62 protein-coding genes, 1 other RNA gene and 1 pseudogene (1 of these 64 running past the window's edge) are annotated in these 57,671 nt (G+C 38.7%); 59 read left to right on the top strand and 5 right to left on the bottom strand.

Annotated features, from left to right (window positions below; translation table 11 throughout):
* Together BM163_RS06145 and BM163_RS06140 are read left to right on the top strand one after the other, a co-directional pair.
* On the top strand, nucleotides 1-199 hold the end of the coding sequence (locus tag BM163_RS06145; RefSeq protein ID WP_089801256.1) for a sigma-70 family RNA polymerase sigma factor. Its footprint begins 323 nt before the window's first position; 199 of the gene's 522 nt are visible here — the last part of the coding sequence; its start codon lies beyond the left edge, outside the window; its stop codon occupies nucleotides 197-199.
* Between the two features lie 5 nt (nucleotides 200-204).
* Nucleotides 205-1,434, top strand: a complete 1,230-nt coding sequence (locus BM163_RS06140; RefSeq protein ID WP_089801254.1) for a GerMN domain-containing protein — start codon at nucleotides 205-207, stop codon at nucleotides 1,432-1,434.
* A 71-nt stretch (nucleotides 1,435-1,505) separates the two neighbouring features.
* Here the strand turns inward: BM163_RS06140 and BM163_RS06135 are convergent, their stop codons facing one another.
* The gene (locus BM163_RS06135) at nucleotides 1,506-1,730 is read right to left on the bottom strand and encodes a ferredoxin (RefSeq protein ID WP_089801252.1); all 225 of its coding nucleotides are present in this window, start codon (nucleotides 1,728-1,730) and stop codon (nucleotides 1,506-1,508) included.
* A 149-nt stretch (nucleotides 1,731-1,879) separates the two neighbouring features.
* Here BM163_RS06135 and BM163_RS06130 point away from each other — a divergent pair, with 149 nt between their 5' ends.
* From BM163_RS06130 to BM163_RS05925, 42 genes and pseudogenes are all read left to right on the top strand, one after another.
* The gene (locus tag BM163_RS06130) at nucleotides 1,880-2,935 is read left to right on the top strand and encodes a YpbB family protein (protein ID WP_089801250.1); all 1,056 of its coding nucleotides are present in this window, start codon (nucleotides 1,880-1,882) and stop codon (nucleotides 2,933-2,935) included.
* Nucleotides 2,932-4,434 (top strand): RecQ family ATP-dependent DNA helicase, encoded by a 1,503-nt coding sequence (locus tag BM163_RS06125; RefSeq protein ID WP_089801248.1) that lies wholly within the window; start codon nucleotides 2,932-2,934, stop codon nucleotides 4,432-4,434. Before BM163_RS06130 ends, BM163_RS06125 begins: the two co-directional genes overlap by 4 nt.
* Before the next feature lie 25 nt (nucleotides 4,435-4,459).
* Nucleotides 4,460-5,068 carry a hypothetical protein gene (locus BM163_RS06120; RefSeq protein WP_089801246.1) on the top strand — a complete coding sequence of 203 codons (609 nt, stop codon included), beginning with the start codon at nucleotides 4,460-4,462 and terminating at the stop codon, nucleotides 5,066-5,068.
* Nucleotides 5,069-5,232: 164 nt separating this feature from the next.
* A complete protein-coding gene (locus BM163_RS06115; protein ID WP_089801244.1) occupies nucleotides 5,233-6,201 on the top strand; it encodes an asparaginase in 969 nt (322 codons plus the stop codon).
* A 24-nt stretch (nucleotides 6,202-6,225) separates the two neighbouring features.
* Complete coding sequence (locus tag BM163_RS06110) at nucleotides 6,226-6,870, top strand: flagellar brake protein (protein WP_170243670.1); 645 nt, start codon at nucleotides 6,226-6,228, stop codon at nucleotides 6,868-6,870.
* Between the two features lie 21 nt (nucleotides 6,871-6,891).
* Nucleotides 6,892-7,566, top strand: coding sequence for a (d)CMP kinase (cmk, locus tag BM163_RS06105; RefSeq protein ID WP_089801241.1), 675 nt, complete (start codon nucleotides 6,892-6,894; stop codon nucleotides 7,564-7,566).
* Nucleotides 7,567-8,148, top strand: coding sequence for a lysophospholipid acyltransferase family protein (locus tag BM163_RS06100; protein ID WP_089801239.1), 582 nt, complete (start codon nucleotides 7,567-7,569; stop codon nucleotides 8,146-8,148). It abuts the gene before it with no gap.
* 94 nt (nucleotides 8,149-8,242) lie between these two features.
* Nucleotides 8,243-9,391, top strand: a complete 1,149-nt coding sequence (gene rpsA / locus BM163_RS06095; RefSeq protein ID WP_089801236.1) for a 30S ribosomal protein S1 — start codon at nucleotides 8,243-8,245, stop codon at nucleotides 9,389-9,391.
* A 465-nt stretch (nucleotides 9,392-9,856) separates the two neighbouring features.
* A complete protein-coding gene (gene der / locus BM163_RS06090) occupies nucleotides 9,857-11,167 on the top strand; it encodes a ribosome biogenesis GTPase Der (protein ID WP_089801235.1) in 1,311 nt (436 codons plus the stop codon).
* A 16-nt stretch (nucleotides 11,168-11,183) separates the two neighbouring features.
* Complete coding sequence (locus BM163_RS06085; protein WP_089801233.1) at nucleotides 11,184-12,230, top strand: NAD(P)H-dependent glycerol-3-phosphate dehydrogenase; 1,047 nt, start codon at nucleotides 11,184-11,186, stop codon at nucleotides 12,228-12,230.
* An 83-nt stretch (nucleotides 12,231-12,313) separates the two neighbouring features.
* Nucleotides 12,314-12,574: a stage VI sporulation protein F gene (locus BM163_RS06080; protein WP_170243669.1), complete on the top strand. Its 261-nt coding sequence runs from the start codon at nucleotides 12,314-12,316 to the stop codon at nucleotides 12,572-12,574.
* 118 nt (nucleotides 12,575-12,692) lie between these two features.
* Entirely contained in the window at nucleotides 12,693-14,171 is a 1,479-nt protein-coding gene (gene spoIVA / locus BM163_RS06075; RefSeq protein ID WP_089801229.1) for a stage IV sporulation protein A, read from the top strand.
* A 379-nt stretch (nucleotides 14,172-14,550) separates the two neighbouring features.
* Nucleotides 14,551-14,823 (top strand): non-specific DNA-binding protein Hbs, encoded by a 273-nt coding sequence (hbs, locus tag BM163_RS06070; RefSeq protein WP_062319305.1) that lies wholly within the window; start codon nucleotides 14,551-14,553, stop codon nucleotides 14,821-14,823.
* A gap of 68 nt (nucleotides 14,824-14,891) precedes the next feature.
* Complete coding sequence (gene mtrB, locus BM163_RS06065) at nucleotides 14,892-15,122, top strand: trp RNA-binding attenuation protein MtrB (protein ID WP_089801227.1); 231 nt, start codon at nucleotides 14,892-14,894, stop codon at nucleotides 15,120-15,122.
* Entirely contained in the window at nucleotides 15,094-16,467 is a 1,374-nt protein-coding gene (locus BM163_RS06060; protein WP_170243667.1) for a polyprenyl synthetase family protein, read from the top strand. The genes mtrB and BM163_RS06060 overlap by 29 nt, the downstream gene beginning before the upstream one ends.
* 25 nt (nucleotides 16,468-16,492) lie before the next feature.
* Nucleotides 16,493-17,278: a CheR family methyltransferase gene (locus BM163_RS06055; protein WP_089801223.1), complete on the top strand. Its 786-nt coding sequence runs from the start codon at nucleotides 16,493-16,495 to the stop codon at nucleotides 17,276-17,278.
* 140 nt (nucleotides 17,279-17,418) lie between these two features.
* The gene (aroC, locus tag BM163_RS06050) at nucleotides 17,419-18,585 is read left to right on the top strand and encodes a chorismate synthase (RefSeq protein WP_089801221.1); all 1,167 of its coding nucleotides are present in this window, start codon (nucleotides 17,419-17,421) and stop codon (nucleotides 18,583-18,585) included.
* On the top strand, nucleotides 18,585-19,664 hold the full coding sequence (aroB, locus tag BM163_RS06045) for a 3-dehydroquinate synthase (RefSeq protein WP_089801218.1): 1,080 nt from the start codon (nucleotides 18,585-18,587) through the stop codon (nucleotides 19,662-19,664). Before aroC ends, aroB begins: the two co-directional genes overlap by 1 nt.
* Nucleotides 19,661-20,032 (top strand): chorismate mutase, encoded by a 372-nt coding sequence (gene aroH, locus BM163_RS06040; protein WP_089801216.1) that lies wholly within the window; start codon nucleotides 19,661-19,663, stop codon nucleotides 20,030-20,032. The genes aroB and aroH overlap by 4 nt, the downstream gene beginning before the upstream one ends.
* Nucleotides 20,029-21,132: a histidinol-phosphate transaminase gene (gene hisC, locus BM163_RS06035; protein WP_089801214.1), complete on the top strand. Its 1,104-nt coding sequence runs from the start codon at nucleotides 20,029-20,031 to the stop codon at nucleotides 21,130-21,132. Before aroH ends, hisC begins: the two co-directional genes overlap by 4 nt.
* Nucleotides 21,132-22,229, top strand: coding sequence for a prephenate dehydrogenase (locus tag BM163_RS06030; protein ID WP_089801212.1), 1,098 nt, complete (start codon nucleotides 21,132-21,134; stop codon nucleotides 22,227-22,229). The genes hisC and BM163_RS06030 overlap by 1 nt, the downstream gene beginning before the upstream one ends.
* A 21-nt stretch (nucleotides 22,230-22,250) precedes the next feature.
* Nucleotides 22,251-23,534: a 3-phosphoshikimate 1-carboxyvinyltransferase gene (gene aroA, locus BM163_RS06025; RefSeq protein WP_089801300.1), complete on the top strand. Its 1,284-nt coding sequence runs from the start codon at nucleotides 22,251-22,253 to the stop codon at nucleotides 23,532-23,534.
* Nucleotides 23,535-23,627: 93 nt separating this feature from the next.
* Nucleotides 23,628-24,022 (top strand): annotated as a pseudogene (locus tag BM163_RS06020) (RNA-guided endonuclease InsQ/TnpB family protein); the annotation flags it as partial.
* Nucleotides 24,023-24,178: 156 nt separating this feature from the next.
* Nucleotides 24,179-25,444 carry a tetratricopeptide repeat protein gene (locus BM163_RS06015; protein WP_089801210.1) on the top strand — a complete coding sequence of 422 codons (1,266 nt, stop codon included), beginning with the start codon at nucleotides 24,179-24,181 and terminating at the stop codon, nucleotides 25,442-25,444.
* 62 nt (nucleotides 25,445-25,506) lie between these two features.
* Nucleotides 25,507-26,088 carry a ReoY family proteolytic degradation factor gene (locus BM163_RS06010; RefSeq protein WP_089801208.1) on the top strand — a complete coding sequence of 194 codons (582 nt, stop codon included), beginning with the start codon at nucleotides 25,507-25,509 and terminating at the stop codon, nucleotides 26,086-26,088.
* Between the two features lie 8 nt (nucleotides 26,089-26,096).
* Nucleotides 26,097-26,702: a lipoprotein heptaprenylglyceryl N-acetyltransferase LhaT gene (gene lhaT / locus BM163_RS06005; RefSeq protein ID WP_089801205.1), complete on the top strand. Its 606-nt coding sequence runs from the start codon at nucleotides 26,097-26,099 to the stop codon at nucleotides 26,700-26,702.
* Between the two features lie 122 nt (nucleotides 26,703-26,824).
* Nucleotides 26,825-27,190: a nucleotide pyrophosphohydrolase gene (locus tag BM163_RS06000; protein WP_089801203.1), complete on the top strand. Its 366-nt coding sequence runs from the start codon at nucleotides 26,825-26,827 to the stop codon at nucleotides 27,188-27,190.
* A complete protein-coding gene (gene dapB, locus BM163_RS05995) occupies nucleotides 27,177-27,980 on the top strand; it encodes a 4-hydroxy-tetrahydrodipicolinate reductase (protein WP_089801201.1) in 804 nt (267 codons plus the stop codon). Before BM163_RS06000 ends, dapB begins: the two co-directional genes overlap by 14 nt.
* A 16-nt stretch (nucleotides 27,981-27,996) precedes the next feature.
* Nucleotides 27,997-28,398, top strand: a complete 402-nt coding sequence (gene mgsA / locus BM163_RS05990) for a methylglyoxal synthase (protein ID WP_089801199.1) — start codon at nucleotides 27,997-27,999, stop codon at nucleotides 28,396-28,398.
* A gap of 174 nt (nucleotides 28,399-28,572) precedes the next feature.
* The gene (locus BM163_RS05985; RefSeq protein ID WP_089801197.1) at nucleotides 28,573-29,766 is read left to right on the top strand and encodes a CCA tRNA nucleotidyltransferase; all 1,194 of its coding nucleotides are present in this window, start codon (nucleotides 28,573-28,575) and stop codon (nucleotides 29,764-29,766) included.
* Entirely contained in the window at nucleotides 29,739-30,716 is a 978-nt protein-coding gene (locus BM163_RS05980) for a biotin--[acetyl-CoA-carboxylase] ligase (RefSeq protein ID WP_229675517.1), read from the top strand. The genes BM163_RS05985 and BM163_RS05980 overlap by 28 nt, the downstream gene beginning before the upstream one ends.
* 10 nt (nucleotides 30,717-30,726) lie before the next feature.
* On the top strand, nucleotides 30,727-31,557 hold the full coding sequence (panB, locus tag BM163_RS05975; RefSeq protein WP_089801195.1) for a 3-methyl-2-oxobutanoate hydroxymethyltransferase: 831 nt from the start codon (nucleotides 30,727-30,729) through the stop codon (nucleotides 31,555-31,557).
* Nucleotide 31,558: 1 nt separating this feature from the next.
* Nucleotides 31,559-32,413 carry a pantoate--beta-alanine ligase gene (gene panC, locus BM163_RS05970; RefSeq protein ID WP_089801193.1) on the top strand — a complete coding sequence of 285 codons (855 nt, stop codon included), beginning with the start codon at nucleotides 31,559-31,561 and terminating at the stop codon, nucleotides 32,411-32,413.
* A 49-nt stretch (nucleotides 32,414-32,462) separates the two neighbouring features.
* Entirely contained in the window at nucleotides 32,463-32,852 is a 390-nt protein-coding gene (panD, locus tag BM163_RS05965; RefSeq protein WP_089801191.1) for an aspartate 1-decarboxylase, read from the top strand.
* A gap of 34 nt (nucleotides 32,853-32,886) precedes the next feature.
* Nucleotides 32,887-35,544, top strand: coding sequence for an ATP-dependent DNA helicase DinG (gene dinG / locus BM163_RS05960; RefSeq protein ID WP_089801189.1), 2,658 nt, complete (start codon nucleotides 32,887-32,889; stop codon nucleotides 35,542-35,544).
* A 130-nt stretch (nucleotides 35,545-35,674) separates the two neighbouring features.
* Entirely contained in the window at nucleotides 35,675-35,848 is a 174-nt protein-coding gene (locus BM163_RS05955; protein ID WP_089801187.1) for a YpmA family protein, read from the top strand.
* Nucleotides 35,814-36,341 (top strand): hypothetical protein, encoded by a 528-nt coding sequence (locus BM163_RS05950; protein ID WP_089801185.1) that lies wholly within the window; start codon nucleotides 35,814-35,816, stop codon nucleotides 36,339-36,341. Before BM163_RS05955 ends, BM163_RS05950 begins: the two co-directional genes overlap by 35 nt.
* A gap of 14 nt (nucleotides 36,342-36,355) precedes the next feature.
* Nucleotides 36,356-37,543 (top strand): pyridoxal phosphate-dependent aminotransferase, encoded by a 1,188-nt coding sequence (locus tag BM163_RS05945; RefSeq protein ID WP_089801183.1) that lies wholly within the window; start codon nucleotides 36,356-36,358, stop codon nucleotides 37,541-37,543.
* 27 nt (nucleotides 37,544-37,570) lie between these two features.
* On the top strand, nucleotides 37,571-38,863 hold the full coding sequence (gene asnS, locus BM163_RS05940) for an asparagine--tRNA ligase (protein WP_089801181.1): 1,293 nt from the start codon (nucleotides 37,571-37,573) through the stop codon (nucleotides 38,861-38,863).
* 65 nt (nucleotides 38,864-38,928) lie between these two features.
* Nucleotides 38,929-39,615 (top strand): DnaD domain-containing protein, encoded by a 687-nt coding sequence (locus tag BM163_RS05935; RefSeq protein ID WP_089801179.1) that lies wholly within the window; start codon nucleotides 38,929-38,931, stop codon nucleotides 39,613-39,615.
* 15 nt (nucleotides 39,616-39,630) lie between these two features.
* Nucleotides 39,631-40,299 (top strand): endonuclease III, encoded by a 669-nt coding sequence (gene nth / locus BM163_RS05930; RefSeq protein WP_089801177.1) that lies wholly within the window; start codon nucleotides 39,631-39,633, stop codon nucleotides 40,297-40,299.
* The gene (locus tag BM163_RS05925; protein WP_089801175.1) at nucleotides 40,286-40,615 is read left to right on the top strand and encodes a YpoC family protein; all 330 of its coding nucleotides are present in this window, start codon (nucleotides 40,286-40,288) and stop codon (nucleotides 40,613-40,615) included. Before nth ends, BM163_RS05925 begins: the two co-directional genes overlap by 14 nt.
* Nucleotides 40,616-40,684: 69 nt before the next feature.
* On the opposite strand, the gene BM163_RS05920 is transcribed toward BM163_RS05925, so the two are convergent.
* Nucleotides 40,685-43,216 carry a PBP1A family penicillin-binding protein gene (locus BM163_RS05920; protein WP_089801173.1) on the bottom strand — a complete coding sequence of 844 codons (2,532 nt, stop codon included), beginning with the start codon at nucleotides 43,214-43,216 and terminating at the stop codon, nucleotides 40,685-40,687.
* Nucleotides 43,217-43,237: 21 nt separating this feature from the next.
* Nucleotides 43,238-43,828 carry a Holliday junction resolvase RecU gene (gene recU / locus BM163_RS05915; RefSeq protein ID WP_174787621.1) on the bottom strand — a complete coding sequence of 197 codons (591 nt, stop codon included), beginning with the start codon at nucleotides 43,826-43,828 and terminating at the stop codon, nucleotides 43,238-43,240.
* Nucleotides 43,829-44,099: 271 nt separating this feature from the next.
* Between recU and BM163_RS05910 the strand changes: the two genes are divergently transcribed.
* The 7 genes from BM163_RS05910 to BM163_RS05880 all read left to right on the top strand — a co-directional run bounded on the left by BM163_RS05910 (nucleotide 44,100) and on the right by BM163_RS05880 (nucleotide 49,016).
* Nucleotides 44,100-44,456, top strand: coding sequence for a DUF1798 family protein (locus BM163_RS05910; RefSeq protein WP_089801168.1), 357 nt, complete (start codon nucleotides 44,100-44,102; stop codon nucleotides 44,454-44,456).
* Nucleotides 44,449-45,006 carry an SLOG family protein gene (locus BM163_RS05905; RefSeq protein ID WP_089801166.1) on the top strand — a complete coding sequence of 186 codons (558 nt, stop codon included), beginning with the start codon at nucleotides 44,449-44,451 and terminating at the stop codon, nucleotides 45,004-45,006. Before BM163_RS05910 ends, BM163_RS05905 begins: the two co-directional genes overlap by 8 nt.
* A gap of 99 nt (nucleotides 45,007-45,105) precedes the next feature.
* Nucleotides 45,106-45,411, top strand: coding sequence for a cell division regulator GpsB (gene gpsB / locus BM163_RS05900; protein WP_089801164.1), 306 nt, complete (start codon nucleotides 45,106-45,108; stop codon nucleotides 45,409-45,411).
* A 75-nt stretch (nucleotides 45,412-45,486) separates the two neighbouring features.
* Nucleotides 45,487-45,870, top strand: an RNA gene (gene rnpB / locus BM163_RS05895) — RNase P RNA component class B.
* 88 nt (nucleotides 45,871-45,958) lie between these two features.
* Nucleotides 45,959-47,092, top strand: coding sequence for a THUMP domain-containing class I SAM-dependent RNA methyltransferase (locus BM163_RS05890; RefSeq protein WP_089801162.1), 1,134 nt, complete (start codon nucleotides 45,959-45,961; stop codon nucleotides 47,090-47,092).
* Nucleotides 47,093-47,103: 11 nt separating this feature from the next.
* Complete coding sequence (locus tag BM163_RS05885; RefSeq protein WP_089801160.1) at nucleotides 47,104-48,603, top strand: carboxypeptidase M32; 1,500 nt, start codon at nucleotides 47,104-47,106, stop codon at nucleotides 48,601-48,603.
* Nucleotides 48,604-48,746: 143 nt separating this feature from the next.
* Nucleotides 48,747-49,016: a DUF6123 family protein gene (locus BM163_RS05880; RefSeq protein WP_089801158.1), complete on the top strand. Its 270-nt coding sequence runs from the start codon at nucleotides 48,747-48,749 to the stop codon at nucleotides 49,014-49,016.
* Here BM163_RS05880 and BM163_RS05875 read toward each other — a convergent pair.
* Nucleotides 48,997-49,410: a ribonuclease HI family protein gene (locus BM163_RS05875; protein WP_089801157.1), complete on the bottom strand. Its 414-nt coding sequence runs from the start codon at nucleotides 49,408-49,410 to the stop codon at nucleotides 48,997-48,999. The two genes, BM163_RS05880 and BM163_RS05875, sit on opposite strands and share 20 nt — an antisense overlap.
* A gap of 252 nt (nucleotides 49,411-49,662) precedes the next feature.
* Between BM163_RS05875 and BM163_RS05870 the strand changes: the two genes are divergently transcribed.
* The 8 genes from BM163_RS05870 (at nucleotide 49,663) to vrrA (ending at nucleotide 57,313) form a co-directional block, all read left to right on the top strand.
* Entirely contained in the window at nucleotides 49,663-50,244 is a 582-nt protein-coding gene (locus tag BM163_RS05870; RefSeq protein WP_089801155.1) for an HD domain-containing protein, read from the top strand.
* 86 nt (nucleotides 50,245-50,330) lie between these two features.
* Complete coding sequence (locus BM163_RS05865; protein WP_089801153.1) at nucleotides 50,331-51,287, top strand: thymidylate synthase; 957 nt, start codon at nucleotides 50,331-50,333, stop codon at nucleotides 51,285-51,287.
* 11 nt (nucleotides 51,288-51,298) lie between these two features.
* Nucleotides 51,299-51,784, top strand: coding sequence for a dihydrofolate reductase (locus BM163_RS05860; RefSeq protein WP_089801151.1), 486 nt, complete (start codon nucleotides 51,299-51,301; stop codon nucleotides 51,782-51,784).
* A gap of 31 nt (nucleotides 51,785-51,815) precedes the next feature.
* Nucleotides 51,816-52,037, top strand: a complete 222-nt coding sequence (locus BM163_RS05855) for a YozE family protein (protein WP_089801148.1) — start codon at nucleotides 51,816-51,818, stop codon at nucleotides 52,035-52,037.
* A 66-nt stretch (nucleotides 52,038-52,103) separates the two neighbouring features.
* Nucleotides 52,104-53,252: an exonuclease SbcCD subunit D gene (locus BM163_RS05850; RefSeq protein ID WP_089801146.1), complete on the top strand. Its 1,149-nt coding sequence runs from the start codon at nucleotides 52,104-52,106 to the stop codon at nucleotides 53,250-53,252.
* A gap of 2 nt (nucleotides 53,253-53,254) precedes the next feature.
* Nucleotides 53,255-56,365 (top strand): SbcC/MukB-like Walker B domain-containing protein, encoded by a 3,111-nt coding sequence (locus BM163_RS05845; RefSeq protein WP_089801143.1) that lies wholly within the window; start codon nucleotides 53,255-53,257, stop codon nucleotides 56,363-56,365.
* A gap of 27 nt (nucleotides 56,366-56,392) precedes the next feature.
* The gene (locus tag BM163_RS05840) at nucleotides 56,393-56,641 is read left to right on the top strand and encodes a DUF2584 family protein (RefSeq protein WP_089801141.1); all 249 of its coding nucleotides are present in this window, start codon (nucleotides 56,393-56,395) and stop codon (nucleotides 56,639-56,641) included.
* A 174-nt stretch (nucleotides 56,642-56,815) separates the two neighbouring features.
* Nucleotides 56,816-57,313 carry a VrrA/YqfQ family protein gene (vrrA, locus tag BM163_RS05835; RefSeq protein ID WP_089801140.1) on the top strand — a complete coding sequence of 166 codons (498 nt, stop codon included), beginning with the start codon at nucleotides 56,816-56,818 and terminating at the stop codon, nucleotides 57,311-57,313.
* Nucleotides 57,314-57,433: 120 nt separating this feature from the next.
* On the opposite strand, the gene BM163_RS13875 is transcribed toward vrrA, so the two are convergent.
* On the bottom strand, nucleotides 57,434-57,671 hold a 238-nt coding region (locus BM163_RS13875), incomplete at its 5' end, for a hypothetical protein (RefSeq protein WP_220083665.1).

Raw genomic sequence — 57,671 nt, 5'->3', positions numbered from 1 at the left:
AGAACAACAATTACTCTATGCGCAATTAGATAAACTGACACTTGATCAAAAAAATGTGATTATTTTGCGGTTTATTCAAGCCATGTCGATACATGATACCGCGCGCATACTTGAATGGACTGAAAGTAAAGTAAAAACAACACAGCATCGGGCAATCAAGAAACTGCAACAGCTTATGGGAGATAATGAAAAGGGGTGACAGCTATGAAAAAGAAAGATGAGCAAGAGAAAATAATGACACGGTTGAATGCCTTACCTCCTATCAAATCGCCACAGGCTAAAGAATCATTATACAAAAAAATTGAAACGCAGCTTCAACCGGAACAAAAACAACCGAGAAGCAAGTATGCAACCATCTTTCCAGCCCTAGCAACCATCATTCTAGTGGTGTTTGTTGTGATATTAGTGCAAAATCAGCTGTTTACAGATCAGGCATCCGAAACAACCGTTTCTGACTATGCCTTTGATATGGCGAGAGAAAACAGAGGCGAAGCAGATGTTGTTGAATTTAGTGAACAAGAAGATATCATAATGCCAAAAAGTGATATTGATTTATCTCAAATGAACCCTTATCAAACAGAAAATATTCCAGGTATAACTGGTCGTTATATAGTTAACGCTACAGATGACCTTTTAGAACGTCATTTAGTGACGGTTGTTGGTATGAGCGATGATGCCATGTATCCCGTTCCTCTTACCGTGATCACAGCAAAAGAGCATTCATTGGATTACTATAATGAACAGTTATCATCTTTTCAGTTTCCCTTCTTAGGCCTAACAGGAGAAGCTTTTGAGTTTGGTACATTTACCCAAACGCAAGCGGAACTTGTCTTAACTATTAATGACTTAGATGAGATGAATCGTTCAGTAGGCAGCTCGGATCAGGCAGCGATATTTGATCAAACGTTACGCTTTATGTTTGCAGATGCGTATGAATCGCTTGTGATACAGGATGAAGTGGGCGATTCTGTTGATTTAGGTCCGTTTGGAGTGATGGATCGTTTTGACTTATCACCGGTTCAAGGTCTAAGTTACAAGTACTTAGAGACGTCTACAGGTCATAAACTTATTGTACCGATAGAGCGAACAGTAAATGGTGAGCGATTTATTACAATTGATGAGGCTCTTGTGGATATGCAGGAACCTGTTCCAGCAACCGATATTCAATCGTCCATTCCTGAAGGGGTTTCTTATACGTTAGATTTATCCCAAGAAAAACAAGTCCGGTTGTCTTTTGATCAGCATGAAGTACTTGGAGATAATACTACAACTCAGGAAATGATAGAAGCTATCTTAATTACAGCTAAGAGCTTTTACTTTGATGAAGTGATGATTATGATTGAAGGCATGACAGAAGACCGTGTTGGCCCTTATGAATTAAATAAGGCACTCGACGTGCCAATCGGTATCAATCCACTACAAGTAATAGAGTAAATGAACGTTGATAGATAAGAAAAGGTACGTCAATAGCTATTGACGTACCTTTTCTGATGTGTGATATGCCTTTAGTGGGGCGTTTTTTGAACAGTAATAGCTTCCGTTGGACATGCCTCTTTAGCATCAATTAAATCATCTTCAAATAATGCCGGTATTTGTGCCACGCCGGTGTTATCATCTAATACATTATAGGCGAGACCTTCTTCGTCATAATCATAAATATCTGGTGCAAGTGCCCCACATGAACCACAAGCAATGCACAAGCTTTTATCAACTTTCGTATAAAAACACATAGTATACCCTCCAACACTTCATTCACTTACACTTCTTTTATTTTAAGACGATTTATAAGATTACACAACCTTTAGTTGGCAATCAATTAAAATAGGGTCGTAATTTTACTAAGAGACTGCTATGATTATTTCATAAGAAGGTGATAAATGTGATTAACTACTTACTTTTGTATATTTTAAGGAAACTTGACGGCGACCGTTCACCAGCCGCTGCTTTTCACATATTGACTGGGAAAAAGTCATCGCAAATCGTACAAGATACCAATTTGTTTAACTTAGAACCTTTTTTAAATATCCTTCCGAACTATGAAAGGTTAGATTTCAATCATGATATTGCTTTTTTGGTCAGTAAGGGCTACCTAGAAGTTTTAAACGAAAAAATGACGCGAGTCACGAAAGAGGGTATCGCTTACTTGGATCAACATGAAATGGCACGTTTTTTCAATGTTTTTACGGTAAGTAATTCCAATAAAGACAGACAAATCTTCACAGCAAGGTTTTATCTAACAATCCAAACGTTCACTTATCGTGTGATGCAACAAAAAGGGTTTATGCCTGTAGAAGAAGATGTAACGATACAAGCTTTTGTTAAACAAATATACAAACGTTACAACCATCAACTAATAGATTGGTTAGAGGACTGTTACCGTTTTTTACGTGAGGTTCTAGAACAGTACCCCGATAATATGCGTCATATTTATTTGGATCGTCTGTCGACTTATAGTGGCAGTGGCGCGTCATTACAACAATTAAAGGTGCAGTACAACATGACAGTGTCTGACATATTATTGACCTTGGCAATGATTGAGACGCATCTAATGAAACTTAGCATAGAAAATCAAACCATCCTAACAGAGCTGTTACCAAGATCAGTTAATCAAACAGCTATTGAACGCTTTATGACGCGCTCTGCCATCAAAACGTATCAACTCGTAAAAAAGGGGTGTACATTAGAGGAGTTAGTCGAGATGCGTCAGTTAAAAAGGGGAACAATCGAAGATCATTTGGTTGAAATTTGTATTTTGGATCCGGAATTTCGGATTGATTCGTACGTTGATCCATTGACAATCAAGAAGGTGATGCGGGTGATTAGTGAGTTAAATACACACAAACTGACCCTAATCAAGAAGGCGTTACCGGAAGATATTCCATACTTTCATGTAAGGCTTGTTTTAGTTAAATCAAAAGAAGGGCTGACATTATGAATGCATCAGAAGCGTTAAACTATTTTTTCCATTATGATCACTTTCAATTAGGGCAAGAAGCCGTTATTGATGATCTAAATCAAGGGCGCGATGTGCTTTTAACTTTACCAACAGGTGCTGGTAAATCTATTTGTTATCAACTACCGGCCTTAATGAATGAGGGTTTAACAATTGTGGTAACACCGCTACTTTCACTGATGGAAGATCAAGTTCGGCAACTTCGTTCATTTGGTATTAAGTCTGTTGCGGCATTAAATAGTTTTAATACGAAGGAAGAGCGGCAGTATGTCCTAAAGAAATTAGCGACGCTAAAAATATTATATGTATCACCAGAATTGCTTCAGCAACAGTGGATATTAAAACGATTAAGAGCTTTACCCATTAGCTTTTTTGTTGTAGACGAAGCGCATTGTATTTCTCAGTGGGGACACGAATTCAGACCAGACTATATGCGGTTAGAAGACGTGCTCCAGTCACTAAGTCACCCCACATTGTTACTCGTTACAGCCACACTTACATCAGACGTGAAGCGGGATATTCTTAGGCATTTTAGTTCAAGAACATTGGTAGAGCACTTACATGTCATTGATCGCGACAACATTAGTTTTGTTGTTGAAAAGCTCGCTTCTGCTTATGAAAAAGATCGTTATTTGGTAAAATGTCTAACCACTTATCATGTCCCAACAATCATTTATTTCTCCAGCAAAAAGGAAGTAGAGCGGGTGACAGAGATGTTACACGTTGCCTTAACTGGCCATCGCGTCGCCTATTATCATGGTGACTTAGAAAATAAAGAGCGGATGCTGATTCAGCAACAGTTCTTAGCAGGTGATTTGGATGTGATTTGTGCGACGAGCGCTTTTGGTATGGGTGTTAATAAAAAAGATGTTCGTCTGGTCATTCATTATCATCTACCGACGCAAATAGAAAGTTTTGTTCAAGAGGTAGGTCGAGCGGGACGTGATCAACTTCATAGTGTGAGTATCGTGTTAATGTCAGAGAATGATTGGTTGATAACGGAACGATTGATTGAGAGCGAGATGATTGAAGAACATGTATTGGATGATCTATTTCAAACGCTAGCTCATCAAGCGGTGTTTGATGAAGAGGTTTTTTTTGCGCGACATGATTTAAATGATATTCTTATGCGGTACATTAAAAACTATCTTGATAATCATCAGATTATCGCTGATAATAATAGTATTGTACAAAGTAAGCTCTCAACGACATTTAAGCTTGAATGGAAAGCGACACTTCAGTTGCGGCAACAATTCAAACGAAAAAAACTTATCGAACTCATGCAAGCGCTAAATAACTCGTCTTGTATTAGACAGGCAGTTTACCAGCCGTTTCAAACAACGACGAAATCTTCTCGCTTTGGTTGTTGTTCATACTGCGGCTTTATATTGGAGACGTTCTTACCGATACAAATAGAAACGCCAAAACACCATGCATTGTGGGAAGAAAAATTAAAACAGAAACTATGTCCACATCGCTAAGCGTGTTATGGGAAGGATGATGAGTATGCATGATTTAAATGAAGATCAAGCAAAAGAATTGCGTGAAAGATTAGGTCAAATAACAAAAGAAAAAGCGAAAGATTCTATGAAAGATGGCGATTTAAGGCAAATTAACCAGCACACGTCGATTTCAGAACATGCTGTGGATGTCCTAAGTTTACCGCCGAGAAGTCAACTCCATGAAGAGAAAAAACAAAAAGTACGATTGAAAATTAGTTATGCAATGATTCGATTACTTGTGATTATTTTTATTGTTCTCGTCGTGTTAATTTTAACGTATCCCTATTGGCGTCATGTTTTTATCGATGCACAAAATGAGTCAATGGTAGGTGCTCAAACAGTTGAACAGACATTAGAACTAAGAGATGAACGCTTTTTATTATCAAAAGAGATCGAACGGTCATTTGATGATGGATACGGTAATGACATAGCATACAAAGGGCGTTATTATATGACGCTAAATGACGAATCGCTAAGTCAGATATTAGACCGATTTTATGGCTCGCAAAAAAAGTTAGCTATAGTTAAAGAAATCAATGCCATTATGAATGAACATGAACCATTACCAGTAAATACCCGGATTTTCTTAGTTGATGTGAGTTATAATAGTTAAGAATATGAGACGTCTTTAGGCGTCTCTTTGTTTGAATGAAGATAAATAAGTATAAGCATAAAGACTTAGAAATAATCGGTGTTTTTTAAGAGGACGCTAAATGCCACTAACTTTTTCAGGTATTTATGCTATAATAAAATGGCTTAACGTAAGGAGATGCTTTCGTGGAAAACGTATTAGTTATACATACCGGTGGAACTATTGCGATGATGGACGACGTCACATTAGGGACCATTGTCTCAAAAGAACACCCATTAAAGAAATATAGAGATGAGCTCAATCAATTGGCGATCATTGAGGAAGATTATTTATTTGATTTACCATCACCTCATGTGACACCAAAAGAAATGTTGCAGTTAGGTAAACACATAGAAACACGATTAAAAGAAAAAGCTTATGCAGGCATTGTTGTGACGCATGGAACAGATACGTTAGAAGAGACGGCTTATTTTTTGGATCTCTATTTGCAAACATCTACCCCTGTTGTTATTACTGGCGCCATGCGTTCAAGTAATGAAGTTGGTGCTGACGGCTTATATAATTTGATAGGCGCTGTTCGCGTGGCAAGTGAAAAAGAATCCATGGACAAAGGTGTATTGGTCGTGATGAACGATGAGATTCATAGCAGTGCTTATTGTATCAAAACATCGTCTAGTTCTGTGGCAACATTTCAAAGCCCACAGTTTGGCCCTGTTGGGATTTTAACTAAACAAGAAGTGTACTTTTATCATAAATGGATTGAACAAGAAAAAATCGCTTTTCAGACTGTAGACACTTATGTGCCTTTGATAAAAGCATTTGCAGGTATGGATGAGCGCTTTATAGTAGGCATCGCCGAACAGCCGCTGGACGGTCTAGTGATTGAAGGGTTTGGTCAAGGGAACCTTCCGCCTCAAACTGTCAAGACGCTTCAAAACCTTGTAGAAAAGAACATTCCCGTTGTGATTGTCTCGCGAAGTTTTAAAGGCGTTGTTCAACCGACTTATGGTTATCCAGGTGGAGGAAGGGATTTGAAGGACAAAGGGTTAATCTTTGCTAAACGTCTTTCAGGTCCAAAAGCAAGAATAAAACTTATGGCGTTATTAGAAGCAGGCTATAAATATGAGCGCATTGAAGAAATATTAGAGCGTTAATCGTATACTGAGGTGAGACGGATGGTGAAGATAGGAACAAACTTAACGCTAGAAATTGATGATATGGATAATGACATTAAACGTTTTAAGTGTCGGGTCGTCGAACAGAAAGATCAACAGTTGTATATTGATTATCCAATTAATACAGCGACTAATCGAACAGATATTTTTCCTGTTGGGACGAGCTTTCGTGTGTTTTATGTAGATGATAATCAAATGGCTTATCGCTTTGTTGCCGAGATTAGTGGTCGAATAAGAGGGAATGTGCCCATGTTAAAACTAAGTTACGATCATACGTCTGTAAAAAAAATTCAGCGACGGGAATATGTCAGAATAGATACAACCATGGATGTGTCTTTAAAGGATCAACAAATCAATACAACTGTCGTAACACTTACCGCTGATATTAGCGGGGGTGGAATGGCTGTTCATGTTCCAAAAGGTATGACGTACGACGCGGGTACTGTGTTTGATACATTACTTGTCTTTCAAGTTAATCAAGGCGGTTACCAGTACATCTTTGTTCAGGCTGAAGTTATTCGAATGAAGGAAGAGGTAGACCACCATCATATTATGTCATTGAAGTTTGTATCAATAGACGAACGTGATCGAGAAAAAATCATTCAATACTGTTTTGAAGAACAGTTACGTCAACGACGAGGTAATTAAGAATAAAAGGGGTAATGATGTATGACTAAAAAAATAAATATCGCCATCGACGGACCAGCTGCAGCTGGGAAAAGTACAGTAGCTAAAAAAGTGGCCGAAGCGCTGCATTACACTTATATTGATACGGGTGCTATGTATCGAGCTGCCACATATTTAGCGCTAGAACATGGGGTGGACTTAGAAGATGCTCACGCTATTTTAGAATGGCTAAAAACTGAGCCAATCACCTTATCTTATACAGAAAAAGGTCAGCACGTTTTTATCGGAAATAAAGATGTGACAGAACTGATTCGTACAGATGATGTGACAAATCACGTATCAATCGTAGCAACGCATGCCATTGTTCGTGAAGAAATGGTTAAAATTCAACGTGATATGATTAAACAATCAGGTGTTGTTATGGATGGGCGTGACATTGGTACCCATGTAATACCAAATGCAGAAGTGAAGATTTTTATGATGGCATCAGTAGAAGAGCGGGCACAAAGGCGTTATAAAGAAAATGTAAACAAAGGTTTTGAGGCAAACTTAGAAGTCATCAAAGAAGATATTCGAACCCGTGATAAAATTGATCAAGAAAGAAAAGCCTCTCCATTAGTAAAAGCACATGATGCTATTGAGATGGATACAACCGGGTTGTCAATTGATGACGTTACAGAGGAAATTTTAGCAATTGTATCGAAGAAGGTGATGTAAATGTCTTTATATCATTTTGCAAAAACCGTAGTTTGGTATGTCCTCAAGCCGCTTTATCGTATGGAAGTATCAGGGCAAGAGAATATCCCAAGCGAAGGTCCTGTTATTGTTTGTGCTAACCATATTTCAAATTTAGATCCCCCACTTGTTGGAGGGTCAATTAAACGCGAAATGTTTTTTATTGCAAAAGAAGAGTTGTTTGAAAAAAAGTGGTTGGCTCGTTTGTTATCTCGTATTAATGTCTTTCCTATTAAGCGAGGTATGAGTGACCGCCAAGCCATTCGCAAAGCACTTGGCTTGTTAAAAGATGATCGGGGACTTGTCATTTTTCCTGAAGGTACGAGAAGTAAGACGGGACAATTAGGTAAAGGATTGAGTGGTGTTGGTTTCTTTGCACTTCGCTCAAAAGCGACGGTTGTACCTTGCGCTATTATCGGGCCATACAAGATAGGCAAAAAAGTAAGGATTGTATACGGGCAGCCTCTTGATTTAACGCACCTACGCGAAGAAAAAAAGGATGTAAAAGAAGTGACACAACATATTATGGCGTCAATCAAACAGTTAATTGAGAATAATCAGTAAAATTACCTGATATCACTTGACAAATGCGTCGAAATGTTAGAACTTAGAACAAGGATAGATTATTTTTTTGTTGTAGATGAAGGAGGATTTTTTGATGGATGAAATGACAAATGAGTTAGAAAATTTCAGAACATTTGAGGTAGGAGAAATTGTTACAGGTAAGGTTGTAGCAATTGAAGATAAGGAAGTACTTGTTGCTTTCGGTTCAAAAGACGACGGTCGGGTACCGTTAAAAGAACTATCAAGTCTACCAATTGAATCACCTCGTGAGATTGTTAATATGGATGATGAATTAACGTTAAAAATTGTTAAAATTGATGACGAAGGTAGCGCGATTTTATCAAAACGTGCAGTTGATAGCGAGAAATCTTGGGATGATCTTGAAGCAAAGCATGCCTCAGGTGAAGTTTTTGAAGCAACTGTTAAAGACATTGTAAAAGGTGGCTTGGTCGTTGATGTAGGTGTGCGTGGATTTATTCCAGCTTCACTTGTTGAAACGCACTTTGTCGATGATTTTGAAAGCTATAAAGGACAAACATTGACATTAAAAGTTGAAGAGATTGATCGTGAGAAAAACCGTGTTATTCTTTCGCATCGTGCAGTTATTGAAGCTGAGCAAAAAGAACAAAAAGGCCAAGTACTTGATACACTAGAAGAAGGACAGGTGCTTGAAGGTAAAGTAGCACGTCTTACTGATTTTGGTGCATTTGTTGACCTTGGTGGCATTGATGGTCTTGTGCACATTTCGCAGCTTGCGCATGAGCACGTAGAAAAAGCAAGCGATATTGTCAGTGAAGGCGATCTGATCTCTGTTAAAGTGCTTTCTGTTGATAAGGAACAAGAACGTATCTCCCTGTCACGTAAAGCTACACTTCCTGGACCATGGGAGCGCGTCGCTCAAGAAATACAAGCAGGTGACGTTGTAGAAGGAACAGTGAAGCGATTAGTAGACTTTGGTGCGTTTGTGGAAGTATTGCCACAAGTAGAAGGTCTTGTGCATATCTCTCAAATTTCACGCGAACACATTGGCACACCTCAAGAAAAACTTGAAGAAGGTCAAAAGGTTCAAGTTAAAGTATTAGAAGTTAACACAGCCGATAAACGCATGTCACTTAGCATAAAAGAATTAGAAGATGACAAAGTGGATGCAGAAGTTAAAGCATACGAAAAAGATGACGATGATCAAGGCTTTTCATTTAGTGATATGATTGGTGATAAACTTGACCAATTTAGAAATGATTAACCACATGTGATGATTGAAACGATTCAAAAGGCGTGCAGGTAAATCCCGCACGTCTTCTTCGTGCGTTTAAAGTACGCGTTTTTGAGGAACATGAGTAGTATTAAGCTATTTTTGAGTTTTTTTCTCGAATAAAGTTAGGATTTATCAATAAAAGATATTTTTTCACCTAACAGTTCGCATGAAAGCGATTGGTCGATATTTAATCGGTGAAAATGATTGTTTAATTCATGAACATTTGCTAAACTTAAACAGTTAGTTTTTTATAATTGGTGACTGCTTGGTTTAGTGTGCAATTGGAACAAATCAATAGACTAAGCAGCCATTTATGCGACATATGAATCAAAAGACAGGTAATCAATTTACCTCTTGTGGATGGATGAGATTGATGTTTGTACGCAAAGGTGTAAAAAGCATACGTCATGAAGAAAAAATACTAATATAAATTGTAGAAAGGATGAACCTTTCATGAGAAAATCAACAGTAGCAATTGTTGGTCGGCCGAATGTGGGGAAATCAACCATATTTAACCGACTTGTCGGTGAAAGAATTTCAATCGTAGAAGATGTACCAGGTGTTACTCGTGACCGTATATACTCTCAAGCAGAGTGGTTAACGACATCATTCAATCTTATCGATACCGGTGGGATTGAATTAGGAGATGAGCCGCTGCTCGTCCAGATGAGAGAACAAGCAGATGTGGCTATTAGAGAGGCCGATGTGATTATCTTTATTGTTAATGGACGTGAAGGGATTACAGCAGCAGATGAAGAAGTAGCAAAAATTTTATATAAATCCAATAAACCTGTTGTACTTGCTGTAAATAAGGTAGATAATCCAGAAATGCGTGAAAACGTTTATGAATTCTACAGCTTAGGTTTCGGTGAACCTTACCCGATTTCTGGAACGCACGGTCTTGGATTAGGAGACATGTTAGATGATGTTGTTGGACATTTTCCAACACTTGAGTCAGAAGAAAAAGATAAAGACACAATTTATTTCAGTTTGATTGGCCGACCGAATGTTGGAAAGTCATCGCTTGTCAATGCTATTCTTAATGAAGAGCGGGTCATTGTAAGTAATATCGCGGGAACAACGCGTGATGCTATTGATACCCCCTTCAAACGTGATGATCAAGATTATATCATCATAGATACGGCTGGTATGAGAAAGCGGGGCAAGATTTATGAATCTACGGAACGTTACAGTATTTTGCGTGCCCTTAAAGCGATTGAGCGTTCAGATGTTGTTTTAACATTAATTGATGCAGAAGAGGGCATCATCGAACAAGATAAGAAAATAGCCGGCTATGCTCACCAAGCAGGTAAAGCGATCGTTATTGTTGTGAATAAATGGGATACAGTAGAATCAGACGAGAAAGCTATGAAAGAGTTTGAAGAAAAAGTACGTGCCCATTTCCCATTCCTCGATTATGCGCCAATAGTGTTCTTATCAGCTTTGACAAAAAAGCGCACACATAAATTAATTCCAGAGGTGAAACGCGTCAGTGAAAACCATGCGCTGCGTGTGGAAACCAATGTTCTTAACGATGTCGTTATGGATGCCGTTGCAATGAACCCAACACCAACAATGAATGGCAAGCGCCTAAAAATACTTTATACAACACAAGTAGCGGTAAAACCACCAGCTTTTGTTGTTTTTGTTAATGATCCAGAATTAATGCACTTCTCTTATGAGCGATTTTTAGAAAATCGTATTCGAGATGCTTTTGGTTTTGAAGGTACACCTATTAAAATTTTCGCAAGAAGACGTAGCTAAAAGAAGGAGGATAATTATGGAAAAAGTAGCAGTTCTAGGAGCGGGGAGTTGGGGCACAGCCTTGGCACTCGTTTTACATGACAACGGTCACGATGTAAGGTTATGGACACATTTAGAAGCGCATGCGAAAGAAATAAACGCGACGCATCATAATCATGCATATTTAAACAATGTTGAAATTCCGTCAACAATTACTGTTACAAGTAATTTAGAGACGGCCTTGGCAGATACTACAGCTGTTGTGTTTGTTTTACCAACAACAGCTATTCGTCCTGTCTGTCAACAAGTCAAGGCGGTACTTGACCATCCAGTGACAATTATCCACGGCACAAAAGGCATTGAACCTGAGACGTTTAAAAGAGTATCTGAAATGATGGAAGAAGAATTATCAAGTGATTGCTTTGATGAGATTGTTGTATTATCAGGCCCTTCACATGCTGAAGAGGTCTCAATTAAACAACCAACAACTGTCAGTGCGTCATCATTATCTGAAAAGAGTGCGTCACATGCGCAACAACTGTTTATGAATGAACGTTTTCGTGTCTATACGAATAAAGACGTGTTAGGTGTTGAACTTGGTGGTTCTTTAAAGAATATCATTGCGCTTGGCGCGGGTATATCTGATGGATTAGGTTACGGTGATAATGCTAAAGCGGCACTTGTCACTAGAGGTTTAGCTGAAATTGCTCGACTGGGGACAGCGATGGGAGCTGATCCACTGACTTTTATCGGGTTAACTGGGATTGGTGATTTGATTGTTACTTCAACAAGTCAGCATAGTCGAAACTGGCGAGCAGGAAACCTCTTAGCTAAAGGCGGCTCACTTGATAGTATTCTCACAGAAATGGGTATGGTTGTAGAAGGCGTTAGAACAGCGAAAGCAGCATATCATCTAGCGAAAGAGAAAGGTATTGATATGCCTATTACTTCGGGTATCTACCATATTCTCTTTGAAGGGGCAGATCCTCAAGCTATGGTTGATCAGTTAATGACACGTCAAAGACGACCTGAAACGGATGAAGTACATGAGATGTTAAAATCTTATTATTTAAAACAAAAGTAGTACATTCTTTTTAAATGAATAACGACACATACACACGTCCTTTGCATATAGTAGGTATTATGCAAATAAGGAGGTGTGTTTTTTTGGATCAACATCAACTTGAACAATTTATGCAATATATTGAGCGACATACATCGTTATCAGCAGATGACATCTATTCAGTCGTCGCTTCATTGGATCAAGCAGATTTAAAAGATGAGCAAACGGTGGCCTCATTGGTTAGCAAGTTAGAACGCTTAACAAACAAGCCATTATCAGAGCAAAAAAGGGCTGAAGTTATTCGGATTATTACGACAAATCAACAACAAGCGGGGCTACTGTCGTTATTGAAATTTTTTCACTAAAAAATAGTGTATATAAATACACCATAATTTCTTCTATTTCTTAGGCATATCTCCTCCCCAACGACACATATGATAGATTATAGATCAGGCATGATTTTCGAGTTAGGGGAGGATTCTTATGGATAATCAAGCAGTATTGAAAGATATTTCGCTTCGGACAGATGGCGATATTTACTTAGGTGTTGTCGGTGCAGTAAGAACAGGGAAATCGACATTTATTAAACGTTTTATGGAACGGGTTGTCATGCCGCATATTGATGATTTTAGTGACAGAGAACGGACAAAGGATGAACTGCCGCAAAGCGCCAAAGGGCGAACAATTATGACAACGGAACCCAAATTTGTGCCTAATCAAGCGGTTAAATTATCCGTTGAAGAAGGATTTGATGTGAGAGTAAGATTGGTTGATTGTGTTGGCTATATTGTTGATGAGGCACAAGGGTTTGAAGATGAACATGGTCCAAGAATGATTCACACACCATGGTTTGATGAAGCAATTCCTTTTAAAGATGCTGCTGAAATTGGCACAAGGAAAGTTATACAAGACCATTCTACTATTGGTGTTGTCTTAACAACGGACGGCACTTTTGGTGAGATTCCACGAAGCCAGTATGTTGAAGCGGAAGAGAAAGTGATTAGAGAACTAAAAGATGTTGGAAAGCCATTTATTATGGTACTAAATACAACGAAGCCACACGATGAAGATACACTCTACTTAAGGGATTGTTTGCATGAGGCTTATGACATACCTGTACTACCCTTAAACGTTGAGGAGAGTACAGAAGAAGACCTCTATGCCGTGTTAAGGGAAGCGTTATATGAGTTCCCTGTACTTGAGTTAAATGTTCAATTACCAGAATGGGTGTTAACCTTGCCAGAAACGCATTGGTTACGTCAGCACTTTAATCAGGCCATTAGTGATACGCTGAAAGAAATTAAACGTCTACGTGATGTCGAAGAAATGATACAAGCATTTCGAACGTATGATTATATTCATCAAGCACAAATTAATACGATGGAAATGGGGCAGGGGATTGCTTCAATTGATTTGGATACAACCGATGATACGTATGATCGTGTCCTGACAGAAATGATAGGTGAAGAAGTAGAATCTAAAGCGCAATTCCTTAAGCTGATGGAGCGATTAACGACTGCTGAGAGTCATTATCGTGAAGTGGAAGGCGCTTTGCAGATGGTCCAACAAACCGGTTATGGCGTAAGTAGCCCGCGTATTGAAGATATGGTCCTTGATGAACCTGAGATTATTAAACAAGGGCAACGTTATGGTGTTAAGTTAAATGCAAAAGCGCCCTCAATTCATATGGTAAGAGTTGATGTCACGTCAGAATTTGCGCCAATTATTGGAACGGAAAAGCAAAGTGAAGAATTGATTCGCTATCTCACGCAAGATTATCATGATAATCCGCTGTCCATATGGGATGCAGAGATTTTCGGGCGATCGTTAAGCGCGATTGTAAGAGAAGGTATTCAAGCTAAAATCGCTCTGATGCCGGAAAATGCACGAGAGAAATTACAATTATCGCTTACAAAAATAGTGAATGAAGGCCATGGAGGATTAATTGCGATTGTTTTATAACAAAGGGTACGGCGTAAGCCGTACCCTTTGAGTGTTCTTAGTTTTTCAGAAGAATATAAACGTATAAAAATGTCATGTTTGGGTAAACTAGATGTGAGTTTCTGTGGTTTACAGCTATTTGTCGGTGGTTTAAGTGATGAATATTCAGATAATTGATGCTTTATAGGGATATATTGGATAATATTTAACGAGAATGGGTTATTTTTCATTCTTTCTTTCGATTTTTGTTGAATTTACGATAAAAGTCGTATATTATAAGGCTTGTCACCGATTTATTTGTGACGGAAGTATAGAATTGCAGAAACTTGTGAACGAATGGATTAAACACCATTTAAATTCTCATGCTTCATGAATTTAAATGCGGGAGGAGGTGAATATCATGAACAAGACAGATCTAATTAATGCTGTGGCTGAAAAAAGCGAACTTTCTAAAAAGGACGCAACTAAAGCTGTTGACGCAGTTTTTGAATCAATCATGGATTCACTTAAAGATGGTGAAAAAGTACAATTAATTGGTTTTGGTAACTTTGAAGTGCGTGATCGTGCTGCTCGTAAAGGCCGCAACCCACAAACTGGTGCTGAGATTGAAATCCCAGCAAGCAAAGTACCTGCTTTCAAACCAGGTAAAGCCCTTAAAGATATCGTAAAATAATGTTACATAGGGCGATTCAGAGGATGCAGAAAGCTGCATCCTCTTTTTAATTAGAAAGGATGAAGACTATGCAATCGGACTACATGATTATTAAGGCATTAGAAGATGGCGTTCAAGTCATCGGTCTTACACGAGGACAGGCGACAAAGTTCCACCATTCCGAGAAATTAGATAGAGGAGAAGTTCTTGTTGTGCAGTTTACAGATCATACTTCTGCGATCAAAGTTAAAGGTTCTGCCGAAATAAAATCAAGCTATGGAGACATACAGAGTGGACACTCAACGACAGCAAGAAATTGAGCGGAAAATCCATCAACATGATCAGGCATTGGCACTTAATAGCAGTGAACAATGTCTGATTAAAGTGTGGCTAGCGATTGCTGGGCCAACGCGCTATCAACTAGATACATTTATAAGATGTGTTATCCCTGTCCTCTATTTACGCCGCAGTCATCGGGCGCATGTATTAAAAGAACCCAACAGTCTAGCGAACGATATTTTGACGGGTGACTATTACAGTAGTCTGTTTTATCGTTACCTTATCACTCACCATGAGCTGAATACTTTTAAAGTTATCGTCGTCCGGCTTAGAGACTACTACGTGAAAAATTCTCAGCAAACTTTAATGACGGATGACTACTCAGATTACTTTAAAATACTTTGGCAGGCGGAAGACAAAGTAAGCGACCTTGTGACAATTGAGCCCATTCTAACTTATAATGACATCGACACTTATATTGCAGCTGTCACAGAAGTCATGTCTCAACAGTTTCTCGTATTAACTGACAAGCAAAATCAAGCGTTAATAAGATTGATGGGGTCAGGTGGTAAAAAGACGCGTCTGAAATTGTTTTATCATGCGTCACCACACCTTGAGAAACCGTCGTTAAGCCTTGTGAAAATTGGCGCTGCTATCGAAGGCATCCATTTAGCGAGTTTGATTCATGACGATTTGATTGATCAAGCCGTTCTTCGGCGCCACACACCTACCCTTCATCAAACATTCAATCAATTAACTGCTTTACATATAGGAAATATAATTTTTACTCAAAGTCTTTCTTTACTTGCCGATATAAAAGATAATAAGATTCACCAGCTATTTAGCCAGCTATTTTATCGCATGGTCCGAGGTGAATTATCACAACAAACTTACCGTTATAGTCAACAGCTGTCACCTTATCGTTACCTTAAACTCGTTCGAGACAAGACCGCTTTATTTGTAGAAGTTATTTTGCACACTGCGGGTTATTTAGGTCAAGTAGAACCAGATCAGCTACGCTTGTTAAAGCGTGCAGGATTCGCGATTGGCATGGCCTATCAGTTAAAAGATGATATGTTAGATGTCACGGCTGGTGAATGTAAACTTGGTAAACCTACTTCAGTCGACCAAGCCAATGGTTATCGAACATTGCCGGTCATCTATCAAGATTTGTATTCATCTAAACGTGCAACTAAAAGTCATGCAGATGATGTCGCGGCAACTCAGCCAGATGTGGATTTTTTAAATGTGGGACTTAAGAGGACGAAACAATTAGCGCACCGTTATATTGAGCGGGCACTAGGAGATATTAGGCAACTGAAAAATCCAATGGTGAGGTATCATTTGATATATTTTACGACAGCCTTATATAAGCGTACGCGGTAAGAAGAGAAAAGAGGAGCCATTCATTATGCCAGACTATCAAGCATTTGTTCAAGCAATTTATAAACAAACGGGAATTGATTTAAATTTATATAAAGAAGTCCAAATGAAGCGTCGATTAAGCTCACTAAGGGATAAGCGAGGCTTCAAAACGTTTATGGACTATCACGCTGTTTTAAAACAGGATGAAGTGATGTTGCATGAATTTTTAGATAAAATGACAATAAATGTATCGGAGTTTTTTCGGAATAAGGGACGCTGGGACGTATTAGATAAAAAAATCTTACCGATGTTAATTAAGCCAGGTCAAACATTTAAAATTTGGAGTGCCGCATGTTCATCAGGAGATGAACCTTATACTTTGGCCATGTTATTAAGTCAGCATATCGACTTATCTAAAGTGGAAATTCTTGCGACAGACCTAGATGAAAAGATATTGGCACGTGCAAAAGAAGGCATTTATACAGATCGTGCTTTAAAAGAAGTGCCAGAAGCACTGAAAAAGCGTTATTTTACTTATGAAAATAATGTTTATCGCATTGATCCAATGCTAAAGAAAGCTATCACATTTAAGAAACATAACTTACTGGAAGACCCTTATCCTAAGAACTTTGATTTAATTGTCTGTCGTAATGTTATGATTTATTTTACTGAAGAAGCGAAGCATGCTATTTACCAGAAGTTCTCACATTCATTAAGAGATCAAGGTATTTTCTTTGTTGGTAGTACAGAACAAATATTTAGTCCTGAGCGCTATCAATTTAAGGTAGTTGATACATTCTTCTATCAAAAAGTACAAACGTTTATAAAGTGATTTTGAGGAGTCGTTCGCTACTCCTCTTGTTTAGCTTGTGTAAAATTTCGAAAAAAAAGAATAATCTATCAATTTATCGCACACAGAAGCCCTAAGGTATGTTATATTAATTTAAAAATAACTTTTGGGGGAGACGGATTATGAGATACTTAACTGCTGGAGAATCCCACGGTAAACAACTGACAACAATTGTTGAAGGTGTGCCGGCGGGGATGCCGCTGACATCAGAAAATATAAATGAATCATTATTAAGAAGACAAAAGGGTTATGGGCGTGGAAAACGTATGCAAATTGAGAAAGACCTTGTCGACATTTGTGGGGGCGTACGTCATGGTTATACGTTAGGTTCGCCTATCGCCATGGTTGTAAAAAATGATGACTTTAAACATTGGGAAGATATTATGGGTGAAGACCCAATAGATTTAGATAAAGAAATTCGCCGAACGGTCACACGACCACGCCCTGGCCATGCCGATTTAAATGGCGCAATGAAATATGGGCACCGTGATATGCGAAACATTTTAGAACGTTCTTCTGCCAGAGAAACAGGTGCCCGGGTAGCTGCTGGTGCGGTTGCTAAAACACTACTCAACCACCTTGGTGTGAAGATTGTCGGTTATGTACATGAAATTGCTGGTATTACAGCGAAAGATCAACCGGAGCTCACGATAGAACAAAAAATTCAGCGATCAGAGGCATCTGATGTGCGCGTGCTTGATCCCGACGTAGAACAGCCCATGCGAGATGCGATCGATCAAGCAAAAAAAGAGGGCGATTCAATTGGTGGTATTTGTGAAGTGGTGATAGAAGGACTTCCGGCAGGAATAGGTTCATATGTGCATTATGACCGGAAATTGGATGCACGTTTAGCTTTTGCGGTTCAATCGATTAATGCATTCAAAGGCGTGGAGTTCGGTATTGGTTTTGAAGCTAGCAGAAGACCAGGTTCTAAAGTTCATGATGAAATTATTTGGTCAGAAAAAGAAGGTTTTAGTCGTCGCACAAATAACTTAGGCGGTTTTGAAGGAGGTATGACCTCAGGTATGCCTGTCGTGGTTAGAGGTGTGATGAAGCCGATTCCAACGCTTTATAAACCGCTACAATCTGTCGATATTGAATCAAAAGAAGTATTCAGCGCAAGTATTGAACGCTCCGATTCATGTGCTGTTCCCGCAGCGGCTGTGGTGATGGAACATGTTGTGGCTTTTGAAGTTGCAAAAGCTATACTTGAGCAATTTCCGAATGATCAATTCATAAAACTTAAAGAAGCGTTTGATCAATACCGTGAAGAAATTCGGTGTTTCTAATGGAAAAGTTAACAATTAAAACAAGTACACACGATTATCAAGTGGTTATTGACAAGGGACTTCGGTTTAAACTGAAGTCCTTCATCAATCCTCGTTATCAATCTGTCTATATAATTACCGACTCAAATGTCGCGACACTTTACTTAGATGAGGTGTATAATACATTAAAAGATGATTTTAAAGTGTATTATTCCATTGTTCCAGCTGGAGAAGAATCTAAAAGTAGTCACGTTTATTTTGATTTAATGACGCAACTTATTGAAGCAGGTTTAGATCGCAATGGTTTAATCATTGCCTTAGGTGGAGGTATGATCGGTGACTTAGCAGGGTTTGTGGCATCCACTTATCTTCGAGGTGTAGATTTTATCCAGATGCCTACGACAATATTGGCTCATGATTCTAGTGTTGGTGGAAAAGTTGCGATTAACCATCCGCTCGGTAAAAATCTTATTGGTGCCTTTTATCCACCTGTTGCGGTTATTTATGATGTGGACACATTACAAACCATTCCCTTTAGAGAAATACGCTCAGGCTATGCTGAAATCGCAAAACATAGCATGATTCATCAACCACCTTTTTGGGATCAAATTATCCCTGTGACTTTGAACGAATCCCTCGATCAAAAAACACTCATTAGAGATTTAATAAATGGTATTAATGTGAAAGCAAAAATCGTCGAAGAAGATGAACGTGAAGCTGATATTCGTCAGTTTTTAAATTTTGGTCATACGCTAGGTCATGCCATTGAAGCAGAACTCGGTTATGGAAAGATGACGCACGGTGAAGCAGTAGCAATTGGGATGTTATTTGCGATGGCAGTCAGTGAAAAGCACTTTAAGGTTGACTTACCTATTCAAGCTTTTTTGGAGTGGTTAAAACACAACAACTATCCACTTACATTACCTAACTTGAATGTGAATAAGTTAATGGACCGAATGAAACGAGATAAGAAAACAAAAAATCAACAAATTAAAATGGTCCTCTTAGAATCGCTAGGTTCACCGAAAATGGTTGATATGGATGATGTCATCCTTAGACAGCAACTTGAAACATTTTTAGAAAGCATGGTGATAAGATGATTCGCGGCATTAGAGGGGCTACCACAGTTAGCAGTAATGAACAAACTGAGATATACGAAAAAACGAAAAACTTACTTGATGCGATTGTTTCAACTAATAATATTGAGCCAGAAGATGTTGCGCACGTACTTGTGTCAGTAACCGATGACATCAATCAAGCGTTTCCTGCACGTCCTATTCGTGAAAAAGAGGGCTGGACTTACGTTCCTGTTATGTGTATGAAGGAAATTGATGTACCTAACGGCTTGCCGTATTGTATCCGGCTAATGTTAACAGTTAACACAGATCAAAAACAAACGGACATTGTTCATATCTATCAAGAAGAAGCAGTCAAGTTACGTCCGGATTTAGTGGAGGGGAAAGCATGAGACATAAACAAATATTTCATCAAATGTCACCGTATAAACCTGGAAAACAAGTAGAAGAAGTACAAAAAGAACTCGGCCTTGAGCGCATTGTTAAATTAGCCTCAAATGAAAACCCTTTTGGCTATTCAAAAAAAGTTGATCAAGTCGTCAAAGAGTCAGCAAACCACTTTGAAATATATCCAGATGGTTATGCGACAGTCTTACGCGAAGTGATAAGTAAGGATTTAAATCTAGATATGGATCAAATAGTTTTTGGCTGTGGTTCCGATGAAGTGATTGATATTATTTGTCGGGTTTATTTGGAAGAAGGCACAAATACTATTATGGCAACGCCGACATTCCCACAATATAAACATAATGCCTTAATCCAAGGTGCGGCAATTAAAGAAGTGCCACTCTTAAATGGTTACCATGATTTACAAGGTATGTTAGATGCCATTGATCAAGATACGCGTGTTATCTGGTTATGTTCACCGAACAATCCAACCGGGTGTATTATTAACCAACCATCACTTGAGCGCTTCTTAGAAGTATGTCCAGAAGACATTTTAGTCGTTATGGACGAAGCTTATTATGAGTATATAACTGCAGCTGATGCACCAGATAGTTTAAGTTATATACACCGTTACCCTAATTTCATCGTTTTAAGAACATTTTCAAAAGCTTATGGTCTTGCTGGCTTACGGATTGGATTTGGTATTGCGGCACTAGAAGTTGCAAACATATTAAATATCGCGCGCGGACCTTTTAATACAACAAAACTAGCGCAATTTGCAGCGGTGGAAGCTTACCGCGATCAGGCATTCATTAATTATAGTGTCGGTGAAACAAATAAAAATAAGCAAGTGTTTATTGACTTTCTTGATGAGCAAGGGCTTGATTATTACGATAGTGAAACAAACTTCGTCTTAATTAAACTGCCTGTATCAGGTGATTTGTTGTTTGATTACTTAATCCAGCAAGGCTTCATTATCCGTTCCGGTGAAGCGCTTGGTATGCCCAATACCGTTCGAATAACCATTGGCGAAAAAGAAGATATGTTGGAGATGGCTCATCATATTGCCGATTTCCTTAAACTGCATGCAGAGGACGATATTTAATGACGCATATACTTATTGCAGGTCTCGGTTTAATCGGTGGGTCATTGGCACTAAACTTAACATCAGATACATCGCATACGGTGCTTGGTTATGATCACGACCAAGCCACCTTAGCGTATGCGAAAGACAAGCGAATTGTTCATGACGTTTACGAGAGCTTTGAAGCAGCTGTTCGCGCAGTAGATATCGTTATATTAGCTTGTCCTGTGTCTGTTACGTGTGACTTGATTGATCAAATGAACGATATGGTCTTAACAACGGATATACTTGTGACAGATGTAAGCTCTGTGAAACAGTCCGTTTTGCAAAGAGCAGAACAATTAACTAATCCACGTATCCACTTTGTTGGGGGGCACCCGATGGCTGGTTCACATAAACGTGGCATTGAAGCTGCGAAGGAACATTTATTCGAAAATGCTATTTATGTTTTAACAAAAACAAAAAGCGCCACCGATCAGGATGTTAAAAGGTTAGAACAATTACTTGCGACAACGAAAGCAAAATTTATTCAGTTAAACGGTGAAGAACATGATGAAATGACTTCGGTCATTTCTCATTTCCCACACCTGATTGCGTCGAGCCTTGTGCACCAGGCGGAAAAATGGCAAGAAAAACACCCGACGATTCCTACGTTAGCAGCGGGTGGTTTTCGGGATATCACGCGGATAGCTTCTAGTAACCCGACAATGTGGCAAGATATTTTGTTTCAAAATAAAGCGGTCATTAAACGCTTGTTAGAAGATTGGATTTTAGAAATGAAGGACTTACATCAGATGCTTGAGGCGGATGAGGCAGTCGCCATGCATGATTATCTCGACCAAGCTAAACGCTACCGTGATGGGTTAGATCGAAAAGGACGTGGGGCGTTGATGTCATTTTACGATTTGTATGTTGACATCTTTGACCAGCCAGGTGCATTAAAACAAGTGGTGACCTTACTTGCTGAAGCTACTATTAGTATTAAAAATATTGAAATTTTAGAAATAAGAGAAGGAATAACCGGTGTTTTGAGGCTCAGTTTCGTATCAAAAGACGACCAATTAAACGCACATCGCTTGTTAACAACACAAGGGTATGAAACAATGCTTGAAGAATAAGGAGGGCTAAGTTTGAGTGACATGACGTTAAATAAAACAAATCACCCATTGTCAGGTGAATGTTTTGTTCCAGGAGACAAATCGATTTCTCACCGTGCTGTTTTTTTTGGCGCGCTTGCTAAAGGGAGAACAGAAATCAAAAATTTCCTTACGGGTGACGATTGCTTGACGACAATTGCAGCATTTGAATCGATGGGTGTGAGAATCACCCAATCCGGAGAACAGGTGATTATAGACAGCGAGGGGTACCAGTCATTTAAAGAACCTTTGCAACCGATTGATTTAGGAAACTCAGGCACAACAGCGCGTCTTATTTTAGGCGTATTAAGTGGTCTGCCATTTCATACAACTCTCTACGGAGATGATTCATTGACTCAACGTCCGATGGACCGTGTGGCAATTCCTCTACGAGAGATGGGGGCGAAAATTGACGGGCGTGAAAAAGGGAAGTTTTTACCACTGGCAATTCGTGGCCAGCAACTCTCTGCGATCACTTTTACACCTGAAGTAAAAAGTGCTCAAGTAAAGTCAGGTGTATTGCTTGGTGGTTTACTTGCGGAAGGGACTACAACTGTGATTGAATCCACAAAGACACGTGACCATACGGAGAATATGTTTAAAGCTTTCGGTGCGGATGTTAAAGTAGATGGCTTAGCTGTTAGTATTGAGGGAAGGCAACATTTAACGGGGACAAAGATTCAAGTGCCGCGCGACATTTCTTCAGCGGCGTTCTTTATTGTTGCGGCTCTCCTTGTACCGGGTAGCTGTGTAACGCTAAAGGACGTTGGATTAAATCCTACGCGTACAGGTATATTAGATGCGGTTAAACTGATGGGTGCTAAGTTAGACATAAAAGAAACGAAACACATTGGCGGGGAGGTTATTGGTGATGTCACGGTAAGTTATCAAGAACTAACCGGTGCTGTCATTGAGGGCGATATTATTCCACGAATGATTGATGAAATTCCGATTCTTGCTTTACTTGCGACGAAAGCAAATGGACAAACAATCATAAAAGACGCTGAAGAATTACGTTTTAAAGAAACAGACCGTATTGAGAGTGTGGTAGCTACTTTGCGTCAATTTGGTTGTCAACTTAAACCGACACCAGATGGCATGATTATTGAAGGTGATCAAACACTTACAGGTGCCAAGGTGGACTCTTTTGGTGATCATCGTATCGGCATGATGATTGCGATTGCTTCACTCATCGCAACAGGAGAAACAACTTTGACGGATAAAGAGGCGATTAATGTGTCTTATCCGACATTCTTTGAACATTTAGAGGCATTAATACACATATAAAGCCCTCATTTATTTACACCAAGCGCTTCTTTGGAATCGCTTGGTGTTTTTATTGAAGTTCAGCTGTTTTTTTTGTATGATAAGACTATTCGATTAGCCAAAATTCAAGAGAAAGTGGTCAATCAACGTAAGACTTTCTTCACCACAAATCAAAAGAATTGGTGACGACGCATGATGCCATCATCATCGAGGACTTAGATATGAAAGGGATGTCGCAAGCCTTAAAGTTTGGTAAAAGCGTTCATGATAATGGGTGGGGAATGTTTACTTCTTTCTTAGCGTACAAACTAAAAGAACAAGGAAAACAACTGAAAAAAATTGATAAATGGTTTCCTTCTACTCAGATGTGTTCGACTTGTGGCAATATCAAACCTATGCCAATGCGTGTTAGAACATACACCTGTTCATGCGGTTATGTTGGAGATAGGGACCATAATTCAGCACGCAATATCAAAAAAGAAGGTATTCGCTTATTAGCAAGTGCCTGAAAAAAATTTAAACTCTTGGAACAAGAGGGTTAGCTTGGTCAATATAGGTGGCTAGTAAAAGCAGCTACCTCCCAAGAACCTAAGTGGTGGGTCGTTCGCAAAGGGGGCATCATTTTTAGAGTTTTAATACAAGGTAAAAAGAAGGGACGTTATGTGATGGAAGAAATTTATCATGCTATTCAATTAATTGAACAAGAACAAACCGAAGAGGCATTAACGGTACTAAAGGAGTTTTTACCAGGAGCAAATGATGATGAACAATTTGTTATCAGTGATTTATATATACAGTTAGGTCTACTACCAGAGGCTAAAGAGATTTTAGAACGGCTTTATACACACTACCCAGATGAGACGGAGCTTAAGTTAGTCTTAAGTGAAATATACATTGATTTAGAGGATGATGAGGCTGCCTTGACGTTACTCAATCAAATTGATTCACATGACCCACACTATTTAGAAAGTTTATTGACCCAAGCCGATCTTTACCAAACACAAGGCTTATTTGAAGTTGCCGATCATAAATTAGTCACTGCCAAGCAGCTGGCACCCAATGAAATATTGATTGACTTTGCGCGGGCTGAATTATCTTTTTCAAATGGTGAATACCAACGCGCGATTCCACACTATTTGAAAGTCAAGCAAACAAAAGATCAGATGGCTGAAGTTAACATTGATCACCGATTAGCAGAAAGTTACGCTCAAATTGGTGAATTTGAATCAGCACTTGAACATTTTACGCAATTTGAACACGAAGATGAAGAAACTCTCTTCCAATATGGTTTTGTAGCCAGACAAGCGCATCGAAATGACATTGCGATTAAAGCATGGGAGTCACTCATTGACCTAGAACCTGAATATCCTTCTGTTTATATGCCCTTAGCCGACGTATACGAAGAGGAAGGGTTAATTAAAGAAGCCTACTCCATAAGTAAACGAGGCTTAGATTTCTTACCGCTCAATAAAGAACTCTTGTTAACCGTTGCGGGTCTTGCTAGAAGAAATGGTGAACGTGAAAATAGTTATCAATACGCCCGTGAAGCTGTTGCCGTAGATGTTGGATATAAAGAAGCGGTCTTATTCCTAGTAGAAAATTACCGTGAAGATGGAGATGATGAGGCGATTATTGATCTGTTAACGCATATACTAGACCAAGGTGAAGAAGATGGCTACTATTTATGGGAGTTAGCAAAAGCATGCGACGCAGTAGAAAATTACTCAGAAGCATACCTCTATTACAATCAAGCATATGATGAATTTAAAGATGACGTAGACTTTTTAAAAGCATATGGTTATTTCTTGGTAGAAGAGGGTAAACATCAAGAAGCTAAAGAAGTGTTTCAGCGCTATTTATCGCTTGATGTCACCGATTATGAAATTGAAAATTATCTTGAGCGCTTAGGAGATAGTGGAGAACCTTCATGATCTCAATCGAAACACAACAGCACATCATGGGTTTAGATGTTCAAAATTAAGAGGGTGAAAAAATGACCATTTCTATTGATAGTAAAAAATCATGTCTGCATTGGTTTTTGAATAGGTATAAAGTGAAGCAAAGAGAAGTTGTGTATCTCCTACATTATGTAATGAGAGAAGATGACTTACTCGAATCGGTTCATTTTGTCTACGATGTACAGTATGCAAAACGAGGCTGGTTAATATCAGCTGAAGGGGCAAAAAAGCCGGGCTTTAAATTTTACAATAATCAACTTGTTACAGCGGATGTTGATAAAGCTTTTCATGATGTGCGTCTAAATAAAGGCGAACCACTCTACATCGAATTAAGTTTTGATGGTGTGAAACGTAGTTTAGATTATCATCGTGTCTTAGAAGACAATCCGTTTATTCCAGATGATTACTATGTTCAGGAACAAGATCGACGAACGATTGAGGACTTATTAGACACGACATTAGAGGTTGGTTATGAAGCGTGGCTTAGAAAAGAAATTGATCGCTGTTTAGATGAAGGTGATCACGCGCAATTTAATGTGTTGTCATTGCAGCTACAACGCTATTTAACTGAAAAGGCGATGACACTGCCACATGTGCAGCCAATGAAAAAGAAATGAGGCCAGAGATGATTTATTTATATACGTTATTAAAACATCGTGCCTTTATATGGTTGCTTTTGATTATTAATGTAGTAGGCACAATTTATGGTTATATATGGTATTTACCTCAACTTCGGCAAACGCCGTTACGTTTTTTACTATTTGTACCTGATTCTCCAACGGCAAGTTTGTTTTTTACATTATTTTTAGTAGCGCTACTCCTCAATCGGTCATGGCCGGTTATTGAAGCCTTAGCCGCTATTACGTTACTTAAATATGGTGTATGGGCAGTTGTGATGAATCTGTTGATGCTTATTTCAACTGGTACGCTTTCTGCTGCGGGTTACATGTTGATTTTTTCACATGCGGCAATGGCTGTCCAAGGTATATTGTACCTTCCATTTTACCGATTTACAGCTAAACATGTTGTGATTGTTCTTATTTGGACACTTCACAATGACTTTATCGATTATGTATACGGCATGATGCCGTCATATCGTTCATTAAGTGACTTCATGCCACAAATAGCCTATTTCACTTTTTGGTTAAGTTTAATAAGTGTGGGTTTAGTATATTATTTGTCTAATCATTGGAAAAATAAGCAATTAAACACGTTTATTAATCAAAAATAATACCCGTCAGCTGTCTTCTTCGTTGAAAACAGCTGATTTTTTTTGTACAATGATGTTAGCTTTGTCATTAAATTTGCTGTTTTCTGAAAAAACAACCAGCCTAGTAAAGGAGGAACGTTCTTATGATACATACAAGTCAGGATAAATATGATACGTCACAGATGCAAAAACGTGTTGATCAATTTATTAGTCAATTTAAAGAAGGTTATTTTAGTCCAGAAGGAATGATGCTCCGCTTTACTGAAGAGTTGGGTGAGTTGGCTAGAGAGGTTAATCATGTCTATGGTCAAAAGAAAAAGAAAGCCTCGGAAGAGCCTAACACAATAGAAAATGAACTTGGGGATCTTTTTTTTGTGTTACTCTCCTTTGCAAATAGTTTAGATATTGATGTGGCTGTCGCATTTGATGCCGCGATGACGAAAATAGAAACGCGTGATAAAGATCGCTTTACCAAAAAAGAGGGAGTGGAGATAGATGAAAACGATTAAAGTAGTAGTAGCAGGGGCAAGTGGTAAAATGGGCAGTGAAGCATTGCGTATGATAAAAAAACATAATGACCTTGAGCTCGTAGGTTGTGTTGATTTACAACACACGGGGATGCAAGTTAAAGAAGTAGAAGGATTACCAGATTTTGATGCATTGTTTTACAATGATATCAATACATGTTTGGAGGCAGTGAATGCCGATGTACTGATTGATTTAACCTCACCTAAGGTTGGTTTTAAACATACAAAAGCGGCTCTTTTACATGATGTTCGCCCTGTTGTAGGAACGACTGGATTTACTTCAGAGGAACTTGCAGAATTAACAGCTATTAGTAAAGAAAGACAAATTGGTGCCGTGATTGCTCCTAACTTTGCTATGGGGGCTGTTTTAATGATGCAATTCGCTAAGACCGCAGCAAAATATTTCCCAGATGTTGAAATCATTGAAAAGCATCACGATCAAAAACTTGATGCACCTTCGGGTACGGCAGTAAAAACAGCTGAACTTATCCAAGAAACACGTAAACAAAAATCACAAGGTCATCCAGAAGAACATGAAACGATTGATGGCGCGCGTGGAGCTGATTTTGATGGTATGCGTATTCATAGTGTAAGGTTACCAGGTCTTGTTGCCCATCAAGAAGTTATCTTTGGTGGACCTGGAGAGAATTTTACGTTAAAGCACGATTCATTCCATCGAGAATCATTTATGTCAGGAATCAAGTTCGCCATTGACAAAGTTGTAAAACTAACAGATTTAGTCTATGGTCTTGAACACTTAATGATGGATTAATAGAGGAGGTAGAAAAATGAAAATCGCTTTAATTGCACATGATGAGAAGAAAAAAGAAATGATCACTTTCACAGTGTCGTATAAACATATTTTAGCGCAGCATGAATTGTTTGCAACAGGTACGACGGGGACACGTATTACTGAGGCAACGGGTTTAGATGTTTATCGCTTTAACTCAGGACCGCTCGGAGGAGATCAACAAATAGGCGCAAAAATCTCTGAAAATGAGATGGATCTCGTGATTTTCTTTAAAGATCCACTAACAGCGCAGCCGCATGAGCCGGATATTAGTGCATTAATGCGTTTGTGTGATGTGTATCAAATTCCACTTGTCACAAACTTAGCAGGGGCTGAGGTGATGATTCGGGCTCTTGAAGCAGGTTTTTTTCAGTGGCGAGATGTGATTGAAAATCATTAAGTGTGAACGTAATGTCGTGGAATTTCAAGTTTAGCTAAACACCTTTAATTGTGACTTAAGTCATGATTAAAGGTGTTTTTGATTGTTAACAAAACTAATCTTATTGTTTACATTCTCAAAATTCCATGAGTATGTTAAAATCAGTGTAATGAAAAAAGAGAAAGGATTGTCATTATGGACGTATTTGAACCGGCAATGCCCATCTTATCAAGACTTAAAGAAGCAGGGCATCATGCATTTATTGTTGGGGGATCAGTCAGGGATTATATAATGCATCGCCCAATTAATGATATTGATATAGCAACAAGTGCCTTGCCGATAGAAGTCATTGAACTATTTGATCAAGTCATTCCTGTTGGAATAGAGCATGGTACGGTGATTGTGCGTCATAATCATCAATCATTTGAAGTGACAACCTTAAGAGAAGAGTCGACATATAGCGACTATCGACACCCGGATAGTGTAAGTTTTGTTGATGACATTATCAAAGACTTAGCAAGGCGCGATTTTACGATGAATGCAATCGCATTAACGCCTAAGGGGGAGTTGATTGACCCATTTCATGGTCAATCTGATATTCAACAACATATGATTCGTTCTGTTGGTCAAGCGAATCGCCGATTTAATGAGGATCCACTAAGAATGTTGCGAGCGATTCGTTTTAGTGCTCAACTTGGTTTTTCTATGGATCAACAGACCACATCGGCTTTGTTAAAGCAGCGATCGCTCATTAATACTGTGGCGATGGAACGAATAAAAATAGAGCTTGATAAATGTGTGAGTGGGGCTCATTTTCACCAGATAATAAAAAAATCCGTCACGATACAATTGTTACGAACACTCCCTATCTTTAAAGACCTTAATGAAACTTTAGCCGAGTTGTCGGTTAGTCAACCATTTTTTGCGCTTGTCGACGTGTTCGTTTACTTAACGATGAAAAATTCTGCATTAAATGTTACATCTTTAGCTAATGTTTACCGTTTTTCAAACAAAGAAAAGGTAATCGGTCAATCATTGGTCGATTGTTTAGAAGCATTTAAAGAAGGAGTTATGCTCCAAGAAATAATGTATCACCTTGACTATCATCATATAGATCGATTTAATCGGCTGTTAATGGCTTTATATCATCATGAATTTTCAACAACCTATCTTCAATCGCTTAAACGAGCACTGCCTATTCAATCACGACAAGACATGGCGATATCAGGTCGTGATTTACAAATGATGTTTCCTCATCGACAACGTGGTCCGTGGATTGGGGACATTCTAGAGTTATTAGAGAAAAAAATTATTACCGGACAGTTAAAAAATCAACAAGAACAACTAAAGGAGTGGGTCAAGTGGTCCTATCCAACAGAGAACGTTTAATACAATTATTGTCACAAAATATGCATACGTATGTATCTGGCCAGTGGCTATCCAATGAATTAGGTATTTCACGAACGGCTGTGTGGAAGCAGATGAAACATCTGGAAGAAGACGGTTATCACTTTAAAGCCGTACCGAATAAAGGTTATCGCTTAATAGATATGCCGGATAAAGTCAGTGAAAACACCCTTTTTTGGGGCATGGATACCCGTGTACTAGGTCAAACATTAGAGTACCATGAACAAGTCGAATCAACGCAAGATATAGCCCATATGAGAGCAAGAGAAAATGCACCGGAAGGGTATTTAATCGTGACTGATTCACAATTAAAAGGCCGAGGAAGATTACAGCGCCGTTTTCAATCGGAGAATAAAAATGGTGGTTGGTTTAGTTTTATTTTACGACCAGACATACCCCCGTTACATGCGCAAAAACTCACGTTAATTACGGCGATTGCGCTCATCAGAACGATTAAACAAAAAACAACACTACAGCCACAAATTAAATGGCCTAATGATGTCTTGATCAACGGTAGGAAGCTTGCTGGTATTTTGACGGAAATGCAAGCGGAACAGGACCGTATACACTATATGGTTATTGGTGTAGGTATTAACATTAATCATCGTCCAGATGAATTTTCAGATGATATTAAAGATAAGGTAACCTCCTTATTGATTGAAACAGGCGATCATTTTAAAAGACGGCATTTTATTCAAGATTTCCTGAAAAATTTTGAAGCACTGTACGAAGCTTTTTTAAAGGAAGGTTTTTTAACATTTAAAGAAGAGTGGGAACAAAGTGCCTTTAGACTAGGTGAAGAGTTAACATATAAAAAAAACAAACAAACATTCTCAGGTACATTTATCGGTATTCATGAAGACGGAGCGCTCGTTGTTGAAAAAGACGGCATAAAAGATTATCTGTATTCAGCTGAAATCGATTGGTTTTAAGGAGGTTCTAATGAAAACAATTCTTGATTTTTATCGAATGAAACAAGCGAATGAAAAAATGGTTATGATCACTGCTTATGACTATCCATCAGCAAAAGCGGTTGAAAAATCAGGTGCTGAATTAATTTTGGTTGGTGATTCTTTAGGTATGGTTATGCTAGGGTATGAATCAACGACTGATGTGACCGTCGCTGATATGCTGCATCATGCAAAAGCGGTCCGTCGAGGAGCCAAGCAAACATTTGTGATTGTCGATATGCCTTTTATGAGCTACCATATTTCTTTAGAAGAAAGTCTTCACAACGCACGACGCCTGTTTCAAGAAACAGGCGCTCAAGCATTGAAGGTTGAGGGTGCTTCAGCACAAGTATTAGAGCTCACAGAACGACTAACCGCTGCAGGAATACCTGTGGTCAGTCATTTAGGCTTAACGCCTCAGTCGGTAAATATTATGGGAGGATTTAAAGTACAAGGTAAAGATCATGCTTCAGCTCATCGCTTAATTGAAGAAGCCATGGCAATAGAAAAAAGCGGGTCGGTGATGTGTGTTTTAGAAGGCATACCAGAGCCACTCGCAAAATTGATCACATCACGATTGACGATTCCGACAATTGGTATTGGGGCAAGTCCAAGCTGTGATGGCCAAGTGCTGGTGTATCACGATCTGTTACAATACGGGACGGAACGCTTAGCTAAATTTGTTCAACCTTATGCTGACTTAAACGACATCACGACAAAAGCGCTACATGCGTTCGTTAACGATGTGAAGGAAAGTAAGTTTCCAACGGCTATGCACACCTATCAATTAGATCCAGATGTTACTCTTGATGGGGGTGAGTGACGTGCAGATTATTAGAACAGTTGAAGATATGCGCTGTTTTGTTAAAACGGCTAAAAAAAATGAAAAGACAATAGGTTTCGTTCCAACGATGGGGTATTTACATGAGGGCCACGTATCATTGATGACGCATGCAAAAGAGGAAAATGACTGTGTCGTCGTATGTGTATTTGTCAATCCATTACAGTTTAATGACACGAAAGATTTAGATGTATATCCGCGTGATGAAACACACGATGTGACTGTATGTAAAAATATAGGTGTTGATGTGCTTTTCATGCCACCAGTATCTGAAATATATCCACAAGCGATGGGCATTACAATGACCTTGCAAAAACGCATCGGTGTGCTTTGTGATCGAACCCGTCCTGGTCACTTCAGTGGTGTCTTAACTGTTCTTTCAAAGCTATTTCATATCACTGAGCCAACGCGTGTTTATTTTGGCTTAAAAGATGCACAACAAGTTGCTGTTGTTGATTTATTAATTCAAGACCTTCATTTTGATACGATATTACGACGGATTGAAACGGTAAGAGAAGCGGATGGTCTAGCAAAAAGCAGTCGAAATGTGAATTTAACTCCCGAGGAACGAACGATGGCGCCAACGATTTACTGTGCGCTTAAAGAAGCGGTACAACAGATGAAACAAGGTATTAAAACAAAGCAAGAAGTCATGCAGTTAGTGGAAACGAAAATCGAAGTAGAGACAACGGGTACGATTGATTATATCGAAATCTTGAGTTATCCTGAACTTGAAGAAGTCAGTGAATTAAAGGGGACGCTTATTGTTGCATGTGCGGTGAATTTTTCTAAGGCACGTTTAATTGATAATATAATCATGACGTGTAATGAGGAATAATGGCTGTTCTTTAAACAAAAAGTGAAACAGAAGAAGGGATTAATAGCTTATGTTACGTACATTGATGAAAGGGAAGCTCCACCGGGCACGTGTTACCGAAGCGAATTTAAATTATGTAGGGAGTATTACGATTGATCAAGCGCTCATGGAGGCGATTGATTTACTCCCTCATGAGAAAGTTCAAATTGTTAATAATAATAACGGTGCACGACTTGAAACGTATGTGATTCCAGGGAAAAGAAATAGTGGGATGATTTGTTTAAATGGTGCGGCGAGTCGACTCGTGCAACCGGATGATATCGTTATTATTGTAAGTTATGCGCTGGTTACAGATGAGGAATTGCCCAACTTTAAACCTAAAGTGGCTCTGCTGAATGAAGATAATGTGATCACGGATATGTTAGATCAAGAACCACCGGTGACACTATATACGTCATGATAGAAGACGATACTTTAATTGGGGGTGATATAGGATGACGACATTTGCGGTTGTCGATTTAGAAACAACAGGAAATCAAAAAAGCGATCGTATTATTGAGATTGGGGTCGTCATCTATCGCAATCAAGAAATTATTCGCACATATCAAACGTTGATCAATCCAAATAAACACATTCCGCGTTTTATTGAGCACTTAACTGGTATAAATAATGCAATGGTGATGGACCAACCTACCTTTACAGAAGTCGCTAGTGAGATACATGGTTTATTTAAGGATAGTTATTTTGTTGCGCATAACGTCCCGTTTGATTTAGGTTTTTTAAATCAAGAATTTGAACGTATTGGGTTGCAACCTCTTGGAGTTCCTACTTTGGATACCGTCGAATTAAGTCGCATGATATTACCTGAGTCTCCGGGTTTTAAATTAAATCAGTTAGCACATTTTTTATCGCTTGGACATGATAATCCGCATCGCGCCTTATCAGATGCTTCTGTCACAGCTGAAGTCTTAGGCTATTTATTAAAACAACTCCAGGGGCTACCAAAGACAACACTAAAAAAACTTCTCCCACTTGCTGAGAAATTAAAAAGTGATTTGGCACCACTTATTCAGACGTGGATACATCAGTACAAAGAAAAGGGAGAAGATGAAGGGTTTGATTACCATTATGGCCTTGCGATCAAACGCGTTCCTCCTGTTGTAAAAGAAACGAGAGAGACCTCCGTTGGCTCATTTGGTGCATTGCTTGAGGGGCTTGAAGATAAAACAACTCATCGGCTAAGACTTGGACAAAAAGCTATGAGTGAAGCGATTTATCATGCATTTACGAGTCGGACGCATACGTTTATTGAAGCTGGCACAGGATTGGGGAAAACTTTAGCTTATCTATTACCGGCTGCTTATTTTGCTAGAAAAACAGGGGACAAAGTATGGATCAGTACGTACTTAAAGCAACTACAAAAACAATTGCTTCACGAAGAAGTCCCGCGTTTAAACAATCTATTACCTTTTGATGTTCGTGTGGAAGTCCTTAAAGGCAAGAATCAATATATTAGTTTGAAGAGATTTAGTGAGTGGATTGTCAAAACTGACAATGACCATTATGACTTTACTTTAACTAAAGCGATTGTATTGATTTGGCTAACTAAAACAGTGACAGGAGATATTGATGAAATTCAATTACCTAAAAGCGGTTATCAGTTGTTTAATCAATTTTCTCATCGGTTTGATGCATCAGAGAACCACGCCTTTAGTTATTACGAACATAAACGTGCGCGAGTGGAACAAGCAGACTTGGTCGTGGTAAATCATGCACTACTACATCAAATGTTGGTACAACAATCAACAGATATAGGGCATTTAATTATTGATGAAGGGCATCATTTACCTGAAGTTATTGAGAAAGAAGAAGGATTGATGTTTTTAACAGAAGCCATTCACCCTCTGCTCAATCAATTAATCCATCGCTTAAAGACCTTTAATCATTTAACGGAATCTGTCAAGGAAACATTAGAAGACATTAAGTATGATTATCAGTTGTTTACGGATTATGTGAGCCATCTTGTCCAAAGAGAGACGAACAGACAAACGATGAAAAAGGTATTAATTCTTGATACATCAAGCCAGTTATTCTTTGATATGCAGTTAATGTATGAACGATTTAAAGTCTTACTAAAAGGGCTTTTACTTGAAGTGAATGAGACAAGTCATCCACTTATTCGCGATGATTTAACCCCATTAATTTCAGATTTCCTAACGCCGTATGATCAGTTTTTCTATCAAGTAACGGATCATGAGGTGCATTGGGTTGAGATAGACTTTAACCATCAACAGCGTCCTATAGCGTTTTTTAAAAAGCCTGTTGATATTTCAAAATGTGTCGATACGTATTACTTAAATGCATCACGTGCACTGGTTTTAACAAGCGCGACTTTAACAGTTAATCATCGCTTTGATTATATAAAAGAGCAGTTAGGTACATCGCACGCTATTCAAACTTACCGCTTTCCTGCCCAGTACCCAACAGAAGACCATGTGCGTGTTTTAGTACCAAATGATTTTCCTCGAATTGATCAGACAGATGTCTTGCCCTATGTGGAAGCGATTAGCGAACTGGTTTTTAGTCTTGCTGAAATTACCAAGGGCCGGATGTTGATTTTATTTAATTCTTATCAAATGTTAAAAGAAACATATCATCTCCTACAAGAACTTTTTCAGGATGATTATGTCTTGATCGCTCAAGGTATTTCAAGTGGAAGTCACGAAAAATTAAAAAAACATTTCCAACATACTGATCAAGCTATTCTATTAGGTACGCATGCTTTTTGGGAAGGATTAGATATCCCAGGCGATGATTTAAAGTGTGTGATCATTGCACGCTTGCCTTTTCAATCGCCGAGTCAGCCTGTTGTAAAAGCAAAATTGAAGCGTTTGGAAAGCCAAGGTCAGTCAGGCTTTTATGCGTATTCTTTACCGGATGCTGTTTTACGTTTTAAACAAGGATTTGGTCGCTTAATTCGTTCCGCTAGTGATACAGGCATTGTTGTGGTTACTGATGACCGTCTTGTAACTAAAGAGTATGGCCGTATATTTATCCAATCATTACCTGAACTACCTATCTATCATAGACGAACATCTGAGATTATTGATATCGCACAACAATTTTTACAAACAGAATCAACAGAACCATAAAAACGTTTGATTCATTTAAAAAATAAGAAAAACCGCGGTTTCATATGATTTTTATCAGTAAAACCTGCTATAATGAAACAAGGTTGGTTATATTTTACGAATGACAAAAAAATAAAAAGGTTGGGATTCTATGCGTCACGAAAAAATTGAAACATTATCAACTGTGAAATTACAAAATAACCCTGAGTTATATAAAATTGTAGACAGCCTTAACCGTACATTAAAAGATGATGATTTAATGTTTGGGCTTAGTTTAGATGAGGATGACGATGAAACAGCAATCTTCACAATCTATCGAACTTAATCTAGTTAAAATTGTTGGGCTATGCCTCGTGCTGATAGTGCTATTCTTTCTCAGTTACAGCACTTACTTATATAGTGTCGTAAGAGATAACCGAGATATAGGTATAAATGATACGCGCTCGCGTTTAAGTGAAGATATCATCGAAACTGATATTGAAGCGATCACACGTTTTCATGGGGATAGCTATTACCATGTCGTCTATACGAAACAACAAGAAGACTCTGTCTACTATTTTGTTGATCAAATAGATGAAGAAGCGCCAGTTATTAGTCATCGAATAGAGCGTGCCCAACCTGTTGAACAGATTGTCTCAAGTTTTAAATCATCACGTGAAAATGTAAGTATTAGGCATGTAAATGTAGGGTTAAGAGGATCAACGCCGATCGTAGAAATCATCTCTAAAGATACACGAGGTGCTCTGCGTTATGATTATTACAATTTAGCAGATGGTACATATGAGAGTGGACTGACACTAAAAAATAATCTTGAATAGAGAAAGGTGATATTATGCAATTAGCAAAAAGGGTGCAAACATTAACACCTTCAACCACTTTAGCGATTACTGCCAAAGCTAAAGCGCTGAAAGATAGTGGGCATAATGTGATTGGCTTAGGGGCAGGGGAACCTGACTTTAATACACCTACATATATTGTTGATGAAGCCAAAAAGGCGATGTATGAAGGTCTTACACGCTATACCCCTTCAAGTGGCATCTTGCCTCTTAGGGAAGCCATCGCTCGTAAATTATTAAAAGACCAAGGCATTGATTATGGGGCAGATCAGGTGGTTGTTACAACGGGGGCTAAACATGCATTATATTCATTGTTTCAAGTCCTGTTGAATCCAGGGGATGAAGTAATCGTCCCGACACCTTATTGGGTGAGTTACCCAGAGCAAATTAAGTTAGCCGAAGGTGTCCCTGTATTTGTGACAGGTGAACAAGAAAATCAATATAAATTGACGAAAGATCAACTTGAAGCAACTATCACAGAAAAAACACGGGCGGTAATTATTAATTCACCAAGTAATCCAACGGGCATGATGTACACAGAAGAGGAATTACTAGCATTGGGTGAAGTCTGTATTAAACATAATATAATTATTGTGTCGGATGAAATCTATGAAAAATTGATTTACACGGATACACCTCATGTGTCGATCGCTTCTTTGTCTGAGCAATTAAAAAAGCAAACGGTAATTATTAATGGTGTATCAAAATCTCATGCAATGACAGGTTGGCGAATTGGGTATGCAGTTGGGCGTAAGACAATCATTAAAGCGATGACTAACTTGTGTAGCCATTCAACCTCTAATCCAACAACGATCAGCCAATATGCAGCACTCGCTGCATATAACCATGACGAAGAAGAAATTCACGCCATGGTCGAGTCGTTTAACGAACGATTAAATTACATGTATGATTTATTAATAAAACTACCAGGTGTTACCTGTATCAAGCCTCAAGGTGCGTTTTATTTATTCCCTAACGTTAAACAAGCAATGGATATGTGTGGATTTAAAGATGTAGATGAATTTTCAACGGCATTACTTGAAGAAGAACAAGTTGCGGTAATTCCAGGTACCGGTTTTGGTGCACCTGAAAACATTCGGTTATCTTATGTGATTAAAAAAGAACAATTACAAGAAGCGATTATGCGCATGTCACGTTTTATTGAACGCCATGCAAAAATATAAGAGAGAACAGTTTTGGAGGGAAGTTTTTTGAAAACAACAATTAGTAAAGTGAGTCAACATGTCAATGAAGAAGTAACGATGGGCGCATGGTTAAGCAATAAGCGTTCAAGTGGGAAAATCGCCTTTTTACAACTACGCGATGGTACTGGGTTTATTCAAGGTGTTGTCGTTAAGGCAGAAGTATCTGAAGAGGTATTTAATTTAGCCAAATCTTTAACTCAAGAATCATCTGTCTACGTGTCAGGTATAGTTGTTGAAGATACACGTTCACCATTCGGTTATGAATTACAAGTAAGAAATATCGAGCTGATTCATGAAGCCGTAGATTTTCCTATTACACCGAAAGAACATGGGACAGAATTCTTAATGGACCATCGTCACTTATGGTTAAGATCAAAACGTCAACATGCGGTGATGAAAATACGTAATGAAATCATTCGTGCTTCATATGAATTCTTTAATAAAGAAGATTTCATAAAAATTGACCCACCAATATTAACCGGCTCAGCAGCAGAAGGAACAACAGAATTATTCCATACACAATACTTTGATCAGGAAGCTTATCTGTCTCAAAGTGGTCAGTTATATATGGAGGCAGCTGCCATGGCTTTCGGTAAAGTATTTTCATTTGGACCTACTTTCCGTGCGGAAAAGTCGAAAACGCGTCGCCACTTGATTGAATTCTGGATGATTGAACCGGAAATGGCGTTCATGGAACATGAAGAAAGTCTAGAAGTGCAGGAGCAATATGTGAGCTTTTTAGCTCAGTCAGTTGTTAATAACTGTGGTCTAGAATTAAGTGTATTAGAACGTGATGTCGAGAAACTGAAAAGTATTCAAGCGCCGTTCCCAAGAATTACGTATGATGAAGCGATTGACTTATTAAAAGAAAAAGGCTTTGACGATATTGCGTGGGGAGAAGATTTTGGCGCACCACATGAAACGGCCATTGCTGAAAGTTTTGATAAGCCTGTCTTTATTACGCACTATCCAAAAGATATAAAAGCATTTTACATGAAACCTGATCCAAATAACGAAAACGTTGTTTTGTGTGCAGATTTGATCGCACCAGAAGGATACGGTGAAATTATTGGTGGCTCTCAACGGATTGATGATTTAGATTTAATGAAACAACGTTATGAAGAGCACAATTTATCGGGTGATGCTTATCAATGGTATTTAGAACTGCGTCAATACGGTTCTGTGCCGCATGCCGGTTTTGGTTTAGGTTTAGAACGTACGGTTGCTTGGTTTAGCGGTGTAGAACACGTCCGTGAGACGATTCCGTTTCCTCGTTTACTTAACCGTTTGTACCCATAATATTTTAAAAAGTCAACCCTCGGATGTTTTCCGAGGGTTTTCAACATCGGAGAAGAGGTGATAGAATGAAGAACCATTTTGAATTATTTATGCGTGATCAGATGACACTATCTAAACGTTTGATTATGCGTTACCGTCAACTGGGGCTAGATGAGACAGAATTGATTGTCATCTTGCAGTTATTACGGTTTCAATCAGATGGTATCATGTTTCCTACACCGTCAGAAATGGCTCGTTATACAAGTTTTGATGAACAAGTCGTCAGTCGAAGTTTACGACAAATGATGCAAAAAAACTTAATGACAATTGAAGAGATTAATAATGGTGAAGGGATTGTTGATGAATATTATTCTTTTGAGCTAATCTTCAATGCACTATACACGAAAGAGGAGCCGAAAAGAACGACTCCGACGGATCAGAGTGTTGAAGTGTTTAAACAATTCGAACGTGAATTTGGCCGTGTGTTATCACCAATTGAAATAGAGACCATCAATATTTGGCTAGATGAAGATCACTATGATGTGACACTTATCCAACAAGCTTTAAGGGAAGCCGTACTTTTGAGTAAACTAAACTTTAAATACATTGACCGCATCTTACAAGAATGGCAGAAGAAAGGGGTTAAATCTGTTGACCAAGCTAAGCAGGCAGGAAAGAAATATCATCAGCATCAAACAGCGCCAGATAAAGCACCTCGCGAAAAAGTTGATCCTGCTATTTATTATAATTGGTTAGATGATGCAGAGGACTAAGAGAGGGGGAAGTATGTGTTAACGAATAAGAATATCCGTATTGTACTTGATACTATGGCCCAAATGTATCCTGATGCTTGGTGTGAGCTAGAACATGAAAATCCATTTGAATTAGTCATCGCTGTAGCATTATCAGCCCAGTGCACCGATCAATTAGTCAATAAAGTGACCAAAGATTTATTTGAAAAGTATAAAAGACCAGAAGATTATTTAGCCGTCTCACTTCAAGAGTTAGAGCAAGATGTAAAATCGATTGGCTTATATCGTAATAAAGCAAAAAATATTCAAAAACTTTCTCAGAAACTACTCGATGATTTTGATGGCGTTGTTCCTCAAACACATGAAGAGTTAGAGTCGCTCGCAGGGGTTGGAAGAAAAACAGCCAATGTTGTGATGTCAGTTGCTTTTGGTGAACCAGCTATTGCGGTTGATACCCATGTTGAGCGCGTGTCTAAACGTTTAGGTATTGCTCGGTGGAAGGATTCACCACTTGAAGTAGAAAAGACATTGATGAAAAAAATTCCAAGAGAAGAGTGGAGTGATACGCATCATCGCATGATTTTTTTCGGGAGATATCATTGTAAAGCAAGAAATCCAAACTGTGATGCGTGCCCATTACTCACGTTATGCCGTGAGGGGCAGAAAAGATTACGTAAAAAGGAGCGAGTAAATGGCACATCGTGAGCCCTTATTTGATTATTTTGATCAACAAAAACCAGAAATTCAAGCTTTGTTTGATGCGCGAAGATATAAAGATGCAATTGAACCAATGTCTAAGGCGGTCAAACATTTTAAACACTTACTCTATCAATTAAATGCTGAAACAGATCTAGAAAAAAATCCTGAGTCTTTGCAACTTAAACCTATCAACATTAAAGAGCGGTTAGATTATTTAGACGCTAATTTAAAACAATATCATGCCTTTTTACAGCTTGAAACACTGTACGAAGAGGTTGAAAAACTTTATGCGAAAAAAGCCATCATGGATAAAATGGTTTAATCAGTAAATTGGCATAACATTAAGAACAGCAGAAAGAAGACGCCCTTCACGATTGAAGGGCGTCTTCTTTTAGGCAGCGTCTTCTGACGCATCATCATCATCCGGTTCATCATCCGGTTCATCGTCATCATTGGACACATTATCATCAGGTGTGTCATCATTGTTACCATTTCCGTTACCGTTACTATTTCCATTGTTCCCGTTGTTACCATTAGGTTGATTATCTTCTGGAATATCCTCAGGTAATTCCTCTTCTGGTACTTCAGGTTCTTCTTCTTGTTCTCGTGGTGTCATAATTTCAATTGTTTTTGTTTCACTTGTTAACGTGGCGTTTTCAGAATGAAACGCGGTAACGTTAATGGTGTACATGGTTTCGGGTTGCACTGCTTCTATGGTTAAGGCGTTTGCTGACGTATTTATCACTTGAGATTGACCACCATCTGATTGATACGTAACTTCAAACTCTATTGGCATATCATCAGATTGATTATGTTCCCACGTGACATTAATACTGTTTGTTGCCTCATCATATTGCGCGCGTAAATTACTTACCGGATTCAGTTCCTCATAAGCATCTGATACAGCTTTTGGCTCTGTACCGCGTTTAAATAACTCCGTCACGATTTGATCGCTCGGTGTAAAATCACTTGGAAGCTGAGCAGGGTTAGATCCTCTTTCGACTTGAACAGATACAACGCTATCAGGTCGACTAAAATCAGAGACGTCAGTATTCTTTGATAGTTCAGTCATTGCATACTTAAAAAGTAACTGTGAGTTGTGATTATCATTTCCTTTTACAGGTTCGGTTGAGCTATCGGAATAGCCAGTCCATACACCAATAGAATAATTGGTACTCAAGCCAACAAACCATTTATCAACATTGTTATTTGTTGTTCCTGTTTTACCGGCTACTGGAACGCCAGAGACATTTGCACGTGTTCCTGTACCGGAGCGGACAACAGATTTCATCATATCTGTCACCATGTAGGCGGTAGCATCAGACATAGCCACGGTTGTTTCAGGCTCTGCTTCAATACGTCTCCCGTCAGGAAATTCGATAGCAACAATACTATATGGTTCGGTATATAAACCACCATTTCCAAAGGCAGCATAGGCAGCGGCCATTTCAAGAGTAGAAGCTTCAAACTTAGACCCACCAATCGAGTCACGGACATTTAAGCCACCATCAGGGATTGTTAAATTTAATTTTTCGGCAAATTCACGCACTTGACTAGCGCCGATTTGGTCAAATAGATATGTTGCTACAACGTTAGAGGAGTGCTCTAGTGCTGTTCTAAGTGAGATTTGACCACGGTACTGGCCAACGTTATTAATAGGTGAAGAACCGGAAACTTCATATGGACCGTTATCTGGCATTTGTTCATATGTTGAATAATTTAAATACTCGATGGCAGGTCCGTATGAAAAGATAGGTTTAATCGCTGAACCTGGCTGGCGTTTGGCTTGTATCGCCATATTAAAGCCACCTGCTTCTCGGTTCCGTCCACCACCAAGGGCGCGAATCGCTCCGGTGTTTGTTTCAACAACGGATAACCCAGATTGTAACTTATCATCAGAGTAAGCAACAGGGCTATCATCGGATAATAAATATTCTACATAACTTTGCGCGTTACGATCCATCGTTGTATAGACTTCTACACCATCATTATATAAATCGATGTCGTATTTTTCAGCAAGTTCTCGCTGAACTTGGTCTAAGAAATCCGTATGGCGAGTACGTGATGCCGTTGAGACATTCAACATGTCTTCGATCTGAACTGCCCGTGCTTCATTAGCTTCTTCTTCAGTAATTTTATTGTGACGTACCATTAAGTCAAGTACCGTCTCCATTCTTTCTTTAGCCAGGTCTGGATTGACCGTCGGGTCATAAGCTGACGGTCTTTGGGGTAACCCAGCAAGCAGTGCTGCTTGCGCTAAACTTAAATCATCTAAATCAGTGATGCCAAAATAGTTTTGCGCCGCAGTAGCAACCCCGTATCCTGCAGATCCATAGTAAATACGGTTTAAATACATTTCTAAGATGGTTTCTTTAGAATAAGATAAATCTAATTGAATGGCTAACCACTGTTCTTGCACTTTACGTTCAAGTGTTTTATCAGGGTATAAAAAGGCCCCCTTAATAACTTGTTGAGTGATAGTTGAGCCCCCTTGAGAACCGAAACCATCGGTGATATTCGCTAAAACCGCTGCACCAATTCGTCGAACATCAATCCCAAAGTGATCAAAAAATCGGACATCCTCTGTTGCTAATACTGCATCAACTAATACGGGAGGGAGATCGTTGTAACTTACTTTCACACGTTGTTCCTCACCGATATCAGCAAATAGCTCATTGTCTTTGTCATATACTTTACTTGACGCTGGTACACTTAATTTCTCTGGGTCAAGTTCAGGTGATTTTGAAATGTAGTAGGCAAATAAACCTCCAACACCAACAGCGACGATTAAAGCGAGGACTAGTAGCGTAAGAAAGATCTTTTTAACAGGTACCTTCTTTTTTGTCGTTTGTTTTTTCTTCTTGTTTTGTTTCATCTGTTCTTGGCGTCGCTTTTCGCTACGCGACTTGTATTGATCAGACATTGGTTTTTCCTCCATTCATACTTAAAAAAACAGTTGGTCGATAACAGATAAATAATCAACCAAAGCAGGGTATCCCGACGGTATAATAGCGCCTTCTGACTTAATAACGTCATAAGGAATAGATTTTCTTCCGTCTTTGAATTGACGATGCCAGTACGGAAAAAGTTTCACTGCGGGAAACATATATGATTCATTATAAGCCTGGAAACGAATAATGACAAAACATATCCCTTCGTGCTTAACAACATGTTCCATATGCTCAATTTGATGAGCATGAAAATTACTAAGGGGAAAAGAGCCTTTATTCCGTGTTTCTTTCGCTTCAAAATCAAGGTATTTTCCTTTGTAGAGGCCGTTGTAATCCGTTGTAGAGGCCTGTTTAAAGTACGCTTCTTTAATCACAGCGGCACTCCGCTTAGGATAATCAACCTTTACTATTTGGACGGGTGTTGGCTTTTTGTGGACAACACAGCGGCCGCGATTCAAATAATAGCGATTTGTTTCATCAATATCTTTTTCAAGAGTCATCCCGCGATTACTAAATTGGTCTTGGGGTTGCTTGTTTGTTACGTGATGGTTTGTATAGACCTTTTTACCGTTTGGGTAATTCAAAAAACATCCCTCCTGCTTAAAAAATATCATATCAAAAAAAGAATCATTGGCTAGCGAAAAATACTATTTTAAGGCTTTTGACTGATAAAACACTAGAAAATCATGGTGTGTTAATCCTAAAAAGTTGAGTCCTATGCCCCTGTTATTATAACATATAAAACGTACGTTTGCATGTGAGTAGATGATGCGAAAGACAGCACACATTCAGGCGCCCTCTTGATTGTCAATAAGGGCGATCCATGCTAAAGTATGAATCAAGAGGTGAAGCGTCATGTCTGTTTTATCACAAACAAAAACAATGGATCAAATCAAGCAAGCTTGTTTTAGTCGCTACAACGATAAAGGTACGTCAGTTAGATTAAATGATAGAGAAGCATTTAAACATATACAAAAAGAAGTGACACCACATTTCTTCTTATTTGAGGAATGGGAAAAGGCCATACTTCACGATATCAGGTCCCATGCCCTCCCACTCCACCCATCACTCATACAGTCTACCCGAGAAAATATGGAATTAATCATCATGCACAGTTTTTATCATGATACAACCGATGCGCGATTTAATGAGTTGGTAAAATCAGTTGATGTTGTATTTGATATGGTTTTAAGGGAGTATCAACATGACTAAAGTGCTATCAGTGACGGGGTATAAATCATTTGAACTTGGCATTCGACTAGAACAAGACCCGCGCGTGACCATTATCAAAAAAGCAATAGAGAAAAAATTAATAACGTTAATTGAAGAAGGATTAGAATGGGTGATTGTTTCGGGGCAATTAGGTATTGAACTTTGGTGTGTAGATGTCTGCTTGGCTTTACAAGAAGACTATGATATAAAAATAGCTATTATCGCACCATTTGATGAACAAGATAGTCGTTGGAAAGAATCAGATAAAGAAAAATATCAATCACTTATACTCGCTGTGGATTATTATAATGCACTGTATCAGGGGGGCTATAAAAACCCCGGCCAATTTAAGATGAAGAATCAGTTCTTTCTTAATAAGGCTGATGCCAGCCTAATATTAGTTGATGAAGACTTCCCAGGAAGTGTATCATTTTATCTTGACACAATAAAAAAAGAAGATGAACATCCCCGGTTTTATATTACACCGCTAGATTTAGAAGAAGTCAGTCGTGAACTACAAGAATGCACGGCTATTTATGATGACTATTGACCGATGGTATGTTCGTCACTATAATTATAGCAGAAGTTTGTTATAATAAAATAAGTGGATAAAAACAGAACAACCTTTATTATACAACGAGGTGAAAAAATGGAAAATAAGCACACGCAATTATCAACTAAAGATATTCTAGACAAAGAATTTAAAACGTCCATGCGCGGATATAATCAAGAGGAAGTTGATGCTTTTTTAGATATCGTTATTCAAGATTATGAAGCGCTTGAGTCAAGAATTAGAGAATTAGAAGAAGAACAATCGCGCGCGTCTTCTAGAAAAGTAGAGGAGCCTGTGAGACCGAGGGTTCAAGCGACAAATCACCAAGCGAATTATGATATTTTAAAACGGGTATCCAACCTAGAAAAAGCCGTATTTGGTAAGAAGTACGCAGACGATTAATCAAAGGAAAAGATTTCTATGTGTCAAATGCAATAAAATGTGTTATACTATTTGAGAAAAAATAAAATGAAATGAATGTTTTGGTAATCGCTATAAACGCTTGTTTATAGAGGAAAGTCCATGCTCACACAGGCTGCGATGCCTGTAGTGTTCGTGCTTGATGAAAAAATAAATCAAGGCAGTCACATTTGTGATTGACGGCAGGGAAGGACGCTAAGTCTTCGGATATGCGTTCAGGTACCTTGAAAGTGCCACAGTGACGAAGTCAGGCGGGAAACCGACCTGAGTGGAACGAGGTAAACCCCACGAGTGAGCAACCCAAATTTTGGTAGGGGCATCTTGGATTAGGGAATTGAACCGAAACAAGGACATAGTGATCTATGTAGATAGATGGTTACCGCTAGAGTACGAGGCTGACCACCGTTTGTAGTGCTTTAGAACAGAACATGGCTTATAAAACATTCATTGGTCATTTATTTTAATCGATGAACCTTCCTATGACTACATGGTCGTTGGAAGGTTTTTTAATCATAATGAGGTGGATAATATGAAAAAAGTTCGTTTATTGGCAACGGCAGCAATGGGACTGGAAGCGCTTGTCGCAAGAGAAGTAAAAGATTTAGGTTATACCGATGTTACAGTTGAGAATGGCAAGGTGATGTTTGATGCTGATGTAAGTGCCATTCCGCGTTTAAATCTGTGGTTAAGAACGGCAGATCGGGTAAAAGTCATCGTTGGGGAATTTGAAGCAAAGACGTTTGACGATTTATTTGAACAAACAAAAGCATTAAACTGGGAAGATTATATTCCTGAAGATGGCGCTTTTCCTGTCATTGGGAAATCAGTAAAATCAAAGCTTTACAGCGTGCCCGATTGTCAACGGCTCGTAAAAAAAGCAGTCGCTGAGAAATTGAAACAAAAACATGGTGTCGCAATTAATATGCCAGAAACAGGTGCGATGTATAAAATCGAAGTGGCCTTATTAAAAGATAAAGTGACATTGACCCTGGATTCCTCAGGTAGCGGTCTACATAAACGTGGTTATCGATTGCGCCAAGGTGAAGCGCCGCTAAAAGAAACGCTCGCTGCTGCTCTTGTTATGCTAACAAACTGGAAACCAGATTACCCACTCGTTGATTTATTTTGCGGGTCAGGTACGATTTTAATTGAAGCCGCGCTCATTGGGCAAAACATTGCGCCAGGTTTTAACCGTGAGTTTGCTAGTGAAGCGTGGGATTTTATTCCGGGTGAATTATGGGAACAAGCTTTTGATGAGGCGGAAAAATTAGCTAATTATGACCAACCATTAGATATTACAGGGACAGATCTTGATCCTAAAATGATTGAAATCGCAAAAGACAATGCTGTTGAAGCAGGATTAGCCGATTTAATAACATTCAAGCAGATGCAAGCTCGGGATTTTCATCCGAAAAAGGACAATGGTTATTTGATCACAAATCCTCCATATGGTGAGCGTTTAAATGAAGAGGACGAAGTGAAACAAATGTACCGTGACTTAGGAAAGTCCATGGCGTTAAATTCGACTTGGAGTAGCTATGTCTTGACATCTCATGAACAATTCGAGAAACTCTTTGGTTTAAAAGCAACGAAAAAACGTAAGCTTTTTAACGGTTTTATCAAAGTCGATTATTATCAGTACTTCGGTAGACATAATAAGTAGGAGGAATGAAGATGACAGCAGTCACTGTTGAAGCATTCAAAGACTATTTAAAGAAGATTAAAAGTTATGAAGAAGCACTTCATTTAATGGCATGGGATTTACGGACAATGATTCCAAAAAAAGGTATGGATCAACGATCAGAAGTCATTGGTCAATTATCTGAAACGATTCATACATTAAAAACATCTACTGAGATGAAGCACTTTCTTGATGAGCTGCCGCCACAGGTTGAAGATGATCCGGTGATGAAACAATTGTTAAAGGTCTGTCAAAAAGATTATGACCGCGATTCGAAAATTCCAACGGCCGAATACACGGCGTTTGTGACGCTTCGTTCCAAAGCAGAGACGGTATGGCAAGAAGCGCGCGAAAATGATGACTTTTCATTACTGGCGCCATACTTAGAAAAATTGATTGACTATAACCAACGTTTTAGTACCTACTGGGGGTATCATGACAAACCTTATAACGGCTTGCTTGACCAATATGAGCCAGGTTTAACGACAGATGTATTAGATCCTGTTTTTGAGAAGTTAAAGCATGCGTTATCCTCGCTTGTGTCTAAAATTAGCGCGTCGTCCGTTGAGGTTGATGCAGGTCAGTTGTTGCACTATTTTCCTAAAGATGCCCAGCGAGCATTTAGTTTAAGCGTTCTTGATAAGATGGGCTATGACTTTGATGCTGGTCGCTTGGATGAGACGATTCATCCTTTTGCGATTGGCATTAATCAAAACGACGTGCGGGTAACTACACGATACGATGAATATGATTTTAAAACGGCAATCTTTGGTACAATTCATGAAGGTGGTCATGCGCTTTATGAACAAAACATTGATCCGGCGTTTGCTATGACGCCACTTGCTGAAGGCACGTCAATGGGGATTCATGAATCTCAATCGCTTTTTTGGGAGAATTTTGTTGGTCGAAGTCAAGTGTTCTGGGAGAGTCAGTATAAAACGTTTTTATCATATGCTCCAGAAGCTTTTCAAACTATTGAATTTACCGAATTTTACAAGGCGATTAACGAAGTAAAACCAAGCTTTATTCGAATAGAAGCAGATGAGCTGACGTACGCGCTGCATATTATTATTCGTTATGAATTAGAAAAAGACTTAATTCAAGGGACACTTCAGGTGAAGGATTTACCGGAAGCATGGAACGATAAGATGGAAAGCTATCTAGGGATTCGGCCAACGTCAGATACGTTAGGTGTCTTACAAGATATTCACTGGGCAGCGGGAGATTTTGGCTACTTCCCGACGTATGCTTTAGGCTATATGTATGCAGCTCAATTGCATGATGCGATGAGTCAAGAGATTAATATACCTATGATGATTCAAAGCAATGATTTTGAGCCAATGAAAGCATGGTTAATTGAGCATGTGCATCGTCATGGCCGTATGAAAGAACCTTTAGACATTATTAAAGACGTGACGGGTGAGGGGTTAAATCCATCTTATCTGATTCAATATCTAACGGAGAAATATCGAGCGATTTATGGTTGGGATTAAATAAAGAAGCACCTATTACCAACTGTTTAAGTTGACAATAGGTGCTTTACAATAAAAAAAGAACGTTTGTTCTTGTAACGGTGTGCCCGCTTCTATATAATGAAAGATAAAGTAATGAGCGCTATATAAAGGTGGTCGAGTAGATGGTAGGACGATTAGAAATATATTTAGATCATTTATATGCTAAAGGTTTCAAACTCTCAGAGGCAGATATTAAGTTTATATATTTTGGTAAACAGATTACAGCGGCTCATGATGATACGATTCGGCTGGCGATCGAATACACATTGAAGTTAACGTTTGGATTTGATGGCTCTTTTTTCGTGAATCTACTTGAGCACCTAAATGAACAACACATCACGACAAGATCCGATGTTGAGGCCTATTTGAAAATTAAGAACATGATTGAATAACGGTTGTTTCGGTAAGTAAACCTTTTCGAGCCAAAGCATCTGCGCGTTTGTTCTCTTTATCGGGTATCCATTTGATAAAAACGTGGGGAAAGTACCCCATGAGCTCTTTAATTGCGTCATAGTATTTAAGAAAAGTCGAATTTTTTGTATATGCTTTTTCGACTGTGTCAACAACAATTTGAGAGTCAGATCGAATAGAAAGAATTTCACTTTGGTAGTTATCTTTTAATGTGGTAAGGGCAAAGAGTAAAGCGTGAAATTCCGCTTCATGATTGGATGCCTCACCAATATATGTATAGCCTTCAATACATACGTGTTTATTTTTAGCGATAAAACTCGCAGCACTTTTACCGTTCTCGCCTAATGTGGCTCCGTCAATATATATTTCTAACATAACATAACCTCTTTATCTCTTTGATCAATTTTTTTACACATAATGATTTTTTTACGTACCTGTTTACATAGTCAATTACCCACCACTTAAACGCTAATGCGTTTTGAAGTGGGGGCTTGTAAAAGCCCTAATTTTAAAAAGCGATGAACCATGTCACCGCTTAAGTTAAGATAGATTTAGCTTTGGTCAAAATAATAGCGAATGTTATTAGAAAAGTCAAGCACTAAAGGACTTAGAAAAGAGGGAAAATAGATGAATCAATCCGCCGTATTAGACGCCATTCGTCAGCTCGTATATAACCGCTTTTATGATGATACGTCTGGTCATAATTATGACCATATGATTCGTGTAAGTAAAATGAGTACTTATATAGCGAAGCAAGAAGGTCTTGATCCGTTTTTAGCGGAAGTCATTGCTCTTACGCATGACTTTTACGATGATAAGTTGGTTGATAATGTTTTAGCGAGTAAAAATGACTTAATCAATCATTTAAAACAGTTGGAATTTAGCGAGGAGACCATCACATGTATCATTGATGCGATTGATGTGATTTCATTTCGCCATCATCGTACAGCAACGACACTGTTGCAACAAGTAGTAAAAGACAGTGACCGTTTGGATGCTATCGGAGCGATGGGTGTTATTCGAACCATCCAGTATGGGACGACACATCAACGGCCAATAGAGGATACAATGCAACACTTTGATGATAAGTTGTTTCATTTGAAAGATCTCCTTCACACAGCAACAGCAAAAAAAATAGCCGAAAAAAGGCATCAGTTAATGCGTGATTTTTATGAGGCTTATTACGAAGAACGTGACTTTTTATATTAACGAAATACATAAAATTTATACGTTTATTTAGGTGAGCATTTAATGTATAATGATTTTTAATATATTTTAAAATAAGGGGTTTTATCATGTCTGTAAATGAACAACAATACTTAGATTTATGTCGCCATGTGTTAGATAATGGTGAGAAAAAGTCCGATCGAACAAATACCGGTACATATTCAGTCTTTGGCGCTCAAATGCGCTTTGATTTAGCGGAAGGCTTTCCGTTACTTACGACAAAAAAAGTGAATTTTAAATTGATTGTATCTGAACTATTGTGGTTCATTCATGGTGATACGAATATTCGTTATTTACTTGAACACAATAATAACATTTGGAATGAATGGGCATTTAAACGTTGGGTAGAAAGCGCGGAGTATACCGGTCCTGATATGACGGATTTCGGTAACCGTGCGCTTGTTGATGAAGCGTTTAACGCGCAGTATAAGCAAGAAATGGCCACCTTTAAACAACGTATTTTAGAAGATGATGTATTTATGCAACAATATGGTGATTTAGGTCCAGTATACGGCAAACAGTGGCGTCACTGGCAAACATCACAAGGCGAAGCCATCGATCAGTTAAAAGATGTCATTCATAGCTTAAAGACCAACCCGGATTCTCGACGCCACATCGTCACTGCCTGGAACCCAGAAGATGTTCCAAGTAATATGGCCCTGCCACCGTGTCATGCAATGTTTCAGTTTTATGTCGCAAACGGTAAGTTAAGTTGCCAATTGTATCAACGCAGTGCAGACATCTTTTTAGGTGTACCGTTTAATATCGCAAGCTATAGCCTTCTTGTGCACTTAATTGCGAACGAAGCAGGATTAGAAGTTGGTGAATTTATTCATACGCTTGGAGATGCGCATATCTATCTAAACCACCTTGACCAAGTAAAAGAACAGCTCTCACGTGAGATGTACACTTTACCGAAGATTAACGTCACAGCTGGAAAGAGCTTATTTGATTTAACGGTTGACGATATAACGCTATTGGATTATCAATCACATCCGCCGATTAAAGCACCAATTGCTGTTTAGGAGGAATTTAAATGATTAGTTTAATTGCCGCTCATGGCAGGGATTTTGTGATTGGAAAAGACAACTGGATGCCGTGGGAATTACCACGCGACTTGCAATTTTTTAAAAACAAAACACTTGGAAAAACGATTGTGATGGGAAGAAAAACATTTGAGAGCTTTAAAAAGCCATTAAAAGACCGTCATCATATTGTCCTTACCCGTCAAACGGATTTTACTTATCCGGGAGTAGACGTGTATCACGATATTGATACGTTAAAACACGTATTAAAAGCGCGCCATGATGAGATCATGGTTATTGGTGGGGGGGAAATATACGAACAATTTCTACCAATTGCTGATCGATTATATATTACGTATATCGATGCGGCATTTTTGGGGGACACGTATTTTCCGAATTATCGTGAAGCGGGTTTTGTTGAAACGCTAAAGAAGCAAGGCATAAAAGATAGTGATAACCAATATGATTACTACTTTATACAGTATGACCGACAATAGACGAGCAAAACCGTGAAGGAGCGTGAAAGAAATGGGCAAAAGTTTTTATCAATATATGATGCGTTATCGAGGGATGAAACAATTAACCGATGAGAAAAAACTAGCGGATTGGATGTTTGAAGATCATGACTTTCCACGTCAATCTGAAAAATATGATGAAGTGAGTCGTTATTTAGAATGGAACTTACCTTTTTCTAATGTCATGAGTGTATTTGATGCACTATGGTATGACTATCTAGAAACGCGTCGTTAATAGATTAAAGAGCTGGATTGTTACATTCAGCTCTTTTTTCAATAAAAATATAATGAGGTGAGGTAAATGAAAATATTGCATACGGCTGATTGGCATTTAGGAAAGATTGTGAATGCCGTGCATATGACAGAAGATCAAGCATATGTGCTTGACCAATTGTTTGACATTATTGATGTGGAACAACCAGATTGTGTCGTGATTTCAGGTGATATTTATGACCGCTCAATCCCGCCAAAAGAAGCGGTGGACTTATTTGACCGAACAATCACAAAGCTGAGCAGGCAATATAATATCCCGGTGCTTGTAACGTCGGGCAACCATGACAGTCCAGATCGATTACAGTTTGGGCGTGCGTTATTTAGAGACAACCATTTATATTTTGAAACGAAATTAACAGCTACTATTGAACAGGTAACATTAAAAGATGAGCATGGTCCAGTGACGTTTCATTTGATTCCGTTCTTTGAACCGAATGAAGTCAGGTATCACTATAAAATTGATGAAATGTTAACGCATCACGAAGCAATGGAAGTCGTTGTAAAGTGTATTCGGGAGCGCATCGACTTATCACAGCGTCACGTCATTTTAGCCCATGCGTTTATCGCAGGAGGAATGGAAACAGATTCTGAGGAACGTTTATCGATGATTGGTGGCAGTCCTTATGTCGATCAATCCGTGTTTGACGGATTTGATTATGTTGCCTTAGGACACTTACATCAACCCCAACAAGTAAAAAGCGTAAACGTGCAGTATAGTGGTTCGCTATTAAAATATTCATTCTCAGAAGCTCGACATAAAAAGTCAGTGACTGTCGTTAACCTAGAAAAAAAAGGTGACGTAACAATTCAAAGACGACTGCTTACACCTAAACATGACTTAAGAATCATCGAGGGTACTTTTCATGATTTAATGACAACAACCGAGGTGAGTGATGATTATTTATTGGTACGTTTAGATGATACAGAAGAAGTCATCGATCCAATGGCAGATTTACGAAAGAAATTCCCTCATATTTTGCGACTAGAATATAAAAGGACGCACCGTGATGTTGCATTAGATGAACTCGACCAAACACCTGTGACTGAACGCATGAGTGATGAAGCGCTGTTTGAACATTTTTACAAAGAGATGACCGGTGAAGCGATGACAGAAAGTGAGCGTGTATTGTTGTTAGAAGGACTGACGCACATTAAAGATCAAGAAAGGGGGCGCTAATCTTGCGGACACGTTTACTAGAACTTCAAGCCTTTGGTCCATATAAAACCAAACAAACCCTTGATTTTACGACACTCGGCGATGAGTCGCTATTTTTAATTACTGGACCGACCGGCGCGGGGAAAACTACGATTTTTGATGCAATCTGTTTTAGTTTGTACGGTAAAGCAAGTGGAGCTGATCGAGATCACGACACACTCAGAAGTGACTTTAGCAGTCATGAAACGGAAACGTTTGTCCGCTTTACTTTCTCAGTAAAGAACGAAACGTATCGTGTTCTTAGAAAACCAAAACAATGGATTCCAAAACTACGTGGAGAAGGGTTAAAAGAAGAACCTGCCACAGCGGTGTTAGAAACATTGATTGATGGTACCTTCGTTGTGACTGAATCAAAAATTAATGATGTGAATGATAAAATCAAAGCGATCCTTGGTCTTGACTATGATCAATTTTTAAAGATGATTATGATTCCTCAAGGAGAATTCCGTCGATTGATTAGTGAAAATTCACAAGAGCGAGAACAAATATTACAAAAACTCTTTCAAACAGTACGGTATGCTTATTTACAAGACTATTTTAAAGAGCAATCAAAACAAGAAGAGCAAGCGTTGAAAGACTTAAATAGCGCCCTAGATTTTGAGTGGCAACGTATTCCTTGGGATGACCTCGATGAGATAGAGCAGCTAACGACAATGGATCGTGTGCAATTATTAGAAATGAAATTAAATAATACTTTAAATTTGATCAATCAAAATGAGACAAAACAAACAGAGTTAAAGGAAATTATCCAACAAAAAAACGATAACCTTCAACGACAAACGCAACTTGTTGAAGTGTTTAATGACTATGAAACAAAAAAACGAGAATTAACCGTCTTATTAGAAAAAGCGCCTGATATCACTGAAAAAAGACAAATCCTTGAGGCAGCAGAAAAGGCAACAAGGCTTGATTATTATTATCAAGATTACCATAACAGAAAAAAAGAGGTTGAGAAAAAAGTAGCTGAACGTGATGCAATCCTGGAGAAAGTCGGTAAGGTTACACAAGCCTATGACCAACAAAAGGTACACTTTGATGCTCTTGTCGCCAAGAAAGATGCTTTTGAATTGATAAAAGATGATTTAAAAGAAGCTTCAAAACAACGTGAAGAATGGTTGATCTATGAGAAGAAGATTGACGAAGTTAAAGCACAAGGCAACCAGTTGCGTGAATTAACAGAAGCATATGAAGAGAAACAGTCGGCTGTTGTAGCTTTGACAACGGCTATTAAAGATAAAGAACAGACATTAAGAGAGCGCCATGAAGTCGAAACAAGCTATTTGAAAGCGCACAATGAACTGGAAAAACAAACAGCCTTGCTTGGCGTAGTGGAAGAAGCGTTAAACGAGGAACGAGCACTCAGCGAGTTAAGAGAAACATATAAGCAACAACAAACAAAACTGCAGTCATTTGTAGCAGCTGTATCAGAAGCGAAAAAAATAGAATCAGACACCGAAAAGCGCTGGCGTGATGGTTATGCCTACCGGCTCAGTCAAAGCTTAACAAGCGGTGAACCTTGTCCTGTCTGTGGGTCACCTGAACATCCAGGTGCTTTGCATACGCGTGTTGAGCTTGTTTCTGATGCTGTTTTAAACATGGCTAAAACTGATCGCGAACAAAAAGAACAAGCACTCAATGATAAACAGGCGCAGTTAGCGGAGCTAAAATTAAAAGGTACCTATCAACGCGAGAAAGTCGATCATTTACTAAAAGGTGTCGTTGAAGACTTGCAGTCAAGTCCAACCGCTACGGAATTACTCGAGTGGATTCGTGCGCATAAAGAAAGGTTAACGGCTATTAAAGTCAACGTGAAACATTTAGAACAAAAACAACGTACTCTTCAGAAGTTAGCCAAAACACTAGAAGTAGAATCAACACAACAAGTGACATTAGAAGCCGAATTAAACGATATGACAGATGCGATCGCAAAAGCAAAAGAGGTCTTTCATAAGCTTGAAACAGAATGTGACTTATTAAAACAGCGGTTGCCTATTGATAAGATGACGTATCTTCAGTTCGAAGCGCGTTTTAAAGACAAGCAAGCAAAGCTTGAGATGTTTAACAGAGAATATGAAAAAGCAGAACAGAAATGGCACCAACTTCAGACTGATAAACAGACACTAGAAACGGAGCTGAAAAGTTTCACCAGTTACTTAAAAGAACTGCGTGAAAAAGAGGCTGAGCGCCTCCAAGCCTTTGAACAACAATTAGTGGTATCAGCCTTTAAAAATGACGCGGCTTTCTTAGAGGCACGTCAACCAGAGAACGTACGTGAGTCTTTAAAGACTCACATTCAAACCTTTGACGAACAGCGTCAAACGTTAGCGGTTAAAATAAAGACGTTGACTGAGAGAATTAATCATCAACCAAAGCCAGATATCGCGCCGCTTAAAGCAGCGATCGCTCAACTTGACGAGAACTATAACACGCTCATAAAAGAAACGACGAGATTGGAAGAACTTCACACCTTACTGTTGAGCGTTCAAGATAAGGTCAAGGAGCAATTAAGTGAAATAAATAAAGCTACACACAAGTTTCAAACGGTTAAGAAATTGGCCAACTTAAGTCGCGGTGACAATCATCTCAAGCTTTCGTTTGAGCGCTTTGTGTTATCGAGCTTTTTAGACGCTATTCTATTAAAAGCGAACCAGCGGTTAGTGGAGTTAACCGACTACCGCTATCAATTAAGACGTAGTCATGAAATCGCTAAACGTGGTGCGCAAAGTGGCTTAGACTTAGAAGTGATTGATCACCATACATCCAAAGTACGCTCGGTTAAAACACTCTCAGGTGGTGAAGGGTTTAAAGCGTCACTTAGTTTGGCACTCGGTATGGCTGATGTTGTTCAAGCCTATAGTGGTGGGATTCAACTGGATACGCTCTTTATCGATGAAGGGTTTGGTACGCTTGACGATATTTCACTTGAACAAGCGATTAATACATTAAAGGGATTAAGTCAGAAAAATCGTATTTTAGGGATAATTTCGCATGTGCCACAGCTAAAAGAAGAAATTTATGCTAAACTAGAAATAACCACATCACCCAGTGGGTCTGATGCGGCGTTTACGTTTTAATAATTGAGAATGAAATGAGGGATTTATATGAGTATGCCATTATCATTAGAATGGACATTAGTGACGGAAGGAAAAGAGTATCGCCTTCAAGAAGAAGAAAATCATTTTACCTTAACGCTGGAAGGGTATCGCTTATACCCCCTCCATGAACGGATTGAAATTAGACGTCACCTTACTTCTGATCAAATTGGATTTGGAGAAATAAAATCACTCACCTTTACTGAAAATAAAACAGAGATTCTTTATCAACTAGTGTCGCTTCATAGTGTTAATTAAGACTTTTATGTCAAAAAAGATTATTTCTTGCGCTTGCCCAGGAAATAATCTTTTTTAATGGATCGTTATTTCCCCGGCCTAATAAAAAAAGAAAACTATCTGGTTGTTATCAACGGGGACGTTTCTCTTGGCTTTCGCATATAGTAAGGTAAAAGGAAATAACGAGGTGAGACTATGAGTGCTTATTACCCAAACGGTCCGTATGCCGCTTATCAGCCCTACTATTACTACCCTTATCAATCACCAACTCAAAAGTTAACCAAACCAAAAACATTGACCAATATGACTGCAACCTCTCAAGTTACGAAGCAATTAAAAGATTTACCCCAATATTTAGATCAGCTGCAACATGTGTTAAAAACGACACAATCCTTTGTCCCTTATATTAAACAATACGGTCCCCTAATAAAAAGTTTACCGGAATTAATTCAAGTGTTTAAGTCTGATGATAAAGTTTCTGAAACAAACCCTAAAGCCCCTGTGAAAGTAGCGGAGTTAGATAGACCTAACGAATTGAATTTTTTAACTAAACCGAGCGAAGACATCGACTATGTGGATGAGCATATTCAATCTGAAGGTCTTCAACAAAGTAGTGATATACGCCCAAGTTGTTTAACTATCGAGGCGTTTGAAGAGATTGTCGAGTCTAATGGACCAGCGCTATTTATTTAATCCGTTTTGATCACGTAATATACCGAAGGTCTATTGAACTACCCCCACCTAACATTCTCACGAATGTTTGAGGAAGGGGATTCCATAAGGACACCCTAAAGGCAACCCATGCTCATTCAACTAAGCATAGGATTTTCTACTCTCCAACCGCCGCAAACCTATTTTCTCAACATCTGTTAAAGCATGTTGGGGAAATAGTGTGTTCCAGGAACACAACTTGCTTTGGTCGAATCGTTCCGTCTGGTAGAACACATGGGTTCTAACAAAAGACAGGGTACGCATCATATACGCCCATTGCGTCCAATGATGTAGACCTTGTTTCTGCTCCGGAACAAGCGAATACAACATCGGTGGGAGT

This window comes from Halolactibacillus alkaliphilus (genome assembly GCF_900115465.1).
In the GTDB taxonomy this organism is placed as follows: Bacteria; Bacillota; Bacilli; order Bacillales; family Amphibacillaceae; genus Halolactibacillus; species Halolactibacillus alkaliphilus.
The sequence above is the reverse complement of the archived record's forward strand: the minus strand, read 5'-3'. Positions and strand labels throughout refer to the sequence as shown.

Coding starts and splice junctions, on each gene's coding strand:
- dinG (WP_089801189.1), top strand. CDS start 32,887: ATGACGACATTTGCGGTTGTCGATTTAGAAACAACAGGAAATCAAAAA.
- BM163_RS05890 (WP_089801162.1), top strand. CDS start 45,959: ATGAAAAAAGTTCGTTTATTGGCAACGGCAGCAATGGGACTGGAAGCG.
- hisC (WP_089801214.1), top strand. CDS start 20,029: ATGAGACATAAACAAATATTTCATCAAATGTCACCGTATAAACCTGGA.
- aroH (WP_089801216.1), top strand. CDS start 19,661: ATGATTCGCGGCATTAGAGGGGCTACCACAGTTAGCAGTAATGAACAA.
- BM163_RS05875 (WP_089801157.1), bottom strand. CDS start 49,410: ATGTTAGAAATATATATTGACGGAGCCACATTAGGCGAGAACGGTAAA.
- panD (WP_089801191.1), top strand. CDS start 32,463: ATGTTACGTACATTGATGAAAGGGAAGCTCCACCGGGCACGTGTTACC.
- aroA (WP_089801300.1), top strand. CDS start 22,251: ATGACGTTAAATAAAACAAATCACCCATTGTCAGGTGAATGTTTTGTT.
- gpsB (WP_089801164.1), top strand. CDS start 45,106: ATGGAAAATAAGCACACGCAATTATCAACTAAAGATATTCTAGACAAA.
- BM163_RS06125 (WP_089801248.1), top strand. CDS start 2,932: ATGAATGCATCAGAAGCGTTAAACTATTTTTTCCATTATGATCACTTT.
- mgsA (WP_089801199.1), top strand. CDS start 27,997: ATGAAAATCGCTTTAATTGCACATGATGAGAAGAAAAAAGAAATGATC.
- der (WP_089801235.1), top strand. CDS start 9,857: ATGAGAAAATCAACAGTAGCAATTGTTGGTCGGCCGAATGTGGGGAAA.
- BM163_RS05865 (WP_089801153.1), top strand. CDS start 50,331: ATGTCTGTAAATGAACAACAATACTTAGATTTATGTCGCCATGTGTTA.
- BM163_RS05920 (WP_089801173.1), bottom strand. CDS start 43,216: ATGTCTGATCAATACAAGTCGCGTAGCGAAAAGCGACGCCAAGAACAG.
- BM163_RS06100 (WP_089801239.1), top strand. CDS start 7,567: ATGTCTTTATATCATTTTGCAAAAACCGTAGTTTGGTATGTCCTCAAG.
- lhaT (WP_089801205.1), top strand. CDS start 26,097: ATGATTTATTTATATACGTTATTAAAACATCGTGCCTTTATATGGTTG.
- BM163_RS05955 (WP_089801187.1), top strand. CDS start 35,675: ATGCGTCACGAAAAAATTGAAACATTATCAACTGTGAAATTACAAAAT.
- BM163_RS05840 (WP_089801141.1), top strand. CDS start 56,393: ATGAGTATGCCATTATCATTAGAATGGACATTAGTGACGGAAGGAAAA.
- BM163_RS05945 (WP_089801183.1), top strand. CDS start 36,356: ATGCAATTAGCAAAAAGGGTGCAAACATTAACACCTTCAACCACTTTA.
- BM163_RS06010 (WP_089801208.1), top strand. CDS start 25,507: ATGACCATTTCTATTGATAGTAAAAAATCATGTCTGCATTGGTTTTTG.
- BM163_RS05910 (WP_089801168.1), top strand. CDS start 44,100: ATGTCTGTTTTATCACAAACAAAAACAATGGATCAAATCAAGCAAGCT.
- BM163_RS05905 (WP_089801166.1), top strand. CDS start 44,449: ATGACTAAAGTGCTATCAGTGACGGGGTATAAATCATTTGAACTTGGC.
- BM163_RS05855 (WP_089801148.1), top strand. CDS start 51,816: ATGGGCAAAAGTTTTTATCAATATATGATGCGTTATCGAGGGATGAAA.
- BM163_RS05985 (WP_089801197.1), top strand. CDS start 28,573: ATGGACGTATTTGAACCGGCAATGCCCATCTTATCAAGACTTAAAGAA.
- cmk (WP_089801241.1), top strand. CDS start 6,892: ATGACTAAAAAAATAAATATCGCCATCGACGGACCAGCTGCAGCTGGG.
- BM163_RS05925 (WP_089801175.1), top strand. CDS start 40,286: ATGGCACATCGTGAGCCCTTATTTGATTATTTTGATCAACAAAAACCA.
- BM163_RS05880 (WP_089801158.1), top strand. CDS start 48,747: ATGGTAGGACGATTAGAAATATATTTAGATCATTTATATGCTAAAGGT.
- aroC (WP_089801221.1), top strand. CDS start 17,419: ATGAGATACTTAACTGCTGGAGAATCCCACGGTAAACAACTGACAACA.
- aroB (WP_089801218.1), top strand. CDS start 18,585: ATGGAAAAGTTAACAATTAAAACAAGTACACACGATTATCAAGTGGTT.
- vrrA (WP_089801140.1), top strand. CDS start 56,816: ATGAGTGCTTATTACCCAAACGGTCCGTATGCCGCTTATCAGCCCTAC.
- BM163_RS06055 (WP_089801223.1), top strand. CDS start 16,493: ATGCCAGACTATCAAGCATTTGTTCAAGCAATTTATAAACAAACGGGA.
- BM163_RS06015 (WP_089801210.1), top strand. CDS start 24,179: ATGGAAGAAATTTATCATGCTATTCAATTAATTGAACAAGAACAAACC.
- BM163_RS06135 (WP_089801252.1), bottom strand. CDS start 1,730: ATGTGTTTTTATACGAAAGTTGATAAAAGCTTGTGCATTGCTTGTGGT.
- BM163_RS06140 (WP_089801254.1), top strand. CDS start 205: ATGAAAAAGAAAGATGAGCAAGAGAAAATAATGACACGGTTGAATGCC.
- BM163_RS06120 (WP_089801246.1), top strand. CDS start 4,460: ATGCATGATTTAAATGAAGATCAAGCAAAAGAATTGCGTGAAAGATTA.
- BM163_RS05870 (WP_089801155.1), top strand. CDS start 49,663: ATGAATCAATCCGCCGTATTAGACGCCATTCGTCAGCTCGTATATAAC.
- spoIVA (WP_089801229.1), top strand. CDS start 12,693: ATGGATAATCAAGCAGTATTGAAAGATATTTCGCTTCGGACAGATGGC.
- BM163_RS05860 (WP_089801151.1), top strand. CDS start 51,299: ATGATTAGTTTAATTGCCGCTCATGGCAGGGATTTTGTGATTGGAAAA.
- dapB (WP_089801201.1), top strand. CDS start 27,177: ATGAAAACGATTAAAGTAGTAGTAGCAGGGGCAAGTGGTAAAATGGGC.
- BM163_RS06000 (WP_089801203.1), top strand. CDS start 26,825: ATGATACATACAAGTCAGGATAAATATGATACGTCACAGATGCAAAAA.
- BM163_RS06030 (WP_089801212.1), top strand. CDS start 21,132: ATGACGCATATACTTATTGCAGGTCTCGGTTTAATCGGTGGGTCATTG.
- panB (WP_089801195.1), top strand. CDS start 30,727: ATGAAAACAATTCTTGATTTTTATCGAATGAAACAAGCGAATGAAAAA.
- BM163_RS06085 (WP_089801233.1), top strand. CDS start 11,184: ATGGAAAAAGTAGCAGTTCTAGGAGCGGGGAGTTGGGGCACAGCCTTG.
- hbs (WP_062319305.1), top strand. CDS start 14,551: ATGAACAAGACAGATCTAATTAATGCTGTGGCTGAAAAAAGCGAACTT.
- rpsA (WP_089801236.1), top strand. CDS start 8,243: ATGGATGAAATGACAAATGAGTTAGAAAATTTCAGAACATTTGAGGTA.
- BM163_RS05850 (WP_089801146.1), top strand. CDS start 52,104: ATGAAAATATTGCATACGGCTGATTGGCATTTAGGAAAGATTGTGAAT.
- BM163_RS05935 (WP_089801179.1), top strand. CDS start 38,929: ATGAAGAACCATTTTGAATTATTTATGCGTGATCAGATGACACTATCT.
- BM163_RS05950 (WP_089801185.1), top strand. CDS start 35,814: ATGAAACAGCAATCTTCACAATCTATCGAACTTAATCTAGTTAAAATT.
- mtrB (WP_089801227.1), top strand. CDS start 14,892: ATGCAATCGGACTACATGATTATTAAGGCATTAGAAGATGGCGTTCAA.
- BM163_RS05885 (WP_089801160.1), top strand. CDS start 47,104: ATGACAGCAGTCACTGTTGAAGCATTCAAAGACTATTTAAAGAAGATT.